This window comes from Leucobacter sp. CX87, assembly GCF_018682295.1.
GTDB lineage: Bacteria > Actinomycetota > Actinomycetes > Actinomycetales > Microbacteriaceae > Cx-87.
The window spans coordinates 1-56683 of record NZ_JAFIRI010000005.1; the positions used below are offsets into that span (position 1 = coordinate 1).

Sequence of the window (56683 nt, forward strand, 5' to 3'; positions counted from 1 at the left end):
CTGTGGCCCATCGGCCGCGCGGGCCCCACCGGGGGCGGGGCGCGTGCTCAAGCCGCAGGTTGCGACGGCTCGAGGGGCGCACATTGCTCAATGAGCGCGGGTAAGTCGGCGCGGGCGCGCCCCGGCAGGATCCCGCGCCCCGGCAGGATCCAGCTCGAGCGGCAGGATCCCGCCCGAGCGCGGCCGGATCAGCCGAGCTCGGGCGAGGGCCCGCGCTTAGCTGAACGCCCGGTCGAATGCCGTGACGGGCGACGGCAGCGCCGTCTCGCCCATCAGGAACGCATCGACCGAGGCCGCCGCCGCGCGGCCCTCGGCGATCGCCCACACGATGAGTGACTGACCGCGACCCGCGTCGCCGGCGACAAACATGCCGGGCAGTGACGTTGAGAAGTCCTGCTGGCGCTCGAACGCGCCGCGGCTGTCGTGCCCGAGCGCGAGCCCGTCCTCGTCGATCGGCTCGGGGCCGGTGAACCCCATCGCGATGAGCACGAGGTCGGCCTCGATGAGGTGCTCGGTGCCCGGGATCGGCTCGCGGCCGTTCTCGGTGAACCCCGTCTCGGCGATGTGCAGCCCGCGCAAGAGCTTGCCGCTCTCGTCGGCCACGAACTCGACCGTCGAGGCGAGGTACTTCCGCTCGCCGCCCTCCTCGTGGGAGCTCGACACCTCGTAGAGGGTCGGGTGGACGGGCCAGGGCTGCGCCTCGGTCCGGGTCTCGGAGGGCTTGCGCCCAATCGCGAGGTTCGTGACCGACCGCGCGCCCTGTCGGTGCGCGGTGCCGACGCAGTCGGCGCCGGTGTCGCCGCCGCCGATCACGACGACGTGCTTGCCCGCAGCGTCGAACGGCGACACGTCAAGCGCCCCGGACTGAACACGATTCGAGGCGACGAGGAAGTCCATCGCGGGCATGACGCCCGTGAGCCCTCGGCCGGGGATTTCGAGCTCCCGCGGCACCGTGGCACCCGTGGCAATCACCACGGCGTCGTAGCGCCGCCGCAGCTCGCCCCAGCTCATGTCGCGGCCGATCGTCACGCCGCAGCGGAAGCGCGTGCCCTCCGCCTTCAGTTGCGCGATGCGGCGCTCGACGAGCTCCTTCTCCAGCTTGAAATCGGGGATGCCGAGGGCGAGGAGCCCGCCGGGCACCTCGTCCCGTTCGTACACGGCGACCGTGTGCCCGGCGCGGGTGAGCTGCTGCGCCGCGGCCAGGCCGGCGGGTCCCGAGCCGACGACGGCCACGGTCTTGCCAGTGAGCCGCGACGGCGACTGCGGCTGCACCCAACCATTCTCGAACGCCTGATCGATGATGCTGTTCTCGATCTGCTTGATCGTGACCGCCGGCTGGTTGATGCTCAGCACGCAGGCGGACTCGCACGGCGCGGGGCAGGCGCGCCCCGTGAACTCCGGGAAGTTGTTCGTGGCGTGCAGGCGCTCGATGGCCTCCTGGCCGCGGCCGCGGTGGGTCAGGTCGTTCCACTCGGGGATGAGGTTGCCGAGCGGGCAACCCTGGTGGCAGAACGCGACGCCGCAGTCCATGCAGCGTGATGCCTGTCGCGCCACCACGGTGGGGTTGGCCGGGTCGACGACCTCGCGCCAGTCCATCAGGCGCAGGGCGACCGGTCGCTTCGGGGCGAGCTCGCGCTCGCGTACCGTCAGAAAGCCGCGCGGATCAGCCATTGGTTGCCTCCAAGATTTCCGACCAGACCTGGGTGCCGTCTGGGTCAATGCCGTGTGCGCTCGCGCGCTCGCGAATCTCGAGCACCCGAGAGAAGTCGCGCGGGATCAGGCGGGTGAAGCGGGCGAACACCCGCTCCGGGTCACGATCGATCGCGCCGAGCAGGTCCTCCGCCACGGCGGAGCCGGTCTGCTCGAGGTGCCGCTTCAACAGCGCTCGGATCTTCTCGCGAACGGCCAGCAGCGCGGGGGTGACGGGGGCGGACCCGCCGCCGAGCGGCTGCACGAGCAGCGCACCTGAGGCGAGCTCGGCCGCGTTCAGCGACGAGAGTGTGAGGTCGAGTACGACGGCCTCCCCGCCCGACATGCCGGCGCCGATGTTGCGCCCGGTGGGGCCGAGGATGAGGGCGAAGCCGCCCGTGAAGTACTCGAGCGCGTGGTCGCCGGTGCCCTCGACGACCGCGGTGGCGCCCGACCCGCGAACGAGGAACCGTTCGCCGACGACGCCGGCGATCCAGAACGAACCGCCCGTCGCCCCGTAGCCGATGACGTTGCCGGCGATCACGTTGCCGGCCGCCCGGTGCCCCGATTGCGGGCTGGGCAGGATCGAGATCTCGCCGCCCGAGAGCCCCTTGCCGACGTAGTCGTTCGCGTCGCCGAAGAGCCGGAGGTGGATGCCCGCGGGCAGAAAGGCCCCGAGCGACTGCCCGGCCGACCCGGTAAGGGTGATGTCGATCGTCTCAGCGGGCAGACCTGCCGCGCCGAAGCGCTTCGTCACCTCGTGCCCGAGCATTGTGCCGACGGCGCGGTCGGTGTTGCGAATCGGGAGGTGGATGACCGCCGGTTCGCGGCGCTCGAGGGCATCCCGCGCCATTCCGAGCAGCTGCTGATCAAAGTGCTCGGCGACCTCGTGCTCTTGCGCGCGGCCGAAGCGACGCGGCTCGCCCTCCGGGAACTCCGGTCCGCGCAGGATCGGCGTGAGGTCGAGCCCGTCAGCCTTCCAGTGCGAGATCGCGTCGTTCACGTCGAGCGCGTCGGTGTCGCCGACCGCCTCGTCGAGGGTGCGGTAGCCGAGCTCGGCGAGCAGTTCGCGCACCTCCTCGGCGAGGAACGTGAAGAAGTTGACGATGTGGTCGGCCTGGCCGGTGAACCGCGCCCGCAGGTCGGGGTTTTGTGTCGCGACGCCCACGGGGCAGGTGTCGAGGTGGCACACCCGCATCATGATGCAACCCGCCACCACGAGCGGGGCCGTCGCAAAGCCGAACTCCTCGGCGCCCAAAAGGGCCGCGATCATGACGTCACGCCCGGTCTTGAGCTGGCCGTCGACCTGCAGGACGACCCGCTCGCGCAGGCCGTTCAGCATGAGGGTCTGCTGCGCCTCCGCGAGGCCGAGCTCCCACGGGGATCCTGCGTGCTTGAGCGAGTTCATGGGGCTCGCGCCGGTTCCGCCGTCGTGGCCCGAGATCAGCACGACGTCCGAGAGCGCTTTGGCGACGCCGGCGGCGACCGGCCCGACCCCGCTCTGGGAGACGAGCTTGGTGCTGATCCTGGCCCCAGGGTTTGCGCGCTTGAGGTCGAAAATCAGCTGCTTCAGGTCCTCGATCGAGTAGATGTCGTGGTGCGGCGGGGGCGAGATCAGCCCGACGCCCGGGGTGGCGTGCCGGGTCTCGGCGATCCAGGGGTACATCTTCCCCGGCGGCAGCTGGCCGCCCTCGCCGGGCTTGGCACCCTGGGCGAGCTTGATCTGGATCTCGTCCGCGTGGGTGAGGTACATGCTCGTGACGCCGAAGCGTCCCGAGGCGACCTGCTTGATCGCGCTGCGGCGCTCGGGATCGAGCAGGCGGTCCTCGCTCTCCCCGCCCTCGCCGGTGTTGGACTTGCCGCCCAGACGGTTCATCGCGATCGCGATGGTCTGGTGCGCCTCCTGCGAGATGGAGCCGTAACTCATCGCGCCGGTCGCGAAGCGCCGCACGATGGCCGAGACGGGCTCGACCTGATCGAGCGGCACGGACGGCCTGGTCGGCGCGAACTTGAGCAGGCCGCGCAGCGTCATGAGGCGCTCCTGCTGCTCGTTCACGCGCGCGGTGTACGCGCCGAAGATGTCGCGGCGGCCCGTGCGGGTCGCGTGCTGCAGCTTGTAGATCGTCTCGGGGTCGAAGAGGTGCTCCTCCTCGCCCCTGCGCCAGCGATATTCGCCGCCGGTGGTGAGTCGCCGGTGCGCGAGCGCCGCGACGTCGTCGGGGTAGGCGGCGCGGTGCCGTGCGGCGACCTCGCGCGCGATCACGTCGAGCCCGACGCCGCCGAGGCGCGAGGCGGTCCCGGTGAAGTAGCGGTCGACGACCTCGGGCGAGAGCCCCACGGCCTCGAACGTTTGTGCGCCGCAGTAGGACGCGACGATGGAGATGCCCATCTTGCTCATCACCTTGAGCATGCCCTTGCCCAGCGCCTTGATGAGGCGGGCGACGGCCTCGGCCTCGGTCACCCCGGTGATCGAGCCGTCGCGCACGAGCAGCTCGACGGTCTCCATCGCGAGGTAGGGGTTGACCGCGGCGGCGCCGTAGCCGATGAGGGCGGCGACGTGGTGCACCTCGCGCACGTCGCCGGCCTCGGCGATGAGGGCGACGCGCATGCGCTGCCCCGAGCGGATGAGGTGGTGGTGCACGGCCGAGACGGCGAGCAGGGAGGGCACCGGGGCAAGGTCCTTGTTCGAGTCGCGGTCGGACAGGATGAGGAACTCGGCGCCCTGCTCGATCGCCGCGCTGGCCTCGCGGCACATCGCATCGAGCCGGTCCGAGAGCCCCTTGGCGTCGGAATCGACCGGGTACAGGCCCCGGATCGTGACCGAGCGTTCCTGCAGCGGGTCTTCGCCGAAGTGCTGGACGCGGGCGAGGGAGTCGTTGTCGATGACCGGGAAGTCGAGGATGACTTGGCGGGCGTGGTCGGCGGACTGGGTGAGCAGGTTATTCTGCGGCCCCATGCCGGCGCGGAGGCTCGTCACCAGCTCCTCGCGCAGCGCATCGAGTGGCGGGTTCGTGACCTGCGCGAACTGCTGCACGAAGTAGTCGAAGATCAGGCGTGGGCGGTCCGAGAGCACCGCGATCGGTGTGTCGGTGCCCATCGCCGCGAGCGGCTCGAAGCCCTCGCGGGCCATCGGCGTGAGCAGCAGGCGCAGCTCCTCCTCCGTGTACCCGAAGGTGCGCTGGCGACGGGTGATCGACGCGGGCGGGTGCACGAGGTGCTCGCGCTCGGGCAGATCCGACAGCCGGATCCTGCCCTCTTCCAGCCAAGTGCCCCACGGGGCGGCCAGCGCGAGTTCCTGCTTGACCGTGTCGTCCTCGCGCACCTCGCCGGTCGCGAGCGTGACCGCGAGCATGCGGCCGGGCTTGAGTCGCCCGCGCTGCACGACGCGTTCGGGCGCGAAATCGAGCACACCCGTCTCGCTCGCGATGACGAGCAGGCCGTCGTCGGTCACCTGGAAGCGTCCGGGGCGCAGGCCGTTGCGGTCGAGCAAGGCGACGAGTTCCTTGCCGTCGGTGGCGATCATCGCGGCGGGGCCGTCCCACGGCTCCATCAGCAGCGAGTGGTACTCGAGGAAGTCGACGAGCTCGGGGGCGAGGCCGGTCTCGGACTCCCACGCCTCGGGCACCATCATGGCCAGCGCGTGCGGCAAGCTGCGGCCCGCCTGGACGAGCAGCTCAAGCACCTCGTCAAAGCTCGCCGAGTCGCTGCCGCCGGGCGAGCAGATCGGCAGGATCGGGCGCAGATCGCCGAGCAGCTCGGACTCGAGCTGCCCCTCGCGCGCGCTCATCCAGTTTCGGTTGCCGCGCACCGTGTTGATCTCGCCGTTGTGGGCCACCATGCGCAGCGGCTGGGCGAGGCTCCACGACGGGAAGGTGTTGGTCGAGTAGCGCGAGTGCACGGTCGCGAAACGGGACGTGAACCGCTCGTCCTGCAGCTCGGGGTAGAAACTCGAGAGTTGCAGCGTCGTGACCATGCCCTTGTAGACGATCGTCCGGGCCGACAGCGACGGCAGGTAGCAGCCGGTCTCGTGCTGGATGCGCTTGCGGAGGCGAAAGGCCCGGCGTTCGAGCTCGTCGGTGTCGAGGCGCTCGCCCGCGCGGGCCGTCAGGATGAGCTGCTCGATCGCGGGGCTCGCGGCCCGGGCGCTCTCGCCGAGCACCTCGGGGCGCACATCGACCGTGCGCCAGCCCAGCACGTCGAGGCCCTCTTCGGCGGCTATCGCGCCGATGCGGTACCGAGTCGCGCGGCGCTCGGTCGAGGCCTGCGGCAGGAAGGCGATGCCCGCGGCGTAGAGCCCGGGCGCCGGCAAGCGTACCCCCGGCAGCTGCTCGGCAAGCGACTCGCGAATGAGCTTGTCGGGAATGTCGCTGAGGATCCCGGCGCCGTCGCCGGTGCCCTCGTCCGAACCCACCGCGCCGCGGTGCTCGAGGTTCTCGAGCGCCTCAAGGGCGAGCGAGATGATCTCGTGGCTGGCCGTGCCGGTCAGCGCGACGACGGCGGCAAGCCCGCACGCGTCGCGCTCGTTCGCGGGATCGTACAGTCCGCTCGCCGCCGGAAACCTGGTGTGTGCGGTGTGCGGGGTCGCGTCGTAGGTGTTCATCGACGTCCTCTCAATCAGCGGGACGTCGGTGGCCCGTGAGAGAGCCAGCTGCGACGAGTGTCGCTGCGGCATCGTCGTCGCAGCGAAGCAGGGTGGCTCGGAGATCCGAATGTAACACCCAAATATTCGGTGAAAGTAATCCACCGAGGCGCTTCCTGCAGAGAAAGCGGCATTTTTTGCCAGAAACACGAATAATCTGCGGGCGACGGTCGATTATCCCGCACAGACAGACTGTCTGGAACGCCGGAAATTTCGAACAGTCCCGCGGCGACTCGGCAGGATCCGGCCCAGCGATCGAATCGGCCGGATCCTGCCGAGGGGTCGCTGGAGCGAGCGCGCGGGAAACCTAGCCGATCGTGGCGAACCGTTCCACCGCGGAGGACTTGCCCGAGACGATGATGAGGTCGTGCGCGGACACCACGGTGGTGGGCGTCGCGTAGGTGAAGTCCTCGCCGGGGGTCTTCACGCCGACGACCGTGACCCGGTGGCGGGTGCGGACGCCGCTGGCCTCCAGGGTGAGGCCTCGGATCGAGCGAGGCGGGTACATCTTCACGAGCACGAAGTCGTCGTCGAACTGGATGAAGTCGAGCATGTTGCCGCTCACGAGGTGGGCGACGCGTTCGCCGGCCTCGCGCTCGGGGTAAATGACGTGGTTCACGCCGATGCGCTCGAGGATCTTGCCGTGCGACTGCGAGATCGCCTTGGCCCAGATCTGCGGGATGCCGAGGTCGACCAGATTCGCGGCGACCAGCACGCTCGCCTCGATCGACGAACCCACCGCGACGACGGCAATCTGGAACTCCTCGGCGCCGACCTGGCGCAGCGCGTCCATCGAGCGGGCGTCGGCCTGGACGGCGTGTGTCACGCGATCCGCCCATTTCTGCACGAGGGTCGCGTCAGTGTCGACGACCAGCACCTCGCGGTCGAGCCGGTCGAGCTGGCCGGCCGTCGCGGCGCCGAAGCGGCCGAGGCCGATCACGAGGACGGGGGCGTCATTTCTAATGTCAACCAACGATCGGCCTTTCTTCGGGGAGACGGAACATGCGTGAGCGGCTGCTCGCGGCGATTGCCGCGGCAAGCGTGACCGTACCCACGCGGCCGGCCCACATGGTGGCGGCCAGAATGTACTTCACGGCATCGGGGCCCTCGGCGGATAAGCCCGTGGAGAGCCCACAGGTGCCAAACGCCGAGATCACCTCGAAGAGCACGATGTCGAGCGGTTTGCCGCTGATGTGCAGGATCGCGATCGTCGCGGAGGCGACGATGGTCGAGCCCCAGATGACGACCGAGACAGCGACGCGCAGCACCTCGACGGGGATCTGGCGGCCAAACGCCTGCATGTCCTGGTAGCCGCGAGCCTCAGCGAACGCCGCGATGAACAGCACCGCGATCGTGGTCACCTTGATGCCGCCCGCGGTCGAGGCGGAGCCGCCGCCCACAAACATCAGCATGTCCATCACGAGCATGCTCGAACCGTTGAGGTCGAGCGGGTCGATCACGCCGAGGCCCCCCGAGCGGGTCATGACCGAGGCGTAGCCCGTTCCCAGAACGGTCTGCCAGAAACCCTGTTCGCCGTAGGTTGCGGGATTATTGAACTCGAGTCCGGCGATCAGGATCCACCCGGCGACGACGAGCAGCAGAGTCGTCACGAGGGTGAGCTTCGCGTGCAGCCCGAGCCGTCGATGCGTTTTCCATCCGCCGCCCACGGCGTACCGGTACAGCGCAAAGATGACGGGGAAGCCGATGCTCCCGAGAAACACGCCGAGCGCGAGCACGATGAGCATGTACGGGTCGGTCGCGAACTCGGTGAGGCCGGTGGGGAGCGGCACGAACCCCGTGTTGGTGAATGCCGAGGCAGCAAGGTAGAAGCCGTACCAGAGCGAGTGCAGGGGGTCATAGCCGGCCGCCATGAGGCGGGGTGTGATGAGGAGCGTCAGGGCTGCCTCGATGGCGAGCAGGCTGATGGCCACCGCCGACAGTAGACCGCCGATCTCGCCGAGCCCAATGGCCTGGCTCTCGCTTGCGCCGCGCCCGGTGCGCATGGGGTTGGAATCGGTGGCGGCCAGCAGGCGCTGGCGCAGGCCCAGTCGACGGGTCACCGTGAGGCCGAGAATGCTGGCGAGCGTGAGCACGCCGATTCCGCCGATCTGGATGCCAACGAGGATCACGATGTCGCCGAACAGCGACCACTGAGCCGACATATCGACGGTGGAAAGACCGGTGACGCAAATCGCCGAGACGGCGGTGAAGAGTGCGTCCACCAGCGGGGTTACGGTGCCGGACTTCGCCGACATCGGCAGCATGAGGATCGCGGTCCACAAGAAAATCAGGCTCGTAAAGACGAGGAGCGCGAAGCGCGGCGGAGAGGACTGGATGATCCGTGTCATCCAGGAGCGGCGCCCGAGAGTGCTACCGCTCTGGCGAAAATCGCCCCGCCGCGTGGCGTTGCTTACCCTCACTGACTCTGCTTCCTGAACGAAGTTCCGCGGTGACTCCTAGAAACTGGAGACTCGGCGGTTGTCATCGTACACACTTCGCGGGATACGCTGGGAGCATGCCAGACATTTTCGGGGTTATCGCCGACGCGACTAGGCGCGACATCCTGCAGATCCTTCTCGAGCGCCGCATGCGCGACGAGGAGATCAGCGTGTCTGAGATCGTGGCCCAAATGGAGACCAGCCAGCCGACCGTATCGAAGCACCTCAAAGTGCTGCGCGAGGCCGAGCTCGTGACGGTGCGTGAGGACGGGCAGCACCGCTACTACTCGCTGAACGCCGAGCCGCTCGAGATGGTCGAGGACTTTGTGATTCCGTTCCTCTCGGCGGGCTTCGACACCGAGGTGACCGTCGAGTACGTTACCGAGTCTGGCGAGGTACTCGGAGGCGCCGGCGGATCGCTCGACGGCTTCGACGAAGCGGAGATCCTGTCTGACAGTGTCGCGGCCGCCGCCGAGAAGGTCGGCCGCGCCGCAGCCATCGCGGAGCATCAAGTGAAGGAACTTGTCGCCCGATTCCGCCTGCGCGGATAGCCGGAACGGCGCGGTTTTTACGCCGAGTTTGCCGGGCGGTTCGCGCTTCGTCGCAAGCGACGGTAGGATAAGTGTTTTGTGGGCCACGAACGACCGAGGTCCCGCTGACTTTGTGAGGTAATCGTGGGTTCTGTCATTAAGAAGCGCCGCAAGCGGATGGCGAAGAAGAAGCACCGGAAGCTGCTTCGGAAGACTCGCCACCAGCGTCGCAACAAGAAGTAGACGTAGCCTCAGAGCAACGTGACGGCACGGCGCCGAATCCCCTCGGGGGCTCGGTGTCGTGCCTTTCTTGTGCCCGGCGTGCGCGCCTGAGCGGACGCGTATCCGCCTGCGCCGAAGCGTAGAATACGAGGATGCGCACGGTTCAGCTGACTCTCATCGGGAAGCCCGGGTGTCACCTCTGCGACGAAGCACGCGAGGCGATCGAACTCGTGCGCGCGGCCGAGGCGGACGTCTCGACGGAGTTCGTCGAGCTCGACATTCTGCAGGACGCGGCCCTGGCGACGAAGTATGCCGAGGAGATCCCTGTCGTGCTCGTGAACGGGCGCAAGCACAGCTTCTGGCGGGTCGATCCGGCACGCCTGACCACCGCAATTCGGAAAGCGAGCACGAAGAAATGGCCTTTCGCCACATCGTCAACTGGAAGCTGAGCGGCGAGAGCGTCGCCGACCGTGACGCGCAAGCGGCCGAGATCGCCGCGGCGCTCGAGCCGCTCGCGACCCTCGTGCCCAGTGTCCGTGCGCTGAGCGTGCACCGCAATGAGCTCTTTCCTGGCGACAACTGGGACCTCACGCTGATCGTCGACTTCGACGACGCCGAGGGTCTCGCGCTGTACGCGACGCACCCGGATCACGTCGCGGCAGGTGCGGTCGTGAAGTCGCACGCGGTAGGCCGCGTCGCCACCGACTTTACGGTCTAGTTTCCCGTTCGGGAGAGGGGGCGCTCCCGTGCAGATGCAAGCGCTCGCCGACGGTGTTGAAGAGGCTGATGATCTCCGCGGGCTTTGCCCCCTCGGCCCGCATAGAGTGCGGCGTCGTGGTGGCGAACTCGGCGGCCTCGCCGCGTGCGAGCACGTGCTCCCGGTCTCCGAGCACCAGGCGCAGGCGCCCCGAGAGCACGTACAGCCACTCGTGACCCTCGTGGGTTTGTAGCGGGCGTTCTGGTGCGTCAGGGTGATACGTGATCTTGAAGGCCCGCACCTCAGACTCCTCCCGCGTGAGCGGGGCGATCGTGAGCCCGTCTCTCCGGATTGCCGGGCGATGCACGCGCGGGTCGAGCGCCGGCTGATCGAGGAGGTCGTCCACGCGGATGCCGAGCTGGCGCGTCAAGGGCAGGATTAGCTCGAGGCTCGCCTGACGCTTGCCCGACTCAAGTCGGGACAGCGTGCTCACCGACATGCTCGCTCGTCCCGCGAGTTCTTCGAGCGTCCAGCCGCGCTCCTGTCTCGCGGCGCGCAGCCTTGGCCCCAGTAGATCGAGTTCGTTCATCGCGAAATCTCCTTGCTGTTTCTGCAATCTCATTTGCGAGTATCGCATATCCGGCTAAAAATGGAACCATGACTCAGCAAACATGGGATGCCATCGTGATCGGGGGCGGCGCAGCAGGGCTCAGCGCCGCGCAGACGCTCGGACGTTCGTTGCGCAAGACGCTCGTGATCGACGCGGGCGATCCGCGCAACCGATTCACGGCGCACGTGCACAACGTGCTCGGCCTGGACGGAAAGACGCCCGAGGAACTCGGCGAGATCGGGCGAGCCGAGGCCGCGCGATACGGCGTCGAGTTCCGCTCGGGGCTCGTGCAAACGGTGACCGAAACGCCTGACGGCCTGCGGGTCACGCTTGAGGGCGAGGCGAGCGAGGCGCTCGACACCCGCGCGCTCATCGTGGTGACCGGCCTGACGGATGTGCTTCCGGACATCCCTGGTCTGGCGGAGCGCTGGGGGCAGAGTGTGCTGCACTGCCCGTACTGCCACGGCTGGGAGGCGCGCGGCGGCCGAATCGGCATCGTGACGACCTCGCCGATGGGGATGCATCAGGCCAAGCTGCTGCGGCAGTGGAGCCACGACGTGACGGTGTTTAGCGCCGGGCTTGGCGAGATCGACGCGGAGACCGCGCGCGGGTTCGCGGCGCGCGGCGTGACGCTCGTGGCCGACCCGGTCGTGAGGATTGAGGGAGAAGGCACGCAGGTGTCGGCGGTCGTCACCGGGCGAGGAGGCGATTACCCCGTCGATGCGGTGTTCGTCACGAGCGCGATGCAGCCCAGGGACGAGTTCCTGGCAGACCTCGGGTTGGAACGAAACGACCTGCCGTGGGGGAACTTTCTCGTGGTCGACGCGATGGGTCAGACGAGCCACCCGCGCATCTGGGCGGCTGGCAACGTCGTGCATGGCCCGGCGGTCGTGCCCGTTGCGATGGGCGCGGGTGTCATGGCCGCGGCCGCGGCAAACTTTGCGCTCGTGGAGGAGGACTACGCCCTGGCCGTCGCCGAGGAGGCCTCTCCCGCTCCGGCGCAGGCGCACGGGCACAGACACGGTGAGATCGAGCAAGACCCAGTGGCGTTCTGGGAGAACCACTACGGCGGTGCCGGGCCGGTCTGGTCGGGCAAGGTCAACGCTACTCTCGCCGCGGTCGTGGCAGAGCTCGCCCCGGGACGCTCGCTCGACCTGGGCTCAGGCGAGGGCGGCGACGCGTTGTGGCTCGCCCAGCGTGGCTGGCAGGCGACCGGCGTCGATATCTCTGCCACCGCGGTGGCGCGCGCAAACGAGGCGGCAGCGGCGGCCGGGCTCTCGGAGAATCGCGCACGCTTCGTGGTCGCTGACCTGGCGACGCTCGGTGATCGGGAGCTCGCTGAGCTCGGGCTCACCGGCATGGACCTTGTCAGCGCAAGTTTCTTTCAGTCACCCGTCGAGCTGCCCCGCGCGACCATTCTGCGAGCCGCGGCACGCCTGGTCGCGCCGGGTGGGCATCTTGTGCTCGTTTCGCACGCCGCGGCGCCGTCGTGGGTCACCTTTGAGCCTGGCGCCGAGCCGGTCTTCCCGAGCCCCGAGAGCGAGCTTCGCGACCTCGGGATCGCGCCGGGCGGCGAGCATGCGCAGGAGTGGGAGACGCTGCGCGCCGAAGTTGTGCAGCGCGAGATCCTCGACCCCGAGGGGCGACCGGCGACCATCGGCGACAGCCTCGTCGTCTTGCGCCGGATCGCCTAGTAGGCGGCGCAGGGCCCGGCGGCAGCGCTTGCGAGTGAGCAACCGGGCCCGACCGAGCCGCGCCCGAGGTAGAGGCGCACCGCGCTCGCGCCGAGGGCATCGAGCACCCCGATGCGCACGGCCGCGACATCAAACCTGCGCGCGGGCAGGCTCGCCCAGTCGGAGGGTTCGGGGTTTCCCGTCAGGGGATCGTTCTGCGCATTCACTGTGACCGCGACTACCCCGCTCAGGAAGAGCCGCGTATAGACATTCGATACCGCGTTCAGAATGGGCGTGGTGAGGGCGGTCACGGCGCCGGGCAGCGTGCGAAAGACATTCACGACACCATTCACCGCATTCGCGACGATGCCGCCCAGGCTGCTGACGAGGGTGCTCAGGAGCAAGTTCAGGACGGCGCTCAGGACCCCGGAGATCAGCGCGGTTACGGCTGGGACAAGGTTGGGCAGGAGCACGAGGGAGGCGGTCGTGGTGAGGGCGCCAAGGGTTCCCGTCGTGGAGGCCGAGATGTGGCCAATAGCCACCTCAACCGGCAGCACGAGGAGTACAACGGTCACGACAAGGTGGACAGCGGTCGATACGTTGAGGGTGATTGCATTGATCGCCGCGGTGAGCGCGGTCGTCACTGAGCTCAGCCACCCGTTCAGCGCTGTCGTGAGGGCCCCGGTCAGGGCGGTGGCGATCGCTGGGTCTGCGAGCAGATTGGTGTTCGGAGGCAGTCCGTTCAGGCCCTGCGCGTAGGAGCCGGGGTAGGCGGCCTGCAGGAGCGCCGCGGTGTCAACGCGAACGACGCCCGACGACGGGCTGATCGTCAGCACGCCCCCGGGGTCGGAAATGGTCGTGGTGAGCAAGCCACGCACCGCCGTGAGGTCGATCGAGGCGGACAATATGCTCACCTCTACGCTGCCGAGCTTGAGAATCGACCCTTGCCCGCTCGATCCGAGCACCCCGTTCAGCAGCGTAGTGACGCCGCTCACAATAGAAGTCTTCACATCCGGATTGCTCGTCAGGCCATTCACCGTCGTCTCGAGCGAGTTGATCGTGCCCGCGACGCCCGTGATGAGGCCGCCGACGGTTGGCGACGTAATCTCAGTGCGCACCGACGCGGCGAGGTACTCGCGCACAAGCCCGGCCGTGGCCCCGCTCGCCCAGGCCGCGGCGCAGGCGTCGTTGGCCGCGCGACCGGCGACCGCACCCGAGGTGAGCGAGACGTCGGTGACGCCGGCCAGGGTGGATGCGACCCCGGGGTTCACCGATCCGAGCAGTTGCGAGAGCCGAAGCGTGGCTAGCTCGGGATAGCCGGCCGCCGGCTGCAGCCCGATCCCGCCGGTGTTCGTGAGAAACCCGCTGGCCCCCGCTGCGATCCCGCTGCCCCTGGCCTGCCCGAACTGGCCGAGCACTCCGGTGCTGGTGTCGAGAGGCAGCTTCAGGATCCCCTGGCCGAGGTTGATGTTGACGCCGCTGAGCGCGGTGACATTCAGGGGGTCGGCAAACGCGCTGGGCATTCCGGGGACGGCGTTCACCCCTGCGGGGGTCGTCGTCGTCGTGGTGCCGTTGTTGGTGACGAGTGTTCCCGACGCCTCGGCGAGGGTGTCGAGATTGACCCCCAGTAGCGCACCGCTGAGCGCACGGCCCTCGCCCCGGGTGGTGAAAGTGCCCTCCGGTGCCGGGCAGGGAACGGTGCCGACCCCTGCACGGGACCATTCGGAGTCGTTCCAGCTGGCGTCGGTGACAACGCCCCCCTGGGCGACGAGGGCAAGGGCTACGGCGACGGCGGCGAGCACGACCCCGAGTCCGCGCTGCCGCAGCGCCGGGCGTGGGAGGCGGCTCATGCGTCGCCTCCCACGCCCGAGCCCGCGCGGGCGGCCCGGCGCAGCAGAACTCCCCAGCCGATGCCGAGCAGCCCCAGTGCGAGCGCGCTGAGGGCAAGGGCGTCTGAGCCGGTCGCGGCGAGCGGCGCCGGTGCATCGACCGCGGGCGGCGATTGACCCGAGCTATGCAGGGCGAGGCCGACGCGTGCGTCCTGCCCCGCAACGTCAGCGCTCGCCGCCGACGGCGGCAGGTGCAGTGTCACGAGCAGCTGGCGGGGTTGCGCCGCCTGTAGCTCGGCAAGGGGAAACAACACCCCGCTCGACGCGGTTGCGATGGCGACCAGCGGGGTGGGCGGGACGACCGGCAGCGTCGTCCCCGCGCACATGGGGACCTGGCTCGAGCCGGCACTCGCGAACGTGAAGTCCTGCGAACAGGCACTGACCGAGGCGCTCATCCCGAACGAATCGACGAGGGCGCCGTCGGCGCGGAACTCGAGCGAGAGCGTGCCGCTGTCGGCGTCGGTGAGGCGCGCCTCAACCAGCCAGTGCATGGTGTCGCCCGGGGCGAGTGTGCCCCAGAGCGGCGTCTCGCTGGAACGCGCGATACTGAGCATGCCTGGAGAACCGGTTTCGGTGACCTCCAGAAAGGTGGCCGATGCGCGAACGACCGTGAGCGCGCCTCCCAGTGCAACCATCAGGAGCCCGGCGAACAGAACCGCAGCGGCGGAACGGCCCCGGCCCCGCGCCGATGCCAGAACACTGAACGCGAGCGGCGCATCGCGCATGGCCGCCGTCACGGGGAGGCGCCCGCGAGTACGCTCGACGGCTGGCCAGGGGTGCTCGTCTCGCGCCTCGGCCAGAACGCCCACGTGACGAGGGCGCCGGCGAGCAAGGTGAGCGAGCCCATGCCGATGGGTGATTGGACCACCATGAGCGCGGCACCGAGCCGCGGCACTGCGAATACGGTCCGTCGCGCTTCCGTGACCACGTAGGGTCTCGCGTCGACGGTGGCGTTGGCGTCGCCTTGGAGCACGAGCTCACGCGCGCCCGGAGGTGCCGCCAGCTCAGGAGGCGGCGTGCGCACTTCCACCACGCGGTGCGTGACTGGCAACGCCTCGCCGTCTCGCTGCACGGTTACCACGTCGCCCGTCCGTAACTCGGCGGCGGTAACCGGCACCGTCACCGCCATCGATCCCTGCGGGATGGTCGGCGACATCGATCCTGTCCGAAACGTGACGAGCGTCGCGTCGGTTGTCCATGAAAAGACAAACCAGCAGGCAAGTGTCAGCGCCGCCGCCGCGACCATGATGGCGACGGCGGCGCTTGCAATCCTGGCAACCATGCCGGGAGCTCTCTGCAGCGTGAGCGGTGAGGCGCGAGGCTTACGGCGCAGACACCGAAGCGAACTCCCACGCGGGCGCGATCGTTCTGCCCTGCAGGGTGTCGGGTGAGCCCGCCGGGAGCGTCAGTGCAAAGCAGTAGTGCTGCGTCGAACCGGCCGCGGCGCTGAGCGATTGTGTGGCAGTGGCTGCTGTCGCGAGCGTGGCGTTCGTCGCGATCTGGGTCCAGCCCGTGCTCACGAAGCCCGTGCTGCACGCCGTGGCCGGGGTTGCGCCCTCGTCGGTGTACACATCCACCCGGACGGCGTTCCAGAGGGCGTCGGCGGTATCGTTCACGGTGATGCCGGTTGCCGCGACGGCCCCCTGCAGCGTAACCGTGCCGGCCACCGAGGTCAGAGTCGTGCGCAACGCGACGGGTGCATATGTCGTGTCGCCCGGCGACAACGTGAGCGCACCTGCCGAGAAGGAAAGTCCGTTGCCCGGGTTGTTCTCGAAGTCCGCGAACGTGCCCTCGACGAACGGTGACGATGCATTCTGCTGCACCTCAAAGACGTCGGTTCCGACCCCGGGGGTGGTGTTCGCGCCACCCCACACCCACTCCGAGTCGTTCCAGCTCGCGAGCGTGTAGGTCGCCCCCAATCCGACGACGAGTGCGCCGGCGGTGAGTGCGGCGGTCTTGCGAGTGTTCCAGCGTCGTGCACTGCGTTCAGTCATGAAAATCTCCCCCATTGATATGAAATTCGGGGAGGGTGACGCAACTGCCTGGAATCTTCACTCGCCCCGGAACTGAGCAAGCAGTGGGCGATCTGTGAGATCCCCCAACCTCTTGTTTGGGCGACAGTAGCAGTGAAATGTAGACCGTGGGTAAGAAATTTTACCGCGGGGCGAGTCGCGCACTGGCCAACGAAAAAAAGGGGGCAGGATCCGTCGCGCGGATCCTGCCCCCTTCGTCGTGCGTGCAGCCTAGGGCAGCAGGCGCGTCGGGCCGCGGAAGAGGTACGTGACCTCGCGGATCGACGTCTGGTGCAAGAGCAGCATCAGGACGCGGTTCAGGCCCATGCCGAAGCCGCCGTGCGGCGGGACGCCGTAGCGGAAGAAGTCCAGGTAGAACGCGAGTTCTTCCGGGTCCATCCCCTTTTCGATGGCCTGCGCCTCAAGGACCTCGATGCGGTGTTCGCGCTGCGCGCCGGTCGAGATCTCGGTGCCGTTGAAGAGCAGGTCGTAGCTCTTCGTGAGCTCCGGGTTCTCCTCGTTGCGCATGTGGTAGAACGGGCGAATCGAGGCGTCGTAGTCGGTGAGGAAGACGAACTCGTGGCCGTACTTTTCCTTGACGTAGGCCGAGATCTGGCGCTCACCCTCGGGGTCCATGTCGGCGTCGGTGCGGGGCACCTCGTAGCCGCGCTCCTTCACGATCTCCTTGGCCTCGGCCAGGGGAATGCGGGGGAACGGGCGCTCGGGGACAGTGACCTCGACCTTGAAGTGCTTCAGGATCGCCTCGCCGTGCTTCTCCTTGACCGCGGTGAGGCCGGCGACGATGAGCTCCTCGTGGAGCGCCATGACGTCCTCGTGCGAGTCAATCCAGCTGAGCTCGGTGTCGACCGAGGTGAACTCGGTCGCGTGTCGCGAAGTGAACGAGGGGTCGGCGCGGAACGCCGGGGCGATCTCGAAGATGCCGCCGAAGCCTGCGGCCTGCGCCATCTGCTTGAAGAACTGGGGGCTCTGCGCGAGGTACGCCTTCTCGCCGAAGTACTCGACCTCGAAGAGCTCGGCGCGCGACTCGGAGGCGCTGGCCATGAGCTTGGGGGTGTGGATCTCAATGAAGTCGCGCTCGACCCAAACCTGGCGCATCGCGTGCTCGAACGTGGTCTGCACGCGGAAGATGAGCTGCTGCTCGGGGCGACGCAGATCGAGGAAGCGCCAGTCGAGGCGCTTGTCGAGGCTTGAGTCGTCGGCGATCGGGGTCTCGGGAAGCGCCGCGGCGACCACCTCGATCGTTTCGATCTGCACCTCGACGCCGCCGAGCTTGACGCGCTCGTTGTGCTGCAGTTCGCCCGTCACCGTGATGAACGTGCCGTGCGTGAGTTCGGCGATCGTGGTGGTGCGTGCCAGCAGGATGTCCGAGCGCGGATTCTCGGGATCGGCCTCGCGCAGCACGCCACCGTTGACGAGCTGCACTGCGCCGGTCTCGTCGCGCAGGACGACAAACTGGACGTAGCGCTGGTCGCGCACCTTTTCGACCCAGCCGGAAACACGGACAACGCCGTCTTCGAGGGCGGGCAGATCCTTGATCTTCACTCGTTCAGTCACCCGCACAGTCTATCGGGCGTGGCGGGGTCGCAGGATCCTGCCATTCTGCGCGGGAAGCTCCGACGAGAAGTCTCAATCTGCGGCTTCCCGGCGATTGAAGCCGCAGATTGAGACGCATCGGCGGGGTTTGCAGGGTTTGGGGGTTTGGGGGTTTAGTGGTTCGCGGGTTCGCGGGTTCGCGGGTTCGCGGGTTCCGGGGTAGCGAGGCCGAACTAGGATTCTGGCATGCGGAATGCACCCCCGCGGCGTGAGACGCCGTCGTACCCGATCGCGTCGGTCGACCACGCCTTGCGCTTGATCCAGCTGTTGCGGGACGTGGGCCCCATTCGGGTGGCTGACGCGGCCGAGGAGCTCGGCGTCGCGCCATCGACCGCGCACCGGGTGCTCGCGATGCTGGTCTACCGGGACTTCGCGATTCAGGACGAGGCCAGGCGATATCACCCCGGGCCGGCTATCGGTCAGGCGCCGTTGATCCAGGAGTGGACCCAGCAGCTGCGCGCCATCGCCCGGCCATTTCTCGAGGCACTCACTCGCGACGCCGACGAGACGAGCAACCTGATGATCCGGGTCGGCGCGCGCGTCCGCTTCCTCTTGACGGTGGAGGCGGCGGGGCAGCAGCATATCGGCGACCGCCAGGGCATCATTCTCCCCGCGCTGTATACGGCGGGCGGTCGGGCGCTGCTCGCCGAGCTGCCGGCGCGCTCGATCGAGCAACTGGTGACCGGACCGCGTGCGAGCCGCTCGGGCGACGTACTGGTCGCGAGCGAGCGGCGCCGGCTACTCGCCGAGCTCGCGGCCGTGCAGGTTCGGGGCTACGCGCGCAACGTCGACGACAGCGAGTACGGGCTGAGCGCGGTCGGGGCGGTCGTGCGAGACGCCTCGGGTGTTGCGGTCGCCGCCATCGCCCTGGCAATGCAGTCCGCCCGGGCGGAGCAAAGCGCTGAGTCGAGCTACGCGGACCGCGTGCTGGCGTGCGCGGGCAGGATCAGTGCCGAGCTCGCCTCGGTCGACTTCCGGGTGGGGGCGCTCGGTGCCTGACCCCGGCACGGCTGTATCCCCGGCGCCTGCCATCCCTCGCCGCGACCTCCCTCACCGAGGCCTCCAGCCGCCATCGAGCTTGCGCAAGGGGCTGCTTCGTCGGCCGTGAAGCAGCCCCTTGCGCAAGCTCGGCGCCGAGAGAGGGGGGAAGAAGGGGGAGAGGGGGAGAGGGAGAGGAGGGGGAGCCTCGATTCTGTAGGGCAGAATTGCGACGCGCGCGTCGTGACCGCGCGGCTACCGTCGTCCACATCGAGGCGCGCGTGGCATCCAACGAGCGAGTAAACGTGCGCCCCACCTACAAGCAGAGGAGGACGCCCGTGTCGCACGACGAACTGCCCCCGGCCGCAACCCATGAGTCGGTGCACGACGCGATGGCCGCGCCGCCCACCCCCGAGGAAGAGATCAAGCTCGCCGCGCTCTACGAGCGCATGAATCGTGAGCACATGATCCCGCTCTGGACCGAGATCGGCGACCTTATGCCGATGGAGCCGAGCCCGAAGGCGGTGCCCCACGTCTGGCGGTGGAATGAGATCCTGCCCGTCGCGGAGGCGGCAGGTGAGCTCGTTCCCGTCGGAAGAGGTGGCGAGCGCCGCGCCATCGCGCTTGCAAACCCGGGCCTGGGTGGGCGACCCTACGCCACCCCGACGCTCTGGGCCGCCATCCAGTACCTCGGCGGCCACGAGGTCGCCCCCGAGCATCGCCACTCGCAGAACGCGTTCCGTTTCGTCGTCGAGGGCGAGGGGGTCTGGACGGTCGTCAACGGAGACCCGGTCGCCATGCGCCGCGGCGACTTCCTGCTCACTCCGGGCTGGAACTTCCACGGCCACCACAACGAGACCGATCAGCCGATGGCCTGGATCGACGGTCTCGATATCCCGTTCGCGCACTATGCCGACGTGGGGTTCTTTGAGTTCGGGATCGATCGGGTCACCGACGAGGCGACGCCTGAGATTTCCCGCTCCGAGCGCCTCTGGTGCCACCCCGGCCTCCGGCCACTCTCGGGGCTGCAGTCCACCGTGAACTCCCCGATCGGCGCGTACCGCTGGGAGCACACTGACCGCGCGCTCACGGAGCAGCTGCTGCTCGAAGACGAGGGTGTGCCGGCCACGGTCGAGCCCGGCCACGCTGCGGTGCGCTATGTGAACCCGACGACCGGCGGTGACGTGATGCCGACCATCCGCGCCGACTTCCACCGGTTCCGGCCCGGCGCGCAGACGCGCACGGTGCGCGAGGTCGGCTCGAGCGTCTACCAGGTCTTCTCGGGCCGGGGTGAGTTCGTGCTCAACGGTGAGGTGCGCCGCGTCGAGACCGGCGACCTCGTCGTCGTCCCATCGTGGGCGGCCTGCCAGATCAACGCGGAGACCGAGTTCGAGCTTTTTCGCTTCGGCGACCAGCCCATCATCGAACGCCTGAACTTCGACCGCCGCTTTATTGAGGGAGAGAACGCATGAGACTCGCAACACTTCGCACGAATACCGGCACGACCGCCGCCCGGCGAGAGGGCGACCAGTACATTCCGATTGCCGGTGCCGCCGACGTCGGTGCGCTCTTGCAGGATCCTGCCTGGAGGGAGCGCGCCGCCGCCGCGACCGCGGAGGAGGCCGGGGCCATTGCGGTGGAGGCGGCTGAGCTGGATCCCGTGATCCCGCACCCCGGAAAGATCCTGTGCGCCGGCCTGAACTATGCCTCGCATATTCGTGAGATGGGGCGCGAGCTACCCGAGCACCCCACGCTGTTCGCGAAGTTCGCGCAGACGCTGACCGGTCCGTTCGACGATGTGGCGATTCCGCCAGAGGACGACGCGATCGACTGGGAGGCCGAGCTCGCGATCGTGATTGGGATCGGCGGGCGTCGTATCCCCGAGAGCGAGGCGGCCGCGCACATCGCGGGCTTCACGGTCGCCAACGACGTCTCGATGCGCACCTGGCAGTTCCGCACGGTCGAGTGGCTGCAGGGCAAGATTTGGGACCGCAGCACCCCGCTCGGCCCCGAGCTCGTGACCACGGATGAGGTCGCCCCCGACGCGCGGATCCGGACTGTCCTTGACGGCGAGGTCATGCAGGACGGCCAGATCGGCGATCTGGTGCACGGGCCCGAATTCCTCGTCTCATATGTCTCGACCATTCTCGAGTTGCACCCGGGCGATGTCCTGCTCACGGGGACGACCGGCGGCGTCGGGCGTGCCCGCACCCCGGAGGTGTACCTGCGACAGGGCCAGCTGCTGGAGACCGAGATCGACGGCATTGGGGTGCTGCGCAACCGAATCGTCGCTGAGTCGGCCGCCGTGGGCGCCGGCACCGCGACCGTGTCCGCGCCGGAAGCGGGGTAGCGCGGTGGCTGCCCGCCCAGACCTGGCCAGCGACCCAGCGGTGCTGGCCGACCTCCTCGATGCCCGGCGGGCCACCGCGTTCGCGGCGAGGGCGCTCGTGCAGCTCAGTGACGCTGAGCTGGATGGACCGTCCCTCGTCGCGGGCTGGACACGCCGGCACGTCGTCGCGCACCTTGGCTACAACGCCCGCGCGCTCACCCGCCTGGTGCAGTGGGCGAACGCGGGGATGGAGATCCCCATGTACGCGTCGCCGAAGCAGCGAGATCGAGAGATCGAGGTCGGGGCTACGCTGCCGCCGAGGGCGCTTCGTCACCTGTTCGACCACGCCGCCATCAGCCTGAATGTCGAGTGGCGGGACAGCCCCGATGCTGCGTGGCGCTCGATCGTGCGCACCGCGCAGGGGCGAGAGGTGCCACTTGCCGAGGTGCCCTGGCTGCGTACCCGGGAGCTTTGGGTGCACGCGATTGACCTCGACAACGGAGCGAGGTTCTCTGACCTTCCCCGGCACGTCGCGGCGCGCCTGTTGGGCGACATCGCGTCGGTCTGGTCCTCCCGGGGGCTCGACTGCGGCTACCTCCTCACTGACGCATCGGGCGAGCGGATCGCCAGCTCAACGGGATTGACGTCACGCGAGGTGCAAGGCTCTCCCGCTGACCTCGTGGCGTGGGCCACGGGTCGCGCTCGCGCGAGTGAGCTCGCTCGCCTCACGGAGGTCTTGGACGGCGGAGAGCCGCGCGTTCCCGCGCCTGCGCCGCGCTGGATCTAGCCCGTTCTCGGCCAGCGACTGGGGGTGTGGCGCGCGTGTAACTCCCCATGCGGGAAAATGTTACGCATGCGATCTACATCCCCAGTTGCGCTCCACTCAAATCCATGTATTGTTGGCCATGCGTAGATAGTACGTACACGTACTATCTGGTTCGATGAGGCTCGCACCAACCGCATGCTCCACGCCTCGCCCAGCAACTGATCATCATTCTGATGAACTCAAAGGAGAGATTCATGAAGCAACGACGCGCACTCCTCGTGCCCCTCGTCATCGCCGCGGTCGCGGCCCTCGTTACCGGCTGCAGCGGCACGGCAGCCGCAGACAGCGACGCCTCCGCCGAGGGCGGGATCGACACGCTTCGCGTGGCCACCATCGACATGGAGGGCTCCATCCCGCTGCTGCTCGGCATGGAACAGGGCATCTTCGAGAAGCACGGCATCGAGATTGAGACCGCGTTTTCCCCGTCGTTTGATGGCACGATGGCCGCCGTCATGAACGGCCAGGCGGACGTCGGGTTCGCAGCCTCGCCGCCGATGGTGCGCGCGATCGCCAAGGGCGCGCCCATCACCGCGGTCGGGCAGACCGCCGCGATCGCCGCGGACGAGGTCGCGAACGTCGACGCCATCGACCCCGCGATCACGAGTCCGAAGGATCTTGAGGGCCGCACCGTCGCCGTCGGGTCGCTCAACGACCTCGGGTCGATCGGCGTGAAGGTCGCCGTCGCGAAGGACGGCGGAGACCCCGCCCTGGTCAAGTTCGCTGAAGTGCCCCTTGCCCAGCGTCTCGCCGCGCTGCAGGAGGGCCGTATCGACGCCGCCATCTTCCTCGGTGCCGCCTCGATCGAGGCCCGCGAGACCGACGGCGTCAACGTCATCTTCCAGTACACCTCGGCCTTCCCCGCCGGCAGCCCCCTGGACATGTACTTCTCGCAGGTCGACTACGCCGACAAGAACGCCGAGGTGCTCGAGCGTTTCCGCGCGGCGCTGACCGAAGCCAGCGAGTACGCAAACGCCAACGAGGAGGCCGTCCGCGCCGAGATCGCGCGGCTCTTCGCGGAGGTGCCCGGTGGCGACCACGCGGCCGAAGTGATGGACCTGACCCACTTCAGCACCGAGATCGACCCCGAGGCCCTCATGGGTCTGCAGGACGCGATGGTCACCTACGGCGGTCTCGAAGCGGCGGTCCCGGCAGAACGCTTCTTCTCCTTCGAGAACAAGTAGTAGCGCCTCGAGCGCAGGAAGGACGATCATGAAGCTCCGGACAGGACTCCTCGGCGCACTGGGCGTGCTCATCGCCCTCGGCGTGTGGGAGGCCGTATCTCGCCTCGGCATCGTGCCCGAGACCTCGCTGCCGCCTGCGTCACAGACGCTGCAGCGGCTGGCAGTCGAGCTCGGCCGCCCGGAGACATGGCTCGGGACTGTCCAGACCCTGGCCCAGGCCGGCGTCTCCGTCGCGATCTGCATCGCGCTGGCGGTCCCGCTCGGGATCCTGATTGGTCGCGTGCCGCTCGCGGACCGCTACACCCGCTCCACGATCGACTTCCTGCGCTCGGTGCCCGGCATCGCGCTTGTTCCCCTGCTGCTGCTGTTCATCGGTGCGAAGCCCGAGATGGTGATCTCCCTCGCCGTGTTCGTCGCGTTCTGGCCGCTACTGATCCAGACCATCGAGGGCGCGCGCTCGGTCGAACCGGTCGCCCTCGAGATGGCGCGTGCCTTCCGGCTCGGCCGGGCGCGGACGCTGCGCCGCATTGTGTTGCCGGCTACCACGCCGCAGATCATCACGGGACTGCGCATGGCCGTCACGATCTGCTTGCTCGTGACCGTGGGCGCGCAACTACTCTCGGGTGCCCCCGGCCTCGGCCAGCAGATCGCGATCGCCAACACCAAGGGCGACGGCCTCGGCGTCTACGCGATCGGCATCTGGACCGGCCTGCTCGGGATCCTCGTCAACCTCGCCCTCCGCGCCGTCGAGAAGCGCTTGCTCTCCTGGCATATCGCCGCAACCAAGATGGGGCTCGCCGCATGAAACGCCTCCTGACCTCGCGGGCCGTGGCCGCCTTGGCGCTGCCGATGCTGCTCGCTGTCGCGATCCTGGTCTTCGCCTCGCTCAGCACGAACATCTTCATCTCGAGCCCCGCCGAGGTGTGGCAGCGGTTCGTCGCATGGTGGCCCGCGGGTTGGCACACCGACCTGGTGCCGAGTCTGCGAAACGTCCTCGTCGGCTTCCTGCTCGCGTCGATCGTGGGCATTGGCCTCGGGATCCTGCTGGGCACGTCGCGCGTGCTGCGCGAGCTCTGCACGCCGATGATCGACTTCATTCGCGCCGTGCCGGACGCGGCGGTCGTGCCTTGTCTGCTCCTGATCTTCGGGTTCGAGCCCGGCACCCGAGTGCTCGTCGTGTTCCTGAGCTCGATCTGGCCGATCCTGATCGGCACGATCGACGGGGTGCTGGCCATCGACCCGCGTCAGCGCGAGATGGCCCGTGCCTTCCGCGTGCCGCCCGTGCAGCGCTTCTTCCGGCTGCTGCTGCCCGCCGCGAGCCCGCAGATCCTGTCGGGCATCAAGGTCGGCCTGACGGTTGCGATCGTGGTCGTCGTGATCAGCGAGATGTTCGGCTCGACCGAAGGCCTCGGCTACTTCATCATCGCCTCGCAGCGCCAGTTCGACGTGGCGGGGGTCTGGCTCGGGACGATCATCATCGCGCTCATCGGCTACTTGCTAAACACCGGCTTCGGCTCACTGCAACAGCGGCTCTTGCGCTGGCACCCCTCCTACCGGGACGCTCGATGACGATGCGCCCCTCCGATCCGAAGGAGATCACTGTGACTACCCCGACTATTGATGTGCACGAGACGATTCCCGTCGGAGCGCCAGCACCCGTTCTTGAAGCGCGCGGGCTCACCAAGCGGTACGGCGACGGCGACCAGCAGCGCGCCGTCCTGCAGGGCGTGAATCTGTCGCTCGCGGCGAACGAGTTCGTCTGCATCGTGGGGCACTCCGGCACGGGCAAAACGACGCTGCTTCGCTGCCTCACCGGCCTCCTCGCGCCGAGCGAGGGCACCGTCAGCTTCAAGGGAGAGCCGGTCACGGGGCCGCCTGAGGGGCTCGCGATTGTGTTCCAGGACTACTCGCGATCACTGCTGCCGTGGCTGTCGGTCGAGCGTAATATCGCGCTGCCGCTCGAGGGCAAAGGGCATGTCCGCGAGGAGCGCGAGCGCCGTGTCGCCGAGGCGATTGACGCCGTCGGACTGTCCGCCCACGCGAAGAAGCTGCCGCACGAGCTCTCGGGCGGTATGCAGCAGCGCGTTGCGATTGCGCGCGCCCTGGCCTATCAGCCGACGGTGCTCGTTATGGACGAGCCCTTCGCGAGCGTCGATGCCCAGACGCGTTCGGAGCTCGAGGACCTCACGCTCCGGCTGAAGGATCAGTTCCACACCTCCGTCCTGCTCGTCACCCACGACGTCGACGAGGCGGTATACCTGGCCGACCGCGTGATCGTGCTCGGCGGTGCGCCGGCGCGGGTCGTGCGCAGCGAGGAGACTGGTCTCGGCCCCGACCGCGACCAGATCGAGACGAAGGCCACGCCGCGGTTCGCCGAGGTGCGCGCCGAGATCCTGCGCGAAATCCGCGCGCAGTCGATGGGCACAAGCCCCACCCAACTTTTGCAGCAGATCGGAATGGAGGTCGCCCCGTGAGCGACGCACACCCCCGCATGAGCGAGGCATTGACTGCCGACTCGGTCGCCTCGGGCGTCCCGTACTCGGCCTCGAGCGACTACGCCGACCCGACCTGGGGTTTCATGGCGCGCCTGCGCCGGCTGACCCAGCTGTACACGGCCGCCTGGAGTGCCCGGGTCTCGTCCGAGATCACCTCGACCCAGTTCGGCGTGCTGTCGTCGCTCAACGCGATTCCGGGGCAGGATCAGGGCACCCTCGGCCAGAGCCTCTCGATGGATAAATCGAGTACCGCGGACGTCGTGGGCCGGCTCTCGAAGCGGGGCTACGTGCGCGTGCTGCGCGACGAGGCGGATTCTCGCCGCAAGATCCTGATGCTCGCCCCCGAGGGGCTCGAGGTGCTTGAGCAGTTGCGCCCGCGCGTCACCGCGCTGCGCAACGGCGCCTTCGCCGACTTCGACCAGGCGGGACGCGGCCAGTTCCTGACCGACATGAGCCGACTCATCGAGACCCTGGAGCGCGCGGAAGACGCGAGCTAGCCCGACCGGGCCTACCCCCTTTTTCCTCACACTTTGAAAGGATCCGAGCAACCATGAGACTCGTCCTCCTCGGCACCGCCGGCGGCCCCCGCCCGGCAGTCCAACGTTCCGCCCCCGCACAGGCCATCTTGCACAACGGCGAGCTGCACGTCATCGACTGCGGCAATGGAGTCGCCCGCCAGCTCGCCCTCGCCGGGATTCCCCGCGACATCCTCACCGGGATCTACATCACCCACCACCACGCCGACCACATGATGGATCTCGGTGCCCTCCCGCTGATCGCGTGGACGGACGGACGGGATCGCCCGATGGACCTGTATGGTCCCCCCGGAACCGCTGGCATGGTCACGGACTTCCTCAGCATGACCGAGCCCGAGATCACTGCGCGCACCCAGACCACCGGGCGCACCCCGTTCGCCGAGCTGCTGCGCACAGAAGAGGTCTCGGTCGCGGGAACGGTGCGCGAGGCCGGCGGCCTGCGCGTTTCGGCGGCACTCGTCGATCACCAGCCGTTCGACGTCGCCCTCGGGTACCGCTTCGACGCGGATGGCGAAGCGATCGTGTTCTCGGGAGACACCCGTTTCTCGCCCGCGCTCATCGAGCTCGCGCAGGGCGCCGACGTGCTCGTGCACGAAGCGATCTACCCCGAAGCGCTGGGCGTGCAGATGGCCGGCGCGCGCGCCGAGACGCTGCGTCGCCACCTCACTTCGTGCCACACGACAGCAGAGGAAGCCGGACGAGTGGCGACAGAGGCGGGGGTGCGGACCCTCGTGCTCTCGCACCTCGTCCCCGGCACCGACGCGGTGAGCGACGAGATGTGGCGCGACGCCGCGGCGCGCGCGTTCGACGGTGAAATTCTCGTCGGGCACGACCTTGAAGAGGTGCCAGTCGGCACCGCCGTTGCGGAAGGGGTCCTCGCATGAGTGGCAGCACCCGCACCGACGAATTCGACTCGGGAATCGCCTCGGCCAATGGCGCTGAGCTCTACTACGAGCTGCGGGGGAGCGGGCCGACGCTCGTGCTCATCCCGGGCGCGAGCGGCGACGCGGGCATGTTCAGCCGCGCGGCGGACGAGCTCGCGCGAGACTTCCGCGTGCTCACCTATGACCGCCGAGGGAACTCGCGCAGCGTGGCCCCGGAGGGCTGGGACACGACGACCGTGGAAGAGCAGGCCGCCGATGTCGCGGCGCTGATCGCGGCGTTGGACCTCGGACCCGCCTTCGTCTTTGGCAACAGCAGCGGCGCCACGATCGCGCTTGGCGTTGCCCTGCGCCACCCAGAGGTGCTGCGCGCGGTCGTCGCGCACGAGCCACCAAAGATCGGCACCCTGCCAAACCGCGACGAGTTCCTGGCCGGCCTCGTCGCCCGCATGCGCGCGGCGATCGACCGCGGCGGCTACGCGGCGGCGGTCGAGGATTTCCACGGCTGGCTTGTCGGCGAGGGCGAGGAGGATCAGCCGGAGCTGCGCGCGCGGGTGCAGGGCAACGGTGAGAACTGGATCGAGCGCGAGCTCGGCGTGATTGACCGCTACGACCCCGCCGCCGAGCTGATCGCGGAGCGTACCGCGCCACTCACGGTCGGCATCGGCACAGCGGGTGGCACCGAACTGCACACCGAGCTGCTCGCCACCTATCGCGCCGCCCTCGTCGCCCTCGCCGCGCAGTACGGCGCCGAGTTCGCCGAGTTCTCGGGCGCGCACGTGCCCTACGAGACGATGCCCGCGGTCTTCGCCGCGGAGCTCACGGCGGTCCTGCGCGCAATGGCGTAGGGCTGGCTGCGGGGTCGCAGGATCCTGCGCCTCGCGGACTGAACTCTCCTCGAGAAGTCTCAATCTGCGGCTTCCCAGCGATTGAAGCCGCAGATTGCGACGCCTCGACGGGGTGGCGGCGCGGCGGGGTGGCGGCGCGTCCGGGGACTGGCGAGTCCGGCGGACTGGCGTGTCCGGCGGGCTGGCGCGTCCGGGGTGACCGGGGAGAGTGGCCAGCCCACGACGTCCTGTGACGGGGCGGGCTGGCCCCGGGGGTGAAGCCTGGCCCGACCCCCGAACTCCCAGCCACGCCGAACGTAGAATGGGCATGTGAGCGACAAACTCCTGCACCTGGTGCGCCACGGCGAGGTCTATAACCCCGACGGCGTACTGTACGGACGACTTCCCGAGTTCCGTCTGTCCGAGCGCGGCCATGCGATGGCCGAGGCCGCCGCGCTTGAACTCGCTGGCAGCGACCGCATCGTGCGCAAGCTCGCGGCGTCTCCGCTCGAGCGCACGCAGCAGTCGGCGCGGCCCATCGCGGGCGCACTCAGCCTCGAGATCGTGACCGATGCGCGCATCATCGAGCCCACGAACGCCTTTGAGGGGCTGAAGAATTCGGGCCCTGACGCCGCGTTCAAGAACCCGAAGCACTGGCTCAAGTTCATCAACCCGTTCCGTCCGAGCTGGGGCGAGCCTTACCGCTCGATCGCCTCGCGCATGCGTGACGCGATGAACGACGCGTGGGACGCAACCGACGGCGGCGACATCGTCTTCGTCACGCACCAGGCGCCCATCTGGGTGACCCACCTCGACGTCGCGGGCAAGGCGCTCTTCCACGACCCCCGCTCGCGCCGCTGCGAGCTTTCGAGCATCACGACCTTCGAACGCCGCGGCGAACGCTGGTTCGAGGTCGACTATCGCACTCCCGCCGCCGACCTGGTCGCCGGGGCGAAGGACGTTGGGGCGGTATGACCCAGCGCAGTACCCGCAGGCGCACCCTCGCGCTCGCCGCACTCCCGCTCGCGCTCGCCGCAGCGCTGACTGGCTGCTCGGGCGGCGGCGATACGCTCGCCCAGCAGTGGGCGGACGGCAGCGATAAAGGGTTCATCGCAGGCGACGGCACCACCACCTCGATCACCCCTGAGGCGCGCACCCAGCCCGTCGAGTTCACGGGCGAGGGAGAGCAGGGCGAAACCATCGTCTCTGCCGACTATGTGGGTACTGTCACGGTGGTGAACTTCTGGTACGCCGGCTGCGCGCCGTGCCGCGCCGAGGCCCCCGACTTGGCCGAGATCGACGCCGAGTACGGCGATGACGAGGTGCGCTTTCTCGGGGTGAACACGCGTGATCAGGCCGCTCAGGCGCTGCAGTTCGCGAAGGAGTTCGAGATCGAGTACCCCTCGATCATGGACTCGGTCGGCGACCGAGCCGTGCAGCGCGCGTTCGCGGGCCAGATCCCCCTCAACGCGGTGCCCACGACGCTCGTGCTCGACCGCGAGGGCCGCGTGGCCCACCGCGTGGTCGGCCAGATCGCGTCTGCCTCACAGCTGCGCACCCTCGTGAAGGAAACCCTGGCAGAGGACGCGGCGTAGCCCCAGTGGACATTCAGCAGACGGTGGCCGACGGGCAGATGCTCGTTGCCCTCGCGGTATCGCTTGCCGCGGGCCTGATCTCCTTCCTATCCCCGTGCGTGCTCCCGCTCGTGCCGGGGTATCTCGCGTACGTCGGCGGCGTGGCCGGATCCGGCGTACGCACCGGCGACGAGAAGGCCGACGCGCGCCGCGATCGCCGCCGGGTCGTGACTGGCGTGCTGCTGTTCATCGCCGGCTTCTCGCTGGTTTTCGTGCTGATGATGGCGCTTGCGGGCACCGTCGGCGCCTGGCTCGTGCAGTGGGAGGGCGTCATCACCCGGGTGATGGGCGCGATCGTCATTCTCATGGGCCTCGTGTTTATGGGGCTCTTTGGCGGCTTCCAACGCACGAAAAAGTTGCACGTGAAACCAAAGGTCGGCCTGATTGGCGCGCCCGCGCTCGGCATTGTCTTCGCCATCGGCTGGACGCCCTGCCTCGGCCCCACGCTCGCGACCATCATGACCCTCGGCCTGCAGACGCAGTCGACCGGGCGCGCAGTCATGCTCGGCCTCGCCTACTGCGTCGGCCTCGGCCTCCCGTTCCTCGCGGCCGCGCTCGGCTTTGGCTGGATGACCCAGGCCACCGGATTCTTCAAGCGCAATATCCGCACTGTCAACCTGATCGGCGGTGCGATGATGGTTCTCATCGGTCTGCTGATGGTGACCGGACTCTGGAGCATCATCATGTTCGAACTGCAGGCGGTGATTGGCGGCTATGTCACGCCCCTCTGATTTTTACGACGGCTCGATGCCGGCCTCGCAGAACACGGCCTACAAGGTCGAGTCGCCCGAGCTGGGCGTTCGGGGTTACCTGCGCTGGTTCTGGCGACAGCTGACGAGCATGCGGGTCGCGTTGATCCTGCTGTTGCTGCTCGCGGTCGCGGCCATCCCAGGATCCCTGCTGCCGCAGCGCAGCGCCGACCCGAACGGCGTCATTGCCTATCAAACCAATGACCCGAAGGCGTTCGCGATTCTCGACGCCTTCCCCATCCAGGCGTTCGACGTGTACGGCTCGGTGTGGTTCTCGGCGATCTACCTGCTGCTGTTCATCTCGCTCATCGGCTGCGTGCTGCCCCGCATCGCGCACCACTGGAAGGCGCTGCGCGGGGCACCGCCTAAGACGCCGGCCCGCCTCCAGCGCATGGCCGGCTTCGCCGAGACGCGCATCTCAAACCCCGAGTCGACTCCCACCGAGCGCGAAGCGTTCGCGACCCAGGCAATCGACGCCGCTGCGAAGATCCTGCGCCGCCAGCGCTATCGCGTGCAGACGCAGCGCACCGAGCGCCGCGGTATCGCTGAAGTTTCCGTGTCGGCCGAGCGCGGGTACCTCCGCGAAACCGGCAACCTGCTCTTCCACGTGGGCCTGGTCGGCGTGCTCGTGTTCGTCGGTGTCGGTGGCGCGCTCACCTTCCACGGCCAGCGCGTGATCGTCGAGGGTGAATCGATGGTCAACGCCATCATCGACTTCGACACGGTGAACCCGGGCCGCAGCTTTGACGAGGCGAGCCTGATCCCGTTCAGCCTGCGCCTTGACGACCTCGACGTCGTCTACGTCACGCCTGACGACGGCAATCTCGACGCGCTTGGGCAGGTGCGCGACTTCACCGCGTCGGTCACGCTGATCAAGCCCGACGGCACTGAATCGTCCGAGCAGGTCAAGGTGAACCATCCGCTGCGCGTCTACGGTTCGCAGGTCTACCTGCTCGGCAACGGCTACGCGCCGAAGCTCACGGTGCGCGACTCAGCCGGCGAGGTTGTCTTCCAAGAGGCCGTGCCGTTCATCCCGCAAGACACGAACCTCACGTCGCTCGGCGTCGTCAAGGTACCGGACGGCCTGGGCACGCAGCTCGGCCTGCGCGGGTTCTTCTACCCCACGAAGGCCGACCTCGACTCTGGCGCGTTCACTTCGAACTACCCTGACCTTGAGAACCCCGTGCTCACGATCGACGCATTCGTCGGTAACCTCGGCATCGACGAGGGTATTCCTCAGTCGGTATACGCGCTCGACACGAGCCAGATGGAGCAGCTCACCGGCCGCGGCACCGACGTCAAGTCGTTGCAGCTGACGCCGGGGGAGACGGTCCAGCTGCCGAACGGCCTCGGCTCGATCACGCTCGAGTCGGTGCCCCGTTACGTCTCGTTCGACGTGATGCGCAACCCGGCCCAGGTCTGGATCCTGGTCTTCGCGCTCATCGCGACCTTCGGCCTGCTGACCTCGCTGTTCGTCCCGCGTCGCCGCATGTGGGTAAAGGCGGTCCCGAGCGAGGACGGCGTCGTGCTCGAGTACGCCGCGCTCGCCCGCGGCGACGACCCAACGCTGGCGCGCGCAGTGGCCCAGCTGCGCGACGAGCACCGGGACAAGCTCTAGCGATTCGGGAGAGCGGCAGAAGGTGTCCTGCCGCCGCGCCCGCCCGGAAACCTACGCCGCGCGGTTCCAGAGCGCAGGGTACTCGTGCCCGAGCTCTCGCACGAGGCGGCGCAGCGCCGGCAGCGACAGCCCGATGACGCAGCTCGGGGCGCCCTCGATCGACTCGATGAACGCGCCCGCCAAACCGTCGATCGCGAAGCCCCCGGCGAGCTCAAGCGGCTCGCCCGTTCCGACGTACGCGCTGAGCTCCGCGTCCGTAACGTCGGCCGCGAGGTGCACCGTCGCGGTGTCGACGGCGCCCGCCGCACCCTGCGTGACCCCGCCGCGGTGGTCGATCAGCCAGTGCCCCGAGTGCAGCACTCCTGATCGGCCGCGGTGATCCTGCGCCCGGGCCAACGCCACCTCGGGCAGGTGCGGCTTGCCCAGGATCGCGTCGTCCAGCAGGAACGCCGAGTCGCCGCCGAGCACGAGCCCGTCAATCTCGTGGCCGTGGCGCGCGACGACGTCCTCTGCCTTGACCCGGCCGAGGTACTCGACCATTTCGGGCGCGCTGAGGCGGCGGCCAAGCTCCGCTTCACGGGCCTCGACCGCGGCGCGTTCGTCGACCTCGGGTGAGAAGCAAATCGGCTCGATCCCGGCGGCGCGCAGCACCGAAAGCCGGGCGGGGGAGGTGGATGCGAGGACGAGTTGCAGAGTGCCGAGTTCCATGGGCCGAGTGTATCGAGCGAGCGAGGCGCACGCCGCGCACGCCTTCTCAGCCGCGGCCTGAGAGAATAGAGCACATGACCCAGAACGCAGCGCTCGCAATCGGCGACGAGATCGAACTTGAGATCACCAACCTCGCCCACGGCGGCGTGTGCGTGGCTCGCTATGAGGGCCGCGTGGTCTTCGTGGCCGACGCAATTCCCGGGGAGCGCGTGATGGCCCGCGTCACCGAGGCCCGTAAGAAGTCGTTCGTTCGCGCGAGCGTCACGCAGGTGCTCGAGGCGTCGCCCGATCGCCGCCCCCACGTCTGGCCCGAGGCCGACGTGTCGCGCGACCCCGACGATCGCGTCGGCGGCGCCGAGTTCGGTCACATCTCGCTGAAGAAGCAGCGCGAGCTCAAGGCGTTCGTGCTGCGTGACTCGATGTCCCGCATGGCGAAGATCGACATCGACGTCGCCGTCGAGGCAGCCCCCGGCGACCGCGATAACAACGGCCTCGGCTGGCGCACGCGCGTCCGCTTGAACGTCGACCCCGAGACCGGCATCGCCGGCCCCTTCGCCGCCCGCAGCCGCCGCGTCATCAAGACGAAGACGCTGCCGCTGGCTGACCCGCGCATCGTCGCGATCGCGCCGCTCGGCGAGCACATGCCGGACGTCGATTCGGTCGACCTCATCGCCCCGAGCGCCGATGACTCGCGCATGCTCATCACCTACACGGGCTCGCGCGAGCGCGCCGGCGAGAAAGACCTCATTCGCGAGTTCGTGGGCGAGCGCGGCTTCATGGTGCGCGCCGGCGGATTCTGGCAGGTGCACCGCGAGGCGCCCGAGGTGCTGTTCACGGCGATCCGCGACGCCGTCGCCGCGCTTGCGGAGGAGGGCCGCGTCGACGCGAACGCCGCAAACATGGACCTCTACGGCGGTGCCGGCCTCTTTGCCGCGGCCATGACCGAGGCCATGGGCGCGAACTTCAAGGTCACGAGCGTCGAGTCCGACGCCAATGCGACCGACGACGCCGCCGAGAACCTGGCCGAGCTCGTGGGCGCACGCGCCATCACCGAGCGCGTCGACCGTTATCTCGGCGGCCTGCTGCGCGAGGCGAACGCCGTCTCGCGCGAACGCATCCGCAACGCCACCGTCGTGCTCGACCCGCCGCGCTCGGGTGCGGGCGGAGAGGTCTGCCGCATGCTGGCCGAGCTCGCCCCGGCGAACCTCATCTACGTGGCGTGTGACCCGGTGGCGCTCGCGCGCGACGTGGCGACGCTCTCCGAGCTGGGCTACGAGCTGCAGTCGGTTCGCGGCTTCGACCTCTTCCCACACACGCATCACGTCGAGGCGCTCGCGGTGCTGCGCCGCAAGTAGCCCTGGCTGTTCCGCACAGCGACCCCGCACCGATTGGTGCGGGGTCGCTGTGTTTGGACGAATGCTGACAACATCGCGCGGATGTCTTCGCGGGCCGAGATACCAGTAGCCGTTTGAACTTCTCGCTGAACACGCAGAGACGGGCGCCCGCTGATGGGGCCCGCTCTCGCGATGGACTACTTCTTGGTGCCGACCAAGCTCTGCACCTTCTTCTTGATCACTTCGAATTCATCCTGTTTCTTGGCCACGAATTCGAGTGCTTTCACCCCCGTGGCGAGTGTCTCGGTGGCGAGTTCTCCGACGTCCGAGAACTTGTGGCTCACGTTGCCTGCCAGCCCACCCTCAAGCGCCAGGCGACTGACGAGATCGAGCCGCAGGATCTTGGATCCCTCGTTGAAGCTCATGTCGTGGAAGTCCACCCAGACCATGCCGGGGCGCGTCGTCGACTCGAACGCGTAGCGCTTGTTGGTGAGGTCGAGCACGACCTGCCAGATGGTTTGCGAGGCATCCGGCTTCCCCGGTTCCGGCGTGCGAAACGGCTGCGCGGCATTCCGGATAATGCTGAACATGGCCGCCATCGCGTCAACCTGCGTCTTGGGCTGGACCTGGTGTTCGACGTAGTAGAGGGCGCGAGCAAAACGATCACTCGCCAGCGTCGAACCCGGAAGCGGGCGGTCCCCGCCGAGACCCTCGTACACCTTGACGAGGTCGAGCTGCTTGTCGTAGGTGGGCGAATTGGTCATGACCTTGTAGTCGCGGCTGTGGTACACCTGCGGCTTGCCGTCCGTGTACTCGATGATCGCAGAGTCGCCGGTCGCATCATTGATTGCCAGGTGCAGCGTGGGCACCAAATGTCCGGTCGGATCGAAGAGCTGTGAGATCGCGACCTGCGACTCGTTGGTCCATTTGACCGCCTCGGCGACGGTCGAGAAATTGTCGAGGTAATACTGCAGCCAGACGGCCTGGCTCAACTGAGTTGCCGAGGCTGCCGGCTTTCCGTAGTTCGACTCGGCGAGCCACAGGATGTGCCCTGCAAAGCCTTCCTCGTTCATGCCGTCCGTAGCGATGAGATCGAAGGCGGTGGCGACGATGCTGCCGTACTTCGAACGCCACGTGAGGTTGCCGTTGACTCCGTCAGCGCGATCAATCCCGCGGGGGTACTTCCAGAGATTGGAGAAGAGGTCCATATGAAAATCCATATTCCGGCCAACGATGACTGATCCGTTCGCGTCTGCCCATACAACTCGTGTGCACATAGCTGTCGCACATCCTTTCTTGGATTCGTTTCCGGCACCGGTGTGACGCCGAAACTGGTGGGATTTAATGAGGTAAGGGGAGGGGCCGCCCTGCGGGAGACGCCGGGCGTGCGCTGAATCGCGCCGGCCTGGACGCCAGAAGACATATGCTCGCGATCTCCGTCGTCGAACAGGAGATCGCTCGGGCGCTTGCGGAAAGGTGCAGGTGTCGCTGGTAGATTGCGTCGTGCCTCCATCCCCCTGAACGCGCACTGCTTCGGACTCTTCACCCGGCGCCACTGCGTCACTGAGGCCCAGGCTACGGAGGCCCATGCCGGCGGTGAACAGCGGGCTGGCGATTTCACCAAAGGCGTCACCCGCGGCGTCACCCGCCCGTAACTATGAGTGACCCGCGGACTCGTGTTCGGCCCTGGTCCGGGCGTGTGACGGCAGTGGTTTGTGCTGCCCCGCAGGGTCCGCCCTACCGCTCCTTCGCGGCGATCAGCGCGACAGTGAGCGTCGCGATCGTGGTGCCGTCGGCGAGGTCGACCCCGAGCAGGTCCTCGATCAGGGCGAGCCGCTGGTAGAACACCGAGCGTGACAGCCGTGACTGCTGAGCCGCAAGCGAACGGTTCGTCGGGTGCTCGGTGTAGGCGGCCAGCACGCGGACGAGGTCGCCCGCGCGCGTGCGGTCGTAGTCGAGCACAGGCCCGAGGGTTTCGGTGACGAACTCCTGGAGCTCGGGGGAGCCAGAGAACCCGCGGACGAGGTAGGCGAGCGGCTGCCTCGCCGCCTGCTGCACCGTCACGCGTCCGACGCGAGCGGCGGCCTCGAGCCGCCCCGCCGCCCGCACGCGTTCGAGGGAGGTGACGAGCCCGCGAACGCCGCGATCCGGAATGCCGATCGCGAGGTGCGCGCGCCAGCCGGCGGGCACGGTCGTGGGCACGAGCATCTCGAGCTCGCGGGCCAGGCGGCTGGCCAGGGGAGGGGCCGCGCCCTGATCGGCGGCAGGATCAATGCGCGGGTCGCCGAGCGGGAACGAGAGCAGGGCGAGCAAGACCTGCCCGGATCCTGCCGAGTCAGCGCCGGCGTCTGACCCCTCGACGCCGTCGTCCGCGGCGATGATGGCCCGGCCCTCGGGCGCGATCGAGCGGCGCAGCGCGGTCTCGAGCACGGCGCGCTCGAGCGAGCCGTGCGAGCCGAAGTCGCCGGTGCCGCGCAGGGTGACCCCGACGAGCGTCCGATCCTCGACCGGCAGCCCGCCCGCCGCGAGCTGCACGGCGAGCTCGGTGTCGCGACGGTACCGTCCGGCGAGCAGCCGCTCGACAAGCTGCTTCGAGCTGAAGCGCACCCACTGGTCAGCGTCGGTGTCGGCGAGGCGTCCGAGGGCGAGCGCGAATGCGCCGAGTTCGAGCACGGTGCGGCGCCCCGCGGGGTGCGCCGGCCCGGGCAGGGCGGTCAGAGCGCCCCAACGCGTGCCGCGTGCCTCGACCGGCACCTGTTCCCATCCTTCGGGCAGCAGAACGCCGCCCGCCGGCCGGGGCGCCCAGGCTGCGAGCACCTCTTCGGGATCGTCGCCGAGCGACGGGCTCGACCACGCGATGACGTCGTGCGCCGAGTTCTCGAGCACGACGGGCGCGCCGATGGCCTCGGCGAGACGCTCAATGACGTAGTCGACGGGGCTGCGGTTGAGGCCGAGCTCGGTCAGCATGGCGTGCACGGTAGCGCGCGCCTGCAACGCCTCGCTCTGCCCGGCGAGGATGAGGCGGTGCACACGCTGCGTGATCTGCACGAAGCGCACCTCGCGCGCAAGCACAATCAGGGGGACGCCACGCTCCTCGCACGCCTCGACGAGCAGGTCGGGGGCCGCGTCGAGGTGGCGGCTAATCTCGAGCACGATGGCGGCGACGCCAGCGTCGAGCAGACCCGCAAACAGTGCGGCACGAGCGGCAGGATCCTGTGGCCAACCCGCGCCCGTCGTCAGGATCAGCTCGCCACCGTCCAGCAGCGACGCGACGCCCTCGCCGGCGGCGACGTGCGCCCAACGCACGGGGGCATCGAGGCCGGTCCCGCCCGCGATCAGCGTCGGCTCGCCCGCGGCGAACTCGGGCAGCGCGAGCACCTCGCGCACCGTGGGAAGCGGGGCGTGCTTGTCCAGATCAATCATCGCAATTCCTCTGCTGCGTGCGGCGCGTGCGGCAGGATCCAGTGGCCAGACAGTCTGTCTGTCAATCGGAGAAAGTGCCGATGCTCTGACCGGCTCCGGGGCCGGTGTTCGCTGCAATACTAGCAACATCACCGGGATTCTGACTTCGTACACTTTGCGTGCGCGAAGGCATCCGGCAGCGGGAACCTCCCGCAAGAGTCACCATCAGTGAGTACAAGAGAGGGAGTGGATCGGCACATGGCACGTATCCCCCACGTCATCGGCGGCGAAAAGATTGACGCTGCAGAGCGCATCCAGCCCGTTTACAACCCGGCAACGGGTGAGCAGCAGCACGAGCTGGGCATCGCTTCGGTTGAGACCGTCGAGCTGGCCATCGCCGCGGCACACGCTGCCCTCCCGATGTGGCGCAACACGAGCCTGACGAAGCGCGCCGACGTCTTCTTCAACCTGCGCCAGCTGCTCAAGCAGCGCACCCCCGAGCTCGCCGCAATCGTGACGAGCGAGCACGGCAAGGTCCTCTCGGACGCTGCCGGCGAGATCGCCCGTGGCCTCGAGAACGTCGAGTTCGCATCGGGTCTGCTGCACCTGCTCAAGGGCGAGCGCGACGAGAACGTATCGACCGGTATCGACGTGCACTCGATCAAGCAGCCGGTGGGCGTCGTCGCGGCGATCACCCCCTTCAACTTCCCCGTCATGGTGCCCCTGTGGATGATCGCCAGCGCGATCGCCTGCGGTAACACCGTCGTGCTCAAGCCCTCCGAGCGCGATCCCTCCGCCTCGGTCTTCCTGGCGGATCTGTTCCGCGAGGCTGGCCTGCCCGACGGCGTGCTGAACGTCGTGCACGGCGACAAGGTTGCCGTTGACACGCTGCTCACGCACAAGAACGTCAAGGCGATCAGCTTCGTCGGCTCGACCCCGATCGCTCGCTACATCTACGAGACCGCTGCGGCGAACGGCAAGCGCGTCCAGGCTCTCGGCGGCGCAAAGAACCACGCGATGGTCATGCCCGACGCAGACCTCGACAACACCGCCGACAACGTTGTTTCGGCAGCCTACGGCTCGGCCGGCGAGCGTTGCATGGCGATCTCGGTTGTCGTCGCCGTTGGTGGCGTGGGCGACGAGCTCGTCTCGAAGATCGTCGAGCGCGTCGAGAAGCTCGAGATCGGTGACGGCACCGACCCGAAGTCGGAGATGGGCCCGCTCATCACCGCTGAGGCGAAGGCTCGCGTCGAGTCCTACGTCGCTGGCGCCGAGGCCGAGGGTGGCGTTGTCGTCCTCGACGGCCGCGACAAGAAGTTCGAGGGCAACGGCTTCTTCACGGGTATCTCGCTGATCGACCACGTGAAGACCGACAGCAAGGTGTACCTGGACGAGATCTTCGGCCCGGTCCTCGCGGTCGTCCGCGTTGACACCTTCGAAGAGGGCCTCGAGCTCATCAACTCCCACCAGTTCGGCAATGGCACGGGCATCTTCACCCGTGACGGTGCCGTGGCGCGCAAGTTCGAGTACGAGGTTGAGGCCGGCATGGTCGGCATCAACGTGCCGATCCCCGTTCCGGTGGGATCGTTCTCGTTCGGTGGCTGGAAGGACTCGCTGTTCGGCGACACCCACATCTACGGTCCCGAGTCGATCAACTTCTACACGCGCAGCAAGGTCGTTACGACGCGCTGGCCGAAGCCTGACCAGTCGCGCGTCGACCTGGGCTTCCCCGCCAACAACTAACTACTGAGCAACTGTGGGCTGTGCGGCATTGATGCCGCACAGCCCGCGGGTGTCTCCCCATCAACTTGAAAGGACAGCTCGATATGGCTGACTACATCGACCTTTACGGCGCCGAGCAGACCTTCGGTGACAACGACGCGCAGCGCGAGGTGCGCGAGAACGACAAGCAGTACGTCTTCCACTCGTGGTCGGCGCAGGGCACGCTCAACACGCTGCCCATCGCCAAGGGTGAGGGCGTGCGATTCTGGGACTACGACGGCACCGAGTACCTCGACTTCTCGTCTCAGCTCGTCAACCTGAACCTCGGCCACCAGCACCCCGGCCTCGTCAAGGCGATCCAGGAGCAGGCCGGTCGCCTCGCGACCATCCAGCCCGCTCTCGGCAACGACGTGCGCGGCGAGCTCGCCAAGCGCATCGTGGAGAAGTCGTTCGAGGGCGCCCGCTCGGTGTTCTTCACCAACGGCGGCGCTGACGCCGTCGAGTACGCGGTCCGCATGGCCCGCCACCACACGGGCAAGCACAAGGTGCTTGCCCGCTACCGCTCGTACCACGGCTCAACCGGCACCGCGATTACCCTCACGGGTGAGCCGCGCCGCTGGGCGAACGGCACCCTCGACTCGGGTGTCGTGCACTTCACGGGCCCCTACCCGTACCGTTCGGCCTTTTACGCGGAGACCCCGGAGCAGGAGACCGAGCGCGCGCTCGCACACCTGCGCTCCACCATCGTGCTCGAGGGTGCCAGCACCATCGCCGCGATCATCCTCGAGTCGGTCACCGGCACCAACGGCATCCTGATCCCGACCCCGGGCTACCTCGAGGGCGTCCGCGCACTGTGCGACGAGTTCGGCATCCTGCTGATCTGCGACGAGGTCATGGCCGGCTTCGGCCGCACCGGCGAGTGGTTCGCGTTCCAGGGCTTTAACGTGGCTCCCGACCTCATCACCTTCGCGAAGGGCGTCAACTCGGGCTACGTGCCCCTCGGCGGCGTCGTGATCTCCGAGGCGATCCACAACACCTTCGACCAGAAGTCGTTCCCCGGCGGACTCACCTACTCGGGCCACCCGCTGGCCTGTGCTGCGGGCGTCGCGACCTTCGACATCTTCGAAGAAGAGCAGATCCTGGAGCGCGTGCGCGACCTGGGCGAGCGCGTCGTGCGCCCCCGCCTCGAGGCGATGGCTGAGAAGCACCCGTCGATCGGCGAGGTTCGCGGCAAGGGCCTGTTCTGGGCGCTCGAGCTCGTCGTAGACCGCGAGACCCGCGAGCCGCTGGTCCCGTTCAACGCCGCGGGCGAGGCTGCTGCCCCGTTCAACCGCGTCGTCGCGGCCTGCAAGGCTGCCGGCCTCTGGCCGTTCGCTGCGGGCAACCGCCTGCAGATCGCGCCTCCGCTGATCATCTCGGAAGAGGACCTCATCACGGGCCTCGACATCATCGACGCCGCGCTCGACGTGGCCGATGCTGAGGCTGCAGCGCTCCGCAAGTAGTCGCCGCTCCCGTTTTCGGGCCCGCTCCCATTTTGGGGCGGGCCCGTTTTCGTAGGGGCAGGATCCTGGCGTCCCCAGTTCTTCCCGATTGCCGCCCGTCGAGCGGCTTGGGCGCGCGGTCGCGCGGTCGCAGACGACCGAGCTCCGGCTAGCGCACAGCTGGCAGAATGTCCCCATGCAGATTCGCCAGTTTCAGCCCGCAGACACCGACGCCGTGGTCGCTTTGTGGCACGAGGCGCAGCTCACCCGTCCCTGGAACGACCCGGCGCGCGATATTGAGCGCAAGCTCGCCGAGCAGCCGGAGCTCTTCCTCGTCGCGGAAGACATCGCTGACCGCACGCTCATCGGCTCAGTGATGGCCGGCACCGACGGGCACCGCGGCTGGCTCTACTACCTCGCAGTCGCGGGCGTTGCCCGGCGCCGGGGCGTCGCGACCGCCCTCATCGCCGAGGCCGAGCGCCTGCTCGAGGCGCGCGGCTGCCCCAAGGTGATGCTCATGGTCCGGCGCGACAACACGGAGGTCACCGCGATGTACGAAGGCCTCGGCTACGACGAGGACGAGGTGCTCGTGCTTGGCAAGCGCCTGATCTCAGACCTCTAACTCTGCACCCTCAGGCAGGATCCTGCCCGGCGCAGCGCGCACTCGGCGCACCGGGCCCACCCGGCTATTCGGTGACGTTCGTCGACGCCGCCCGCCAGAATAGTTCCGTGGCGTCGTCGGCGCTGACGCGGAACTCGCCGCCACCGTCGGCGCTGTTGCCCGGTCCCCAGGGGTTGCGCACCCAGACGCTGCCGTCGGCGTCTATGCGGGAGACGGCATATGCGTGGCCCGTCACGATCTCGACCTCGCGGGTGCTCCCGTCCGGGGCTTCGACCGTGATCTGGTGTTCCCCGCCGCGCGGCGACGACAACACAACCTGGCCGCCGTCGTTCACGACCTCGCGCAGTTCCTCGAAGTCCGAAGATGACAGACCCGAGTAATCAGAAGTACTGATCTCGTCGACGTCCTTGCCGGTGATGTACTCCATCGCCTCGGAGGGGACGCCGCCGTCTAGGAAGCTGTATCCGTACTTCTCTCGCAGCGCGGACTCGTAGAGCGCCGCAATCGACGGCTTGTCGCCGCCGAAGATCAGCCACTGCCAGTCATTCTGCCGCGCGCCGTTGTCGAAGACGTGCTCGACAAAGACCTCCTCGGGTTCACCGTTGGAGTACAGCGTGACCCAGAACCCGCCCTTGTCCGCGTCCCAGCGCACGTTCTCGCGGATGAACTCGTCACCGCCGTCCGAGCTCAGCAGCGAGACGATCGAGCTCAGCATGAAGCAGTCGCCGATGCTGCCCTGCGACACGTCCTCCGCGTCGAACGCGTCGTCGTCCATGATGCTCTCGGAGACCCGTTCGTCCGGGTCGTCCTCATCGTTGAACCACCCGAACGGGTCCCACCAGGGCCGGTCTGCCCGGTCCTCGCCGCTCGCCGCCCGCAGCTCGCCCGCCGCGATTGAAGCTGCCTCCTGCAGTCGGCCGAGCGCGCCAAACGCGGCGAGGCGAGATTGCACGAGATTGAGGGCCGCCGGGATATCGAGGGGGTTGCTGCGTACTGCCCGCGCCGAACGATCGAAGTCGGCCTGCGCATGCTCGTAGCTCGATTGCGCCTCGCGCTGCGCCGCCGCATACCGGCTCAGCGTGCCGCTGGCAGCGCGGAGCGCGTCCTCAAGACGCCGTGCGGGCGCGATGGTCTTCGTTGCCGAGGTGGTGAACGCATCGGCGGCCTCGCCCATCCACACCTCGGGCCGAGCTCGCTTCGCGAGGCCCTGAGCGTCCGCCGCCGCAGAGGAAGCCCGCAGGAGGTCGTCCGCCGCCGCCATTACGGCGCCCGGGTCGCCGAATCCGCTCACCACAGTCTCCACTTCAGCTGCACGCGTGCCCCGCCACCGTCGGCATCGGGGTTCACGCCGGAGTCGTCGATGCTGATGACCTCCACGACGCACATCGGGCCTACGCGCACGCGGTCCCCGGGAACCAGCGTGGCGTCTGAGGCGCCCAGCAAGCGCACGCCCTGATCGGAAGAGGTCACGCCAAGGGTGACCCCGCACACCCGGGGTTGCGTGCCAGCCGTCACGGTCTGCGAGATGCCGACGACGCCGAAGACGATGGCGCAGATCGCCGCACCAGCGATGATGAGGGCACCGACGATGATGCCGACCCTCCGGCCACGGCTCATGCGCTTGGCTCCGCGCCCTCGTGGACCTCGATCGCGGCCGCCGCCTTGGTGCCATCGGGGCTCAAGAAAATTTCGAGCACCCGCAGCGTCCCGCCCGCGGGAAGCGGAGCGGTCTCGCCCGCCGCGAGTTCGACCGTCTTCCGGCCGTCGGGGCCGGAAATGCCGAGCCGCGCGGCGAGTCCGCCGCCAGCGTCCGTCGTGCGCAACGTCGAACCGATGAACCCGATCGAGCAGGACTTGCCGAGGCGCTGGGCGCCCTGACGGAGGAGCTCGGGGGCGGCGCTCATTCGGGCCGTCCCTCGACGCGCTGCAGCTTAGCGATGATGTCCGACTCGACCTTGCTCATATCGTCGTAGGTTTCGCGGACGCCAGTCTCGAGCTTCGACCAGCGCTCCTGGAGCTCGTCCGCCTGCTGGCGCATCGCCGACTCAAACGACACCACCGCTGCGCCCAATACGGCCGGCCCGAATGCGGCACTTCCTGGCATTTGGGGCACCGCGTCAGCAATCTTGCCGGCGGCATCCCGGAGGCGCCCGCGCAACATCTGCATGTCGTCGGCGTCGATAGCGATGGTCATCATCGTCCTCCCCAAAAAGCGATGCGGTGATCCCCACGATAGCGTGCGCTCCCGACACTTCGTGCGCTCGGCATTGCTCGCAGGATCCTGCCGGGCCAGGTGCGGGTGAAACGCAGACGGCCCGCCCAGCGCAATGCGCACTGGACGGGCCGTCTGGCGAACGAGAGCTACTCGGCGAACAGCGCCTGAATGCGCTGGATCCCCTCGAGCAGCGCGTCGTCGGCGAGGGCGTAGCTGAAGCGCAGGTAGCCGGACGGTCCAAAGGCCTCGCCGGGAACCGCCGCGACCTCAACCTCGGAGAGGATGAGATCGGCGAGCTCGAGCGACGTCGTCGGCGTGACACCGCGGTAGGTCTTGCCGAGCGCCGCGGTGACGTCGACGTACGCGTAGAACGCGCCCTCGGGCGTCGGGCAGTTGAAGCCCGGAACCTTGTTCAGCTCGGCCACGATCACCTTGCGGCGGCGATCGAACGCGAGACGCATCTGCTCGATCGGCTCTTGCGAGCCGTTCAGGGCCGCGATCGCCGCGCGCTGCGCGATGTTGTTGACGTTCGAGGTGAGGTGAGACTGCAGGTTCGCAGCGCCCTTGATGATGTCGGACGGGCCGATCATCCAGCCGAGGCGCCAGCCGGTCATCGCGTACGTCTTGGCGACGCCGTTGACGAGAATGGTGCGGTCGGCGATGGCGGGGACGGCCTCGACGATCGAGATGGCGCGCACGCCGTCGTAGGTCAGATTCTGGTAGATCTCGTCGGAGATGACCCAGAGGCCCTTCTCGAGTGCCCACTCGCCGATGGCGCGGGTTTCTTCGGGGGAATACACAGCGCCGGTCGGGTTGGACGGCGAGACGAACAGCAGCACCTTCGTCTTCTCGGTGCGGGCGGCCTCAAGCTGATCGACCGTGACCTTGTAGCCCTGGTCGGCGCCGGCAAAGACCTCGACCGAGACGCCACCGGCCAGCTGGATCGCCTCGGGGTAGGTGGTCCAGTAGGGGCTGGGCAGCAGCACCTCATCGCCCGGGTCGATCAGTGCCTGGAATGACTGGTAGACGGCTTGTTTGCCGCCATTGGTCACGATGATCTGGCTGGGCGAGACCTCGAGACCCGAGTCACGCAGCGTCTTCGCGGCGATCGCCTCTCGCAGCTCGGGGAGGCCCACAGCCGCGGTGTAACGGAAATTCTTGGGATCATCGAGCGCGGCACGGGCGGCGTCAACGATGTGCGCCGGGGTCGCGAAGTTCGGCTCGCCAGCGGCATAGCTGATGACGAGACGGCCTTCGGCCTGGAGTGCCTTTGCTTTGCCGTCGACCTTGAGGGTCGCGGACTCGGCAATTGCGCCGATTTTCTGGGAGAGACGAGGGAGCTGATTCACCCCTCTAGTCTAAGCCGCTTTGTATGCCGCAACTGGGTCGGCTTGCACGAACAAGGCCTGCCTGCCGGACGGTTTGTGGGGCACGCCTGCGGCAGACAGCGAGCCCCGGCTCCGCCTTCCGCAAAGCCGCACGGCGGAGTTGGCCCAGTTAGACATGCGGCGAATCTTCCCGTAGACTCGTCCCGGTAGTTGATTTCTACCCAGACTTTTCTGTGTCATTTTCTCCATTTCTGGGGAAGCGGCGAAGAGGGCGAGGGCAGGGTTAGCTTCTGTAGGGTGGTGGCTCAATTGGTAGAGCAGCGGTCTCCAAAACCGCAGGTTGCAGGTTCGAGTCCTGTCCGCCCTGCCACTCCCCGGTGCAGGTACGTACAACCGGGGCCTTGAAAGGACAAATGCGCGTGAGTGGCAGTGAAATCGAGGAGACCGGCAACGGGCTTGTCGAGCAGGCCAAGACCGACCGTGCCGCGAAGAAGACGTGGTTCGGTCGCGTTGTTCTGTTCATCCAGCAGGTAATTGCGGAGCTCAAGAAGGTCACGACACCGACCCGCAAGGAGCTCATCAACTACACGCTCGTTGTGCTGGCCTTCGTGGTCATCATGATGGCGCTGGTGTGGGCGCTCGACCAGCTGTTCGGCTGGCTCGTCGTGTTCGTCTTCGGGGCGCCGCAGGTCTAACCGATCGGGCGGATGACCCCGCCCATCGCCACGACCCCGATCGATTCGTACAGAGAGCAAAGAGATTCACATGACCGAAGATATGAATTCCTCCGAGGCCGACCTTGACGCGGCGCTTGACGCGCTCGTACAGTCCACCGATGCGGATGCCGTCGACGCCGATTCGGCCGAGACTGATTCGGTTGAGACTGGCGCTGATTCGGTAGGCGCCGAGGCTGAAGCAAGCGCTGAGAGCGTAGTCACCGATGCGGTCGACGCTGAGATCGCGGTCGACGAGGCGCTGGCGGGCGAAGAGCCCGTCGAGGATCCCTACGCGAAGTTCAAGCGCGAACTGCGCATGGCTCCCGGCAAGTGGTACGTCGTACACAGCTACGCCGGCTACGAGCGCAAGGTGAAGTCGAACCTCTGGAACCGTCGCGAGACGATGGGGGCGATCGAGGATATCTACGAGATCCAGGTCCCCATGGAAGAGGTCATGGAGGTCAAGAACGGCCAGCGCAAGATGGTCACGCGAGTCCGGATCCCCGGCTACGTGCTCGTCCGCATGGAGCTGAACGAGAACTCCTGGTCAGTCGTCCGCCACACCCCCGGTGTCACCGGCTTCGTGGGCAACGCCCACAACCCCGTGCCGCTGCGCTTTAGCGAGGCCTTCGAGATGCTGAAGAGCACCGTTGAGCTCGAGCCGAACGCCGCGGGTGGCAAGGCCGGCGTTGCTGGCGATGCCAAGGCGCAGGGCCCCGCCGAGATCGACTTCGAGGTCGGCGAGACCATCACCATCAAGTCCGGCTCCTTCGAGGGCCTGCCCGGCACGATCAGCGAGATCAACCCGGCGGCTGGCAAGCTCACCGTCCTCGTCTCGCTCTTCGAGCGTGAGACCCCGGTCGAGCTCAGCTTCGACCAGGTCTCGAAGATGGTCTAGCGACACACCAACGTTTCAATGGCCCGCCCGGTTCTCCGGGCGGGCCATTGGTGTATTCCGGGGACTTCTTCCCCCGCGCGTAGACTGCCGTAGGTGGAAGGGATCACCGTGAATCCGTACGAAGCACGACCATGGCTGGCGCACTACGCGGAGGGTGTGCCGCACGACATTGCTGAGCCCACCGAGACGCTCGTCGACATGATCGACGACGCGGTCGCTCGCTTCGGCCCGAAGGTGGCCCTCGAGTTCTTCCGGAATGAGACGAGCTATCGCGAGCTTGGCGAGCAGATCGCGCGGGCGGCTGGTGGCCTCAAGCGACTCGGGGTGCGCGCGGGGGACCGGGTCGCACTCGTGCTGCCGAACGCACCGCAGCATGTCGTCGCCTTCTACGCGGTGCTGCGTCTCGGCGCCATTGTGGTCGAGCACAACCCCTTGTACACCGCGCGCGAGCTGCGGCACCAGTTCGAGGACCACGGCGCGACCGTCGCCATCGTCTGGGATGCGGTGGCCGACACGGTCGCGGAGATGCCGAGCGATATCCGCCCCCGCCACGTCATCGCGGTGAACCTCACCCGCGCCCTCCCGTTCGGCAAGCGGCTCGCGCTGCGCCTGCCCATCGCAAAGGCCCGCGCCGCCCGCGATGCCCTCACCCAGCGCGTGACCGCCAAGGGTGTGCTTGATTGGGATCGGGTGACGGGCGGCCGGGCGCTGTCGAAGCGTTACCCTCGCCCGAAGATCAGCGATGTCGCCCTGCTCCAGTACACGAGCGGCACGACCGGATCCCCCAAGGGCGCGATCCTGACGCACCGGAACTTGCGCGCAAACGCCATGCAGGGTCGGGCCTGGGTGCCCGGTCTGCGCGAGGGCGAAGAGGTCTTCTACGGGATCCTGCCCCTGTTCCACGCCTACGGCATGACGCTTTGTCTGACGTTCGCGATGAGCATCGGTGCGCGTCTCGTGCTGTTCCCGAAGTTCGACACGGGCCTGGTCTTCGCTGCCGCGAAGCATTCCCCGCCGACGTTCCTTCCGGCGGTGCCCCCGATCTACGATCAGCTCGCGCGTCGCGCTGGGGAGGGTGCCGCAGATGCCCTGCGCGGCATACGTTTTGCAATCTCCGGTGCGATGAGCCTGCCGACCGCCACGGTCGACCGCTGGGAGAGTGTGACCGGCGGGCTGCTCGTCGAGGGGTACGGGATGACCGAGAGCGCGCCGATCGCGCTCGGCAACCCGATGGGCCCGTCGCGGCGCCCCGGCACCGTCGGGGTCCCGTTCCCGAGCACCGACATTCGTGTGGTTGATCCGGATCAGCCCGAGATCGACCGCCCGGCCGGCGAGGAGGGCGAGCTGCTCGTCCGTGGACCGCAGGTCTTCCAGGGCTATTGGCGGCTCCCGTCTGAGACTGCCGCGACGCTGCTGCCCGGCGGGTGGTTGCGCACGGGCGACATCGTGCGAGTCTCCGACGACGGGTTTGTAACCGTGGTCGACCGGATCAAGGAACTCATCATCACCGGCGGATTCAACGTGTCGCCCTCGGAAGTCGAAGACATGCTCATGCGTCACCCGGACGTCCGCGACGCCGCGGTCGTTGGGCTGCCGCGCGCCGCCGGCGGCGAAGAAGTCGTCGCCGCGGTGCAACTGCGGGACGGTGCGACCTTCGACCCGGCGGCGCTTCGCGAGTTCTGCCGCGATGGCCTGACTGCATACAAGGTGCCGCGCCGCATCAGTGTCGTCGACGAGCTGCCGCGTTCGCTCGTCGGCAAGGTGCTGCGCCGCTCGGTCCGCGACCTGTTGCTTGCGGAGCGCGCGGTGTGAGAGTGAAGTCGACTGGGCACGCTGTGTGGCAGGGATGATTCGTCGCTGAGTGCCTTCTGCGCCGTTCTGAGCGGGGGCTGTGTGAAATCTCATTCCTCTGCCCCGACTTGTCTGCCGCGGTGAGGTAGCGGTTGGGGCGTGGACTCTGCCTCAGGCATTTCGGGCCGGGTTCGCAAAGTGGACGCTTCTCCGGTCACTTGCCACTGAATGCAACGTGGACGTCCTGATCATCACTCGGATGGCTGCGTCCACAATGACTGTCCTGAAGTTGCCTGACCAATTTGCCGAGGAAGGCGTTGAGGCCGGGGCCGGCGCTGAGCATTGTGCGCTGGGCGAGCGTGCGCAGCGCACCTTGGGAAGCGCGAGATTCAAGAATAGGTCCGCAACGCCACGCTCCTCACTTTCCAGATCGGTGACCTCGAGTAACGCACGTCAGAAGGCAAGCGGCTCGGCGCGCCCCTATGTTTGTGGCTCCCCGTTTCAAGACTGGACATGCCTTTCGGGCGCGGACGTCGAAGCTCCGTGCCCCTGTCGCGGAGATTGGCAAGCACTCCTTGAACTGGACGTGGTTACCGGAAATTGGTTGCACGACATTCAAACCGAAACCACAACGATCTTCTCAGACGTGCCAGTAGTGTCTCGTGAATATCTCACCGAGGAATTGAGGCCGTGTTTTGAACGCACGTTAGATGAATCTCTCCGAACACTTTCAAGAACTCGCGCAACGACTTAGACTAGTAAGAATGAAAGTTACACACGAAAATCCCAGCGCAGCGGTGAAATCCGTTGATCGTGTGCTTGACCTCCTCGAAGTCTTGGCGAGCGCAGGCGGTCGCCTCGCAATCGGCGATATTGCTCAACGTACGGGGATTCCTTTGCCCAGTACACACCGCCTGCTCCGCGGGCTGGTCTCTCGGGGCTACGTGCGTCAACTTCCCGACAGGCACTACGCGCTGGGGTTTCGTATGGTGCCCCTCGGGCGAGCCGCAAACAACTTTGTGGGCCTGAATATTGAAAGCGTGCTGAATCCTCTCGTGCAGACTTTAGGAGAATCAGTAAGTCTCGCAATCCTTTCGAATGATAAGGCCGAGTTTATTGCGCAGGCGGTTTCGCCTCTTTCGATCCGGCACACAGTGGAACTCGGAAAACGCGTCGAGCTGTACTCGACAAGTGTAGGAAAAGCGCTACTCGGTCTACTCCCAGATAGCGAAGTAGAAGCGTCCTTAAAGAATCTTGACTTTATCTCTTCTACGGAGCACACCATTACGGATATGGCTGTGTTGCTTGCAGACGTTCGCCTGTCGAAGAAGCGAGGCTACGCGCTTGATCGACAAGAAAGCGAAGCAGGCCTTGTTTCTGTAGCCGCGGCTGCAAAGTCAGAGTTTGATACCCACCTTGCAATTGCGCTTTCCGGACCGTTGAGTCGGATGACAGAGTCGAAGATTGCGCAAGCTGTGCCATTGCTCCAGGCGGCGACGCAACAGCTGTGCTCGCGGCAGAGCGAGTCGGTTCTCGCCGCGAGCACAGCACGATCTACGAGCTAGGCTGCAGGCCTCAACCCAACGAAGAATGAATCTCTAGCGTCCCATTGTGCTGCGACAGGATCGCCGGGGCGGAACATATCGCTGCTCAGGTTCTGAGTGAAGCACTGCAGATCTAATTCGTTGTCAGCTTGAATGCGGTACTGCACCGTCGAGCCCTGGAAGACAGTAGAAGTCACATAGCCACTCACCTGTACAGTTCCAGACATCGGTTGTCCTGCTTGCTCCGCGGGCAGCAGACGCACTTTTTCTGGTCTGACGCCAACTGAGCCTTGTCCGATGGGGTGGTGCATTCTGTCCTTCGGCAGGTCAATCCCGGTGCCAAGTAGCGTAACGCCAGTGTCAGACACGCGCTCTGCTGCTATGAGGTTGGAGCTGCCGAGAAAGGTAGCGACGAACTCTGAGTTTGGGTTGTCGTAGAGTTCGCGGGGCGAGCCAATCTGTTCGATCCGACCATCGCTCATGACAGCAATTCGATCAGCCATTGACATTGCCTCTTCTTGATCGTGCGTGACGTGAATGAACGTCAGGCCGAGACGCTGCTGCATGTGTTTCAGCTCGACCTGTAGATCGCGTCGAAGCCGCATGTCGAGGGCGCCGAGCGGCTCATCAAGCAGCAGCGCCTTCGGGCTGTTGATGAGCGCTCGGGCCAATGCGATGCGTTGCTTCTGGCCGCCTGAAAGCTGCTCGGGCAAGAAATCGGCTCGCTCGGTCATCTGCACGGTATTAAGCATCGTCGCCACGCGTGCCTCGATGTTCTTTGCTTGGCGACGGCGAAGGCCGAACGCCACGTTCTCGAACACGGTGAGATGCGGGAAGAGTGCGAAGTTCTGAAAAACTGTGTTCACTTCGCGCTTAGCCGCCCGGACATTTACGATGTCTTTGCCGTCGAGCAGGATTTGCCCGGACGAAGGCGTCTCGAGGCCAGCGATCATTCGAAGTGTTGTGGTCTTTCCGCAGCCGGACGAGCCCAACAGGGCGAAGAACTCACCCTGTTCAATTACTAAGTCAATGGAATTCACCACCGCGTTGTCGCCGTACCGCTTTGAAAGCTGGCGCAGCTCGACGCTTGACCCTCCGGGAGAGCCAATCTCAGTCTCTATAGTGCTCAACTCCATAGTGCTCACACCCCTGCTTTCTGGTTTTGATGTTGTGAAGTAGTTGATTCATAGACCCATTCGCCATTGAACATTGTTCGATCGACCGTAAGGGTGTGGAGTCTTCCTGCTTCGGTCTGCCAGGGATCATCATTGACAATGATGAGGTCAGCGCTCAGACCCAACTTGAGCGATCCGCTGACACCCTCCAAGCCGTTTGCGTACGCAGCGCCCGAAGTAAAGGCTCTCATCGCTCGATAGGTCCAACGACTCGGCAGGCGCGAGAGGAACAGCGTCGCTGTCACCGGGGGCGCGTCGTGTCAGTGCCACCTCGATTTGCGGGAAGGGGTTTGGTGTCGAAACGCGCCAGTCGCTTCCTCCAGCGAGCAAACCCCCCGAGTCTTGGATAGAGCGGAAAGGGTATTGCGTTGCGTAGCGCGTCTCGCCAATGCCTGGGAGGCAAAGCTCAACCATCTGCGCGTCATTGCATGCCCAGAGTGGTTGAATATTCGCGATCACGCCGAGCTCGCCAAAACGTTTCGCGTCTGACGGATCGACAGATTGCAGATGACAGATCTGGTGCCGCGTGGCAGATTGACTGGGTGTCTGGGCTGAGCTTTCGCACGCATCGAGGGCGCTTCGCACCGCACTATCTCCGACCGCATGGAAGTGCATGCTGAAGCCGGCAGCCTCACACGATTGAGTGATCGCGTGTATTTCTGAATCTCTGTACAGGGGAGAGCCATGCGAGGCGACATCCGAGTACTCCTCGAGCATTGAAGCGGTTCGGTTCTCAAGCACCCCGTCGACAAAGAGCTTGATGGTGGGAGCACTTAGTCTCGGCTGGGGCAACCGGTCACGCATGCGCACCAAGTCCTCAATCTGATCCAGGCCACGGTTTCTGTCCCATGCGAGAGAGAGCGCGACCCGGCTGCGTAGCCTTCCGGTCCGATCTGCGTCGAGGTATGCCTCAAGCAAATCGGACTCGATGCGGGCGTCTTGCCAAGCAGTGATGCCGAGAGAGTGCATGTATTCCTGGCCAATCTCGAAGGCGCGAGTCCACTCTTCCGGGGTTGTCTCCGGCAGAACCGCCTGGATGAGTCGAAGCGCTGTCTCATGCAGGATCCCCGTTGGTCTGCCGGCGATGTCTCGTTCAATTCTTCCGCCCGCCGGATCCTCCGTTTCATCGGTGATGTTCGCAATCGCGAGCGCTTTGCTAGAAACCCAGGCGCTGTGGCCGTCGCGGGCGGTCAAATAGGCGGGGCGATCTCCGACGAGTTGATCGAGGACGTCTCGATTGACTCCCTGACGGGCGAAATCGTCCATCGTCCACCCTCCGCCCCTGACCCAAGCGCCAGCCGGTAACTGGGCGGCGTACTGTTTGACGGATTGGAGGAGCTCTGCGTGGTTGAGGTCGTGTAGGTTACAGCGCACATCAAACATTGCGCCTTCGATCAAATGGGTGTGAGCGTCTTGAAAGGCGGGCAGAATCTTCCCGCGAACGTGCTCTACCGCCGTTGCAGCTGAGACCCAACGTTGGAGTTCCTGCTCATCCCCGATGGCAAGGATCCTGCCATCTTTGATAGCGATTCCTTCCGCGACCGGTCGATCCGGATCGCCAGTCCAGATCGACCCGAAGAGAACTACATCTGGCATGAGAGCTACCCCGCCCGCAGCACATTGAGCGGGAGCTGGGACAGAGTGCGTGCCCCCGACTCGCCGAAAACTACGGTGTCGATCATCGGGTAAAGAACGATGCTCTCGTAGTTCGTCACCGTTCCCGTTTCGAAGAGGTCATTTGTCTGCTCTCCGACAGTAAATGTCCACTCGCCTACCCAGTCCGGTGGGAAGGACAAGCCCATTTCGTAGCCACCGTTCCAGTTGTGTAGCCCCCACAACCCGTTTTCTGTGAGATGCTCTTGAATGCGGTCGGTGACATCCTGGACTCGCGTTCCATGAGCCGCCTGACTGCAGAGAATCTCGAATGCTTTCGCCTCAACGGCTGCAAGATCAAGAAGTGCATCGCTCGGGTCCTCTCCAACGACGTACCAGCGTTCGATGTTTGCGTGGTAGTTCTTGTAGACGCCAGAGGGGTCTGCGCAGAGAACATCACCTCGTTTGATGACACGATCTGATGAGTACGCGTGACCGAGTTCGATAGGTCCGACCACGACGCTTTCGTGCAACGCTGCTGGTCCGCCGCCTGCCTCCGCCATTCCGCGGACGAGGGCGCCCCAGGCCTGACGCTCGGTCATTCCGGGTCTCATCTCGTGACGCATGAACTCGAGCCCGAAGTCGCAGATTCTTGCAGCCTCTTCCAGTGCCTCGATCTCTGCGACGGACTTGATTTTTCGTGCGGCACGCACCATGGTCGTGGCATCAACGATGGTCGAACCCTGCGAAGCAAAGGCCGCCTCGATCGTCTCGCTGGTTGCGCGGTTTGGCACGTGGCTTCCGAGCTCGAGGCCGACCGTACCCTTGAGCCAGCCGCGCTGCGACAGTTCTCGAACGATGAGATCGAGCATTGGCCTACCGTCTTCATCTCCGAGCCTCAGCTCTTCGACAACAGAGCTGAGCCGCAAGAGATGGCGATGGTGGGCGACATCGAAATGCACTGCTTCACCGGTTGAAACGCGCAGTGCGGTCATCTGAAGTGGCATCCAACGAACTGGACTATGCGCGCGGTGCCAGCGCGACTCATAGCCGTGCAGCCAACACATGCCATCGGGCGAACTCAGGATCAGCGTGTCTACGCCGTGGCTTGCAAGCTCTGCGCGAAGCCGAGACCTGCGGCCCGCGTACTCCTCTGAAGAGAACGCGTAGTCTGGCTCGCGTGAGTCGAGATTGCGATAGTCGGAAGCAACTCGTGCCTTGATAGAGGCGATCTTGTCTGGGGACATGGTGTTCATGGTTACTTCGACGCCTTCACTCGTGTCCACGCCTGGTTCCACAACTGAAGCTGTTGATCCTTGAGCGTCGCTAGCCAGACATCGGGGTTCGCATACATCGACTCGTCGTATGCGAGGAAGGGGCTTTCACTCACCATCTGGTTGTAGGCGCTCATGCCGGCTTCGGTTGCGATCGGGAACCCAACGAAGTTCACGATCTTTTCCATGTTTTCGGGGCGCAACAGGAAGTCACTGAAGAGCAGCGCGGTTCCGGGGTGCTTTGCTGCTGCTGGAATCGCAAGGCAGTCAGCGTTGAACGCAAGGGTCTCTCGGCAAAACTCGAAACCGATGTCGTCAGCGAATGAAGACTCGCGCATTGTGGTGAGCGTGGCCCCCGTGTAATTCATGAGGAGATCTGCCTCGCCATTGTCAAGCTTCTCGCCGGCGGAGCTTCCGAACCCGCCGAGCGACTGGCGGAGCTCGATAAGCGCGTCAGCCGCCTGGGCAAGGTCTTCGGGCGAATCGGTGTCAGTCGGCAGCCCCAGCTTTCCCAGCGCCATGGTCATAGAGACGGTGACGTCATCAAAAATGAACGTACGTGAGTTGAGCTTGGGGGAGAGATCCCAGAGATCTTCCCACGTTCCATTGAGAGACGGGACGGCGCGCTTGCGATATGCGAGGCCTACCCCGCCCATTGCATACGGTCCGGCCAGGTGCGTCGCGTTCGGGTCAAACGGTGGGTTCTGGAATGTCGAATCTACCTGCGACCAGTTCTCCATTTTGTCGTGGTCGATCGGGAGGAGGAGGCCAGCGCTCACCGCGCGAGGGAAGAAGTTCGAGGGGAGGAACGTGATGTCAGCAGCCATTCCGGTCCCGAGCTTCTGTATGAGCTCATCGACGGTAGAGAAATAGCTCTGCTTGACCTTGACGCCGTACTCCTGTTCAAACGCCTGCAACAGCTCGTCAGGAACGTATCCTGTCGGTGCGTAGTAGACAAGATCGCCATCGATCTCAGCTTTTGGCGCAACGAGTGGCCGGCTATTCTGCGCGGGAGCACAGCCTGAAAGCCAGAGGGCTGCCGTTCCGGCCCCAGCCATAAAGAGCAGATTCCTTCGGGTGAATTGTGCAGTCATCATTCTTCCTTTCAGTGAACGAGCTGGGATTTACGTGAGTTCTTAGGGCGGCGGGACTGTGCGGAGGTGCGGGTGCTGAGCCACACGCCGACGAGACCGACGACGACGGTAACCATCGTGAGCATCGCGCCGATGGCGTTGATCTCGGGTGTCAGCCCGAACCGCAGCATTCCGTAGATCCGCACGGGAAGCGGCGAGAGATCTGTACCGGTCAGGAACACCGAGGTCACAAAGTCGCCAAACGAAAGTACAAAGGCGAGAGCGGCAGCGCTCATAACGGCGGGTGCGAGTGTGGGTAAGACAACGTAGCGGAAACAAGCGAACCCACTTGCGCCGAGGTCGTACGCGGCTTCTTCGAGAGAGCGGTCCATCGAGCGAACTCGATTTCCGATAATTACGGTCACGTACACCAGGGTGAACATGGAGTGTCCGATAAGCACTGTCAGCCAAGAGAGTTCGAAGTTTGCGACCGTGAATAGGGTCAACAAGCCGATTGCGGTGGCAAGCTCGGGAGTGATCAGTGTGGTCAGCGTGATTCCCTCTACTGGCTTCGTGAACTTGCGGTTGCCACGCACAAAGGCCCAAGCGAGCCCAGTTCCAAGCACTACGGAGATGAGCATCGCTCCGAGAGCGATCCCGAAGCTCATCCCGAGGGATCCCAGTACATCCGGGTTAGTAAACGCCGTCTCATACCACCGGAAACTCACGCCCTCCATCCGGGAAAGTGAGGTGGAGCTATTGAACGAAAATACAAAGATGACGACAAGCGGAACGGTGAGGAACGCGAGAGTGGTCGCGAGGATGACACCCAGCCAAACTGGCATCTTTCGTTCCGAACGCACCCCAGTTTGCAGTGCTCCAGGATCAAACATGGCTCAACTCCTTCTTGGACTGACTGCGTCGTAATCGGCCGGAGGTCGCCCGTGTGACCAGAGCAAGCGCGCCGACTCCCAACAGCCCGAGGAGGAGCGTGACAGTGAGGGCCGCGCCGAACGGTAGGGAACCCGCTGTCGCCAACTGATCCCTGATGAGATTGCCGATCATGTATTGGGAGCCGCCCAGGAATTGAGCTACGGCGAAGTCGCCAAGTGACAACAAGAAGACCAACTGACAGCCGGAGACAATGCCGCCGGCAGTTTGCGGGACCGTGATGCGAAGAAACTTCTGGAGTGGAGTTGCGTACAGGTCGTCTGCTGCCTCGAGCAACGAAGTATCGAGACGTTCAACAGAGAGAAACACGGTCAAAATCATGAACGGAAGGAAGCTGTATACAAGTCCGAGAAGGAGCGCACCGGGAGTTCCGAGGAGGGAGGAGGATTCGTCGGCCAGGCCGAGCGTTCTGAGAATCCATAGCGCGGGACCTTCGTGGCCAAGGATCTGTACCCAGGCGTAGATCCTGACGAGATAGTCGGCGAGCCAAGGCACCAAGATCAACAGGAGGAGCGCGATCTTGAGCCGACCCCCGAAACGAGAGATTGCATAGGCGGTCGGATAGCCGACGAGGAGCGCGATCACGGTTGCGGCAGCAGCATACGCAAACGTTCGGTAGATCACCGGAAGATATGCGTCTTGAAACACGAACTGGTAGTTCGACAAGGTCCAGCCGTAAGTTGGACGACCAATTACGTCGGGTGTCGCAAAAGACGCCGAGGTAATCAGGATCAGTGGGAGCAGGTAGAAGAGCGCTACCCATGCGCTCCCGATGACGAATGACGTCTT

53 protein-coding genes and 1 tRNA gene (1 of these 54 cut by a window edge) are annotated in these 56683 nt (G+C 66.5%); 29 read left to right on the top strand and 25 right to left on the bottom strand.

Going from position 1 to position 56683, the window contains the following annotated elements; all coding sequences use genetic code 11:
• Positions 1-216: 216 nt before the first annotated feature.
• The 4 genes from KOE53_RS07200 to KOE53_RS07215 all read right to left on the bottom strand — a co-directional run bounded on the left by KOE53_RS07200 (position 217) and on the right by KOE53_RS07215 (position 8676).
• On the bottom strand, positions 217-1671 hold the full coding sequence (locus KOE53_RS07200) for a glutamate synthase subunit beta (protein WP_188057955.1): 1455 nt from the start codon (positions 1669-1671) through the stop codon (positions 217-219).
• A complete protein-coding gene (gltB, locus tag KOE53_RS07205; protein WP_188057956.1) occupies positions 1664-6289 on the bottom strand; it encodes a glutamate synthase large subunit in 4626 nt (1541 codons plus the stop codon). Before gltB ends, KOE53_RS07200 begins: the two co-directional genes overlap by 8 nt.
• A gap of 346 nt (positions 6290-6635) precedes the next feature.
• Positions 6636-7301 (bottom strand): potassium channel family protein, encoded by a 666-nt coding sequence (locus KOE53_RS07210; protein WP_188045544.1) that lies wholly within the window; start codon positions 7299-7301, stop codon positions 6636-6638.
• Positions 7294-8676 (bottom strand): TrkH family potassium uptake protein, encoded by a 1383-nt coding sequence (locus KOE53_RS07215; RefSeq protein ID WP_223160162.1) that lies wholly within the window; start codon positions 8674-8676, stop codon positions 7294-7296. Before KOE53_RS07215 ends, KOE53_RS07210 begins: the two co-directional genes overlap by 8 nt.
• 167 nt (positions 8677-8843) lie before the next feature.
• Between KOE53_RS07215 and KOE53_RS07220 the strand changes: the two genes are divergently transcribed.
• The 4 genes from KOE53_RS07220 to KOE53_RS07235 all read left to right on the top strand — a co-directional run bounded on the left by KOE53_RS07220 (position 8844) and on the right by KOE53_RS07235 (position 10236).
• Entirely contained in the window at positions 8844-9317 is a 474-nt protein-coding gene (locus KOE53_RS07220) for an ArsR/SmtB family transcription factor (RefSeq protein WP_188057957.1), read from the top strand.
• Between the two features lie 123 nt (positions 9318-9440).
• On the top strand, positions 9441-9539 hold the full coding sequence (locus tag KOE53_RS07225; RefSeq protein ID WP_003792170.1) for a 30S ribosomal protein bS22: 99 nt from the start codon (positions 9441-9443) through the stop codon (positions 9537-9539).
• 131 nt (positions 9540-9670) lie between these two features.
• Entirely contained in the window at positions 9671-9967 is a 297-nt protein-coding gene (locus tag KOE53_RS07230) for a glutaredoxin family protein (RefSeq protein ID WP_188057958.1), read from the top strand.
• Positions 9934-10236 carry a Dabb family protein gene (locus tag KOE53_RS07235; RefSeq protein WP_188045547.1) on the top strand — a complete coding sequence of 101 codons (303 nt, stop codon included), beginning with the start codon at positions 9934-9936 and terminating at the stop codon, positions 10234-10236. The genes KOE53_RS07230 and KOE53_RS07235 overlap by 34 nt, the downstream gene beginning before the upstream one ends.
• Here the strand turns inward: KOE53_RS07235 and KOE53_RS07240 are convergent.
• The gene (locus KOE53_RS07240) at positions 10226-10804 is read right to left on the bottom strand and encodes a helix-turn-helix domain-containing protein (protein WP_188045548.1); all 579 of its coding nucleotides are present in this window, start codon (positions 10802-10804) and stop codon (positions 10226-10228) included. The two genes, KOE53_RS07235 and KOE53_RS07240, sit on opposite strands and share 11 nt — an antisense overlap.
• Positions 10805-10872: 68 nt before the next feature.
• Between KOE53_RS07240 and KOE53_RS07245 the strand changes: the two genes are divergently transcribed.
• Complete coding sequence (locus KOE53_RS07245) at positions 10873-12519, top strand: bifunctional NAD(P)/FAD-dependent oxidoreductase/class I SAM-dependent methyltransferase (protein WP_188057959.1); 1647 nt, start codon at positions 10873-10875, stop codon at positions 12517-12519.
• On the opposite strand, the gene KOE53_RS07250 is transcribed toward KOE53_RS07245, so the two are convergent.
• From KOE53_RS07250 to aspS, 5 genes are all read right to left on the bottom strand, one after another.
• Positions 12516-14348, bottom strand: coding sequence for a choice-of-anchor G family protein (locus KOE53_RS07250; protein WP_188057960.1), 1833 nt, complete (start codon positions 14346-14348; stop codon positions 12516-12518). The genes KOE53_RS07245 and KOE53_RS07250 overlap by 4 nt on opposite strands.
• Positions 14345-15022, bottom strand: coding sequence for a hypothetical protein (locus KOE53_RS07255; RefSeq protein WP_188057961.1), 678 nt, complete (start codon positions 15020-15022; stop codon positions 14345-14347). Before KOE53_RS07255 ends, KOE53_RS07250 begins: the two co-directional genes overlap by 4 nt.
• 98 nt (positions 15023-15120) lie before the next feature.
• Positions 15121-15669 (bottom strand): signal peptidase I, encoded by a 549-nt coding sequence (locus KOE53_RS07260; RefSeq protein ID WP_188057962.1) that lies wholly within the window; start codon positions 15667-15669, stop codon positions 15121-15123.
• Positions 15670-15709: 40 nt separating this feature from the next.
• Positions 15710-16381, bottom strand: a complete 672-nt coding sequence (locus tag KOE53_RS07265; RefSeq protein ID WP_188057963.1) for an acyl-CoA dehydrogenase — start codon at positions 16379-16381, stop codon at positions 15710-15712.
• A gap of 249 nt (positions 16382-16630) precedes the next feature.
• Positions 16631-17974: an aspartate--tRNA(Asn) ligase gene (aspS, locus tag KOE53_RS07270; RefSeq protein WP_188057964.1), complete on the bottom strand. Its 1344-nt coding sequence runs from the start codon at positions 17972-17974 to the stop codon at positions 16631-16633.
• Positions 17975-18199: 225 nt separating this feature from the next.
• On the opposite strand from aspS, the gene KOE53_RS07275 reads away from it, so the two are divergent.
• From KOE53_RS07275 to resB, 15 genes are all read left to right on the top strand, one after another.
• Positions 18200-19012, top strand: a complete 813-nt coding sequence (locus tag KOE53_RS07275) for an IclR family transcriptional regulator (protein ID WP_188057965.1) — start codon at positions 18200-18202, stop codon at positions 19010-19012.
• 371 nt (positions 19013-19383) lie between these two features.
• On the top strand, positions 19384-20463 hold the full coding sequence (locus KOE53_RS07280) for a cupin domain-containing protein (RefSeq protein WP_188058235.1): 1080 nt from the start codon (positions 19384-19386) through the stop codon (positions 20461-20463).
• Entirely contained in the window at positions 20460-21341 is an 882-nt protein-coding gene (locus KOE53_RS07285; RefSeq protein ID WP_188057966.1) for a fumarylacetoacetate hydrolase family protein, read from the top strand. The genes KOE53_RS07280 and KOE53_RS07285 overlap by 4 nt, the downstream gene beginning before the upstream one ends.
• Positions 21342-21345: 4 nt before the next feature.
• Entirely contained in the window at positions 21346-22107 is a 762-nt protein-coding gene (locus tag KOE53_RS07290) for a maleylpyruvate isomerase family mycothiol-dependent enzyme (protein WP_188057967.1), read from the top strand.
• 233 nt (positions 22108-22340) lie between these two features.
• Positions 22341-23327 carry an ABC transporter substrate-binding protein gene (locus tag KOE53_RS07295; RefSeq protein ID WP_188057968.1) on the top strand — a complete coding sequence of 329 codons (987 nt, stop codon included), beginning with the start codon at positions 22341-22343 and terminating at the stop codon, positions 23325-23327.
• 28 nt (positions 23328-23355) lie between these two features.
• The gene (locus KOE53_RS07300) at positions 23356-24132 is read left to right on the top strand and encodes an ABC transporter permease (protein WP_188057969.1); all 777 of its coding nucleotides are present in this window, start codon (positions 23356-23358) and stop codon (positions 24130-24132) included.
• A complete protein-coding gene (locus tag KOE53_RS07305; RefSeq protein ID WP_188057970.1) occupies positions 24129-24896 on the top strand; it encodes an ABC transporter permease in 768 nt (255 codons plus the stop codon). The genes KOE53_RS07300 and KOE53_RS07305 overlap by 4 nt, the downstream gene beginning before the upstream one ends.
• A gap of 32 nt (positions 24897-24928) precedes the next feature.
• Positions 24929-25801 (top strand): ABC transporter ATP-binding protein, encoded by an 873-nt coding sequence (locus KOE53_RS07310; RefSeq protein ID WP_353055607.1) that lies wholly within the window; start codon positions 24929-24931, stop codon positions 25799-25801.
• Positions 25798-26319, top strand: a complete 522-nt coding sequence (locus KOE53_RS07315) for a MarR family winged helix-turn-helix transcriptional regulator (protein ID WP_188057971.1) — start codon at positions 25798-25800, stop codon at positions 26317-26319. The genes KOE53_RS07310 and KOE53_RS07315 overlap by 4 nt, the downstream gene beginning before the upstream one ends.
• 53 nt (positions 26320-26372) lie before the next feature.
• Positions 26373-27242, top strand: coding sequence for an MBL fold metallo-hydrolase (locus KOE53_RS07320; RefSeq protein ID WP_188057972.1), 870 nt, complete (start codon positions 26373-26375; stop codon positions 27240-27242).
• Positions 27239-28087, top strand: coding sequence for an alpha/beta fold hydrolase (locus tag KOE53_RS07325; RefSeq protein ID WP_188057973.1), 849 nt, complete (start codon positions 27239-27241; stop codon positions 28085-28087). Before KOE53_RS07320 ends, KOE53_RS07325 begins: the two co-directional genes overlap by 4 nt.
• A 309-nt stretch (positions 28088-28396) precedes the next feature.
• Positions 28397-29041 carry a histidine phosphatase family protein gene (locus KOE53_RS07330; RefSeq protein WP_188057974.1) on the top strand — a complete coding sequence of 215 codons (645 nt, stop codon included), beginning with the start codon at positions 28397-28399 and terminating at the stop codon, positions 29039-29041.
• Positions 29038-29661 (top strand): TlpA family protein disulfide reductase, encoded by a 624-nt coding sequence (locus tag KOE53_RS07335; RefSeq protein WP_188057975.1) that lies wholly within the window; start codon positions 29038-29040, stop codon positions 29659-29661. Before KOE53_RS07330 ends, KOE53_RS07335 begins: the two co-directional genes overlap by 4 nt.
• 5 nt (positions 29662-29666) lie before the next feature.
• Positions 29667-30431: a cytochrome c biogenesis CcdA family protein gene (locus tag KOE53_RS07340; RefSeq protein ID WP_370566956.1), complete on the top strand. Its 765-nt coding sequence runs from the start codon at positions 29667-29669 to the stop codon at positions 30429-30431.
• The gene (gene resB / locus KOE53_RS07345; protein WP_188057976.1) at positions 30415-32067 is read left to right on the top strand and encodes a cytochrome c biogenesis protein ResB; all 1653 of its coding nucleotides are present in this window, start codon (positions 30415-30417) and stop codon (positions 32065-32067) included. Before KOE53_RS07340 ends, resB begins: the two co-directional genes overlap by 17 nt.
• 51 nt (positions 32068-32118) lie before the next feature.
• On the opposite strand, the gene KOE53_RS07350 is transcribed toward resB, so the two are convergent.
• A complete protein-coding gene (locus KOE53_RS07350) occupies positions 32119-32760 on the bottom strand; it encodes a Maf family protein (protein ID WP_188058238.1) in 642 nt (213 codons plus the stop codon).
• Between the two features lie 89 nt (positions 32761-32849).
• Here KOE53_RS07350 and KOE53_RS07355 point away from each other — a divergent pair, with 89 nt between their 5' ends.
• On the top strand, positions 32850-34130 hold the full coding sequence (locus KOE53_RS07355; RefSeq protein ID WP_188057977.1) for a class I SAM-dependent RNA methyltransferase: 1281 nt from the start codon (positions 32850-32852) through the stop codon (positions 34128-34130).
• A 176-nt stretch (positions 34131-34306) separates the two neighbouring features.
• Here the strand turns inward: KOE53_RS07355 and KOE53_RS07360 are convergent, their stop codons facing one another.
• Both KOE53_RS07360 and KOE53_RS07365 read right to left on the bottom strand, forming a co-directional pair.
• Positions 34307-35698 (bottom strand): linear amide C-N hydrolase, encoded by a 1392-nt coding sequence (locus KOE53_RS07360; protein WP_353055608.1) that lies wholly within the window; start codon positions 35696-35698, stop codon positions 34307-34309.
• A 148-nt stretch (positions 35699-35846) separates the two neighbouring features.
• A complete protein-coding gene (locus KOE53_RS07365) occupies positions 35847-37532 on the bottom strand; it encodes a PucR family transcriptional regulator (RefSeq protein ID WP_188057979.1) in 1686 nt (561 codons plus the stop codon).
• A 237-nt stretch (positions 37533-37769) separates the two neighbouring features.
• On the opposite strand from KOE53_RS07365, the gene KOE53_RS07370 reads away from it, so the two are divergent.
• The 3 genes from KOE53_RS07370 to KOE53_RS07380 all read left to right on the top strand — a co-directional run bounded on the left by KOE53_RS07370 (position 37770) and on the right by KOE53_RS07380 (position 41336).
• On the top strand, positions 37770-39254 hold the full coding sequence (locus tag KOE53_RS07370; protein WP_188045556.1) for a CoA-acylating methylmalonate-semialdehyde dehydrogenase: 1485 nt from the start codon (positions 37770-37772) through the stop codon (positions 39252-39254).
• 83 nt (positions 39255-39337) lie between these two features.
• Positions 39338-40735 (top strand): aspartate aminotransferase family protein, encoded by a 1398-nt coding sequence (locus KOE53_RS07375; protein ID WP_188045557.1) that lies wholly within the window; start codon positions 39338-39340, stop codon positions 40733-40735.
• A 175-nt stretch (positions 40736-40910) separates the two neighbouring features.
• Positions 40911-41336, top strand: a complete 426-nt coding sequence (locus KOE53_RS07380; RefSeq protein WP_188045558.1) for a GNAT family acetyltransferase — start codon at positions 40911-40913, stop codon at positions 41334-41336.
• Positions 41337-41400: 64 nt separating this feature from the next.
• Here KOE53_RS07380 and KOE53_RS13835 read toward each other — a convergent pair whose 3' ends face one another.
• From KOE53_RS13835 to KOE53_RS07405, 5 genes are all read right to left on the bottom strand, one after another.
• Complete coding sequence (locus KOE53_RS13835; RefSeq protein WP_188045559.1) at positions 41401-42627, bottom strand: C2 family cysteine protease; 1227 nt, start codon at positions 42625-42627, stop codon at positions 41401-41403.
• Positions 42624-42953 carry a hypothetical protein gene (locus KOE53_RS07390; protein ID WP_188057980.1) on the bottom strand — a complete coding sequence of 110 codons (330 nt, stop codon included), beginning with the start codon at positions 42951-42953 and terminating at the stop codon, positions 42624-42626. Before KOE53_RS07390 ends, KOE53_RS13835 begins: the two co-directional genes overlap by 4 nt.
• On the bottom strand, positions 42950-43240 hold the full coding sequence (locus tag KOE53_RS07395; RefSeq protein WP_188045561.1) for a hypothetical protein: 291 nt from the start codon (positions 43238-43240) through the stop codon (positions 42950-42952). The genes KOE53_RS07390 and KOE53_RS07395 overlap by 4 nt, the downstream gene beginning before the upstream one ends.
• On the bottom strand, positions 43237-43533 hold the full coding sequence (locus KOE53_RS07400) for a hypothetical protein (protein WP_188057981.1): 297 nt from the start codon (positions 43531-43533) through the stop codon (positions 43237-43239). The genes KOE53_RS07395 and KOE53_RS07400 overlap by 4 nt, the downstream gene beginning before the upstream one ends.
• Positions 43534-43697: 164 nt before the next feature.
• Positions 43698-44900 (bottom strand): pyridoxal phosphate-dependent aminotransferase, encoded by a 1203-nt coding sequence (locus tag KOE53_RS07405; RefSeq protein WP_188057982.1) that lies wholly within the window; start codon positions 44898-44900, stop codon positions 43698-43700.
• 273 nt (positions 44901-45173) lie between these two features.
• Here KOE53_RS07405 and KOE53_RS07410 point away from each other — a divergent pair.
• The 5 genes from KOE53_RS07410 to KOE53_RS07430 all read left to right on the top strand — a co-directional run bounded on the left by KOE53_RS07410 (position 45174) and on the right by KOE53_RS07430 (position 49849).
• Positions 45174-45249 (top strand) — tRNA-Trp (locus KOE53_RS07410).
• Between the two features lie 49 nt (positions 45250-45298).
• Positions 45299-45574 (top strand): preprotein translocase subunit SecE, encoded by a 276-nt coding sequence (secE, locus tag KOE53_RS07415; protein WP_241095458.1) that lies wholly within the window; start codon positions 45299-45301, stop codon positions 45572-45574.
• A gap of 70 nt (positions 45575-45644) precedes the next feature.
• Positions 45645-46493, top strand: a complete 849-nt coding sequence (gene nusG / locus KOE53_RS07420; RefSeq protein ID WP_188045565.1) for a transcription termination/antitermination protein NusG — start codon at positions 45645-45647, stop codon at positions 46491-46493.
• 102 nt (positions 46494-46595) lie between these two features.
• Positions 46596-48305: a long-chain-fatty-acid--CoA ligase gene (locus KOE53_RS07425; protein WP_188058239.1), complete on the top strand. Its 1710-nt coding sequence runs from the start codon at positions 46596-46598 to the stop codon at positions 48303-48305.
• 743 nt (positions 48306-49048) lie between these two features.
• Positions 49049-49849, top strand: a complete 801-nt coding sequence (locus tag KOE53_RS07430) for an IclR family transcriptional regulator (protein WP_188057983.1) — start codon at positions 49049-49051, stop codon at positions 49847-49849.
• On the opposite strand, the gene KOE53_RS07435 is transcribed toward KOE53_RS07430, so the two are convergent.
• The 7 genes in view from KOE53_RS07435 to KOE53_RS07465 are tightly spaced (at most 40 nt apart) and all read right to left on the bottom strand, a layout consistent with a single transcriptional unit that may run on beyond the window.
• Positions 49846-50964 carry an ABC transporter ATP-binding protein gene (locus tag KOE53_RS07435; protein ID WP_215401685.1) on the bottom strand — a complete coding sequence of 373 codons (1119 nt, stop codon included), beginning with the start codon at positions 50962-50964 and terminating at the stop codon, positions 49846-49848. The two genes, KOE53_RS07430 and KOE53_RS07435, sit on opposite strands and share 4 nt — an antisense overlap.
• A 5-nt stretch (positions 50965-50969) precedes the next feature.
• A complete protein-coding gene (locus KOE53_RS13840) occupies positions 50970-51194 on the bottom strand; it encodes an amidohydrolase family protein (protein WP_188057985.1) in 225 nt (74 codons plus the stop codon).
• Positions 51112-52599: an amidohydrolase gene (locus tag KOE53_RS07445; protein WP_188057986.1), complete on the bottom strand. Its 1488-nt coding sequence runs from the start codon at positions 52597-52599 to the stop codon at positions 51112-51114. Before KOE53_RS07445 ends, KOE53_RS13840 begins: the two co-directional genes overlap by 83 nt.
• 5 nt (positions 52600-52604) lie before the next feature.
• Positions 52605-53852: a M24 family metallopeptidase gene (locus KOE53_RS07450; RefSeq protein WP_188057987.1), complete on the bottom strand. Its 1248-nt coding sequence runs from the start codon at positions 53850-53852 to the stop codon at positions 52605-52607.
• Between the two features lie 2 nt (positions 53853-53854).
• Entirely contained in the window at positions 53855-54964 is a 1110-nt protein-coding gene (locus tag KOE53_RS07455; protein ID WP_188057988.1) for a polyamine ABC transporter substrate-binding protein, read from the bottom strand.
• An 11-nt stretch (positions 54965-54975) separates the two neighbouring features.
• A complete protein-coding gene (locus tag KOE53_RS07460; RefSeq protein ID WP_188057989.1) occupies positions 54976-55788 on the bottom strand; it encodes an ABC transporter permease in 813 nt (270 codons plus the stop codon).
• Positions 55789-55828: 40 nt separating this feature from the next.
• On the bottom strand, positions 55829-56683 hold the 3' portion of the coding sequence (locus KOE53_RS07465) for an ABC transporter permease (RefSeq protein WP_188057990.1). The gene runs 15 nt beyond the window's last position; 855 of the gene's 870 nt are visible here — the last part of the coding sequence; its start codon lies off the right edge, out of view — the gene reads right to left on this strand; its stop codon occupies positions 55829-55831.

Coding starts and splice junctions, on each gene's coding strand:
- KOE53_RS07200 (WP_188057955.1), bottom strand. CDS start 1,671: ATGGCTGATCCGCGCGGCTTTCTGACGGTACGCGAGCGCGAGCTCGCC.
- gltB (WP_188057956.1), bottom strand. CDS start 6,289: ATGAACACCTACGACGCGACCCCGCACACCGCACACACCAGGTTTCCG.
- KOE53_RS07215 (WP_223160162.1), bottom strand. CDS start 8,676: ATGACACGGATCATCCAGTCCTCTCCGCCGCGCTTCGCGCTCCTCGTC.
- KOE53_RS07220 (WP_188057957.1), top strand. CDS start 8,844: ATGCCAGACATTTTCGGGGTTATCGCCGACGCGACTAGGCGCGACATC.
- KOE53_RS07230 (WP_188057958.1), top strand. CDS start 9,671: ATGCGCACGGTTCAGCTGACTCTCATCGGGAAGCCCGGGTGTCACCTC.
- KOE53_RS07235 (WP_188045547.1), top strand. CDS start 9,934: ATGGCCTTTCGCCACATCGTCAACTGGAAGCTGAGCGGCGAGAGCGTC.
- KOE53_RS07240 (WP_188045548.1), bottom strand. CDS start 10,804: ATGAACGAACTCGATCTACTGGGGCCAAGGCTGCGCGCCGCGAGACAG.
- KOE53_RS07245 (WP_188057959.1), top strand. CDS start 10,873: ATGACTCAGCAAACATGGGATGCCATCGTGATCGGGGGCGGCGCAGCA.
- KOE53_RS07250 (WP_188057960.1), bottom strand. CDS start 14,348: ATGAGCCGCCTCCCACGCCCGGCGCTGCGGCAGCGCGGACTCGGGGTC.
- KOE53_RS07255 (WP_188057961.1), bottom strand. CDS start 15,022: ATGGTTGCACTGGGAGGCGCGCTCACGGTCGTTCGCGCATCGGCCACC.
- KOE53_RS07260 (WP_188057962.1), bottom strand. CDS start 15,669: ATGGTTGCCAGGATTGCAAGCGCCGCCGTCGCCATCATGGTCGCGGCG.
- KOE53_RS07265 (WP_188057963.1), bottom strand. CDS start 16,381: ATGACTGAACGCAGTGCACGACGCTGGAACACTCGCAAGACCGCCGCA.
- KOE53_RS07275 (WP_188057965.1), top strand. CDS start 18,200: ATGCGGAATGCACCCCCGCGGCGTGAGACGCCGTCGTACCCGATCGCG.
- KOE53_RS07280 (WP_188058235.1), top strand. CDS start 19,384: ATGGCCGCGCCGCCCACCCCCGAGGAAGAGATCAAGCTCGCCGCGCTC.
- KOE53_RS07285 (WP_188057966.1), top strand. CDS start 20,460: ATGAGACTCGCAACACTTCGCACGAATACCGGCACGACCGCCGCCCGG.
- KOE53_RS07295 (WP_188057968.1), top strand. CDS start 22,341: ATGAAGCAACGACGCGCACTCCTCGTGCCCCTCGTCATCGCCGCGGTC.
- KOE53_RS07300 (WP_188057969.1), top strand. CDS start 23,356: ATGAAGCTCCGGACAGGACTCCTCGGCGCACTGGGCGTGCTCATCGCC.
- KOE53_RS07305 (WP_188057970.1), top strand. CDS start 24,129: ATGAAACGCCTCCTGACCTCGCGGGCCGTGGCCGCCTTGGCGCTGCCG.
- KOE53_RS07320 (WP_188057972.1), top strand. CDS start 26,373: ATGAGACTCGTCCTCCTCGGCACCGCCGGCGGCCCCCGCCCGGCAGTC.
- KOE53_RS07325 (WP_188057973.1), top strand. CDS start 27,239: ATGAGTGGCAGCACCCGCACCGACGAATTCGACTCGGGAATCGCCTCG.
- KOE53_RS07335 (WP_188057975.1), top strand. CDS start 29,038: ATGACCCAGCGCAGTACCCGCAGGCGCACCCTCGCGCTCGCCGCACTC.
- resB (WP_188057976.1), top strand. CDS start 30,415: ATGTCACGCCCCTCTGATTTTTACGACGGCTCGATGCCGGCCTCGCAG.
- KOE53_RS07355 (WP_188057977.1), top strand. CDS start 32,850: ATGACCCAGAACGCAGCGCTCGCAATCGGCGACGAGATCGAACTTGAG.
- KOE53_RS07360 (WP_353055608.1), bottom strand. CDS start 35,698: ATGGGCCTCCGTAGCCTGGGCCTCAGTGACGCAGTGGCGCCGGGTGAA.
- KOE53_RS07365 (WP_188057979.1), bottom strand. CDS start 37,532: ATGATTGATCTGGACAAGCACGCCCCGCTTCCCACGGTGCGCGAGGTG.
- KOE53_RS07370 (WP_188045556.1), top strand. CDS start 37,770: ATGGCACGTATCCCCCACGTCATCGGCGGCGAAAAGATTGACGCTGCA.
- KOE53_RS07375 (WP_188045557.1), top strand. CDS start 39,338: ATGGCTGACTACATCGACCTTTACGGCGCCGAGCAGACCTTCGGTGAC.
- KOE53_RS07380 (WP_188045558.1), top strand. CDS start 40,911: ATGCAGATTCGCCAGTTTCAGCCCGCAGACACCGACGCCGTGGTCGCT.
- KOE53_RS07390 (WP_188057980.1), bottom strand. CDS start 42,953: ATGAGCCGTGGCCGGAGGGTCGGCATCATCGTCGGTGCCCTCATCATC.
- KOE53_RS07395 (WP_188045561.1), bottom strand. CDS start 43,240: ATGAGCGCCGCCCCCGAGCTCCTCCGTCAGGGCGCCCAGCGCCTCGGC.
- KOE53_RS07400 (WP_188057981.1), bottom strand. CDS start 43,533: ATGATGACCATCGCTATCGACGCCGACGACATGCAGATGTTGCGCGGG.
- nusG (WP_188045565.1), top strand. CDS start 45,645: ATGACCGAAGATATGAATTCCTCCGAGGCCGACCTTGACGCGGCGCTT.
- KOE53_RS07430 (WP_188057983.1), top strand. CDS start 49,049: ATGAAAGTTACACACGAAAATCCCAGCGCAGCGGTGAAATCCGTTGAT.
- KOE53_RS07435 (WP_215401685.1), bottom strand. CDS start 50,964: ATGGAGTTGAGCACTATAGAGACTGAGATTGGCTCTCCCGGAGGGTCA.
- KOE53_RS13840 (WP_188057985.1), bottom strand. CDS start 51,194: ATGAGAGCCTTTACTTCGGGCGCTGCGTACGCAAACGGCTTGGAGGGT.
- KOE53_RS07445 (WP_188057986.1), bottom strand. CDS start 52,599: ATGCCAGATGTAGTTCTCTTCGGGTCGATCTGGACTGGCGATCCGGAT.
- KOE53_RS07450 (WP_188057987.1), bottom strand. CDS start 53,852: ATGAACACCATGTCCCCAGACAAGATCGCCTCTATCAAGGCACGAGTT.
- KOE53_RS07455 (WP_188057988.1), bottom strand. CDS start 54,964: ATGACTGCACAATTCACCCGAAGGAATCTGCTCTTTATGGCTGGGGCC.
- KOE53_RS07460 (WP_188057989.1), bottom strand. CDS start 55,788: ATGCCAGTTTGGCTGGGTGTCATCCTCGCGACCACTCTCGCGTTCCTC.